52 protein-coding genes (1 of these 52 running past the window's edge) are annotated in these 57,671 nt (G+C 69.8%); 36 read left to right on the forward strand and 16 right to left on the reverse strand.

The window, feature by feature from the left end; all coding sequences use genetic code 11:
- The first annotated feature begins 207 nt into the window (after nt 1–207).
- The 9 genes from AB0E90_RS44870 (at nt 208) to AB0E90_RS44910 (ending at nt 8,386) form a co-directional block, all read left to right on the forward strand.
- Nucleotides 208–1,065 (forward strand): hypothetical protein, encoded by an 858-nt coding sequence (locus AB0E90_RS44870; RefSeq protein WP_360418558.1) that lies wholly within the window; start codon nt 208–210, stop codon nt 1,063–1,065.
- Nucleotides 1,062–1,619, forward strand: a complete 558-nt coding sequence (locus AB0E90_RS44875) for a hypothetical protein (RefSeq protein WP_360418560.1) — start codon at nt 1,062–1,064, stop codon at nt 1,617–1,619. The genes AB0E90_RS44870 and AB0E90_RS44875 overlap by 4 nt, the downstream gene beginning before the upstream one ends.
- Entirely contained in the window at nt 1,603–2,166 is a 564-nt protein-coding gene (locus AB0E90_RS44880) for a deoxycytidine triphosphate deaminase (RefSeq protein ID WP_360418562.1), read from the forward strand. Before AB0E90_RS44875 ends, AB0E90_RS44880 begins: the two co-directional genes overlap by 17 nt.
- Nucleotides 2,167–2,233: 67 nt before the next feature.
- The gene (locus AB0E90_RS44885) at nt 2,234–3,613 is read left to right on the forward strand and encodes a glycosyltransferase family 4 protein (protein WP_360418564.1); all 1,380 of its coding nucleotides are present in this window, start codon (nt 2,234–2,236) and stop codon (nt 3,611–3,613) included.
- Entirely contained in the window at nt 3,613–4,581 is a 969-nt protein-coding gene (locus AB0E90_RS44890; RefSeq protein ID WP_360418566.1) for a GDP-mannose 4,6-dehydratase, read from the forward strand. Before AB0E90_RS44885 ends, AB0E90_RS44890 begins: the two co-directional genes overlap by 1 nt.
- Before the next feature lie 29 nt (nt 4,582–4,610).
- Nucleotides 4,611–5,525, forward strand: coding sequence for a dTDP-4-dehydrorhamnose reductase (gene rfbD, locus AB0E90_RS44895; protein ID WP_360418568.1), 915 nt, complete (start codon nt 4,611–4,613; stop codon nt 5,523–5,525).
- Nucleotides 5,522–6,133 (forward strand): HAD-IA family hydrolase, encoded by a 612-nt coding sequence (locus AB0E90_RS44900; RefSeq protein ID WP_360418570.1) that lies wholly within the window; start codon nt 5,522–5,524, stop codon nt 6,131–6,133. The genes rfbD and AB0E90_RS44900 overlap by 4 nt, the downstream gene beginning before the upstream one ends.
- Nucleotides 6,134–6,159: 26 nt before the next feature.
- Complete coding sequence (gene rfbC / locus AB0E90_RS44905; protein WP_360418725.1) at nt 6,160–6,780, forward strand: dTDP-4-dehydrorhamnose 3,5-epimerase; 621 nt, start codon at nt 6,160–6,162, stop codon at nt 6,778–6,780.
- Entirely contained in the window at nt 6,770–8,386 is a 1,617-nt protein-coding gene (locus tag AB0E90_RS44910; RefSeq protein WP_360418572.1) for a condensation domain-containing protein, read from the forward strand. The genes rfbC and AB0E90_RS44910 overlap by 11 nt, the downstream gene beginning before the upstream one ends.
- 57 nt (nt 8,387–8,443) lie before the next feature.
- Here AB0E90_RS44910 and AB0E90_RS44915 read toward each other — a convergent pair whose 3' ends face one another.
- Nucleotides 8,444–9,475 (reverse strand): LacI family DNA-binding transcriptional regulator, encoded by a 1,032-nt coding sequence (locus AB0E90_RS44915; protein ID WP_360418574.1) that lies wholly within the window; start codon nt 9,473–9,475, stop codon nt 8,444–8,446.
- A gap of 194 nt (nt 9,476–9,669) precedes the next feature.
- On the opposite strand from AB0E90_RS44915, the gene AB0E90_RS44920 reads away from it, so the two are divergent.
- From AB0E90_RS44920 to AB0E90_RS44950, 7 genes are all read left to right on the forward strand, one after another.
- Nucleotides 9,670–10,020, forward strand: coding sequence for a hypothetical protein (locus tag AB0E90_RS44920; protein WP_360418576.1), 351 nt, complete (start codon nt 9,670–9,672; stop codon nt 10,018–10,020).
- A 3-nt stretch (nt 10,021–10,023) separates the two neighbouring features.
- On the forward strand, nt 10,024–11,007 hold the full coding sequence (locus tag AB0E90_RS44925; protein WP_360418578.1) for a cellulase family glycosylhydrolase: 984 nt from the start codon (nt 10,024–10,026) through the stop codon (nt 11,005–11,007).
- A 98-nt stretch (nt 11,008–11,105) separates the two neighbouring features.
- Nucleotides 11,106–12,803, forward strand: a complete 1,698-nt coding sequence (locus AB0E90_RS44930; RefSeq protein WP_360418580.1) for an ABC transporter substrate-binding protein — start codon at nt 11,106–11,108, stop codon at nt 12,801–12,803.
- Between the two features lies 1 nt (nt 12,804).
- A complete protein-coding gene (locus tag AB0E90_RS44935; protein WP_360418583.1) occupies nt 12,805–13,794 on the forward strand; it encodes an ABC transporter permease in 990 nt (329 codons plus the stop codon).
- Nucleotides 13,795–13,806: 12 nt separating this feature from the next.
- Nucleotides 13,807–14,772, forward strand: a complete 966-nt coding sequence (locus AB0E90_RS44940; protein WP_360418585.1) for an ABC transporter permease — start codon at nt 13,807–13,809, stop codon at nt 14,770–14,772.
- Nucleotides 14,769–15,647, forward strand: coding sequence for an ABC transporter ATP-binding protein (locus tag AB0E90_RS44945; protein ID WP_360418587.1), 879 nt, complete (start codon nt 14,769–14,771; stop codon nt 15,645–15,647). Before AB0E90_RS44940 ends, AB0E90_RS44945 begins: the two co-directional genes overlap by 4 nt.
- Nucleotides 15,644–16,462, forward strand: coding sequence for an ATP-binding cassette domain-containing protein (locus AB0E90_RS44950; RefSeq protein ID WP_360418589.1), 819 nt, complete (start codon nt 15,644–15,646; stop codon nt 16,460–16,462). The genes AB0E90_RS44945 and AB0E90_RS44950 overlap by 4 nt, the downstream gene beginning before the upstream one ends.
- Here the strand turns inward: AB0E90_RS44950 and AB0E90_RS44955 are convergent.
- Together AB0E90_RS44955 and AB0E90_RS44960 are read right to left on the reverse strand one after the other, a co-directional pair.
- Nucleotides 16,445–17,635, reverse strand: a complete 1,191-nt coding sequence (locus AB0E90_RS44955; RefSeq protein WP_360418591.1) for an ROK family transcriptional regulator — start codon at nt 17,633–17,635, stop codon at nt 16,445–16,447. The genes AB0E90_RS44950 and AB0E90_RS44955 overlap by 18 nt on opposite strands.
- On the reverse strand, nt 17,632–19,803 hold the full coding sequence (locus tag AB0E90_RS44960) for an alpha-galactosidase (protein ID WP_360418594.1): 2,172 nt from the start codon (nt 19,801–19,803) through the stop codon (nt 17,632–17,634). The genes AB0E90_RS44955 and AB0E90_RS44960 overlap by 4 nt, the downstream gene beginning before the upstream one ends.
- Nucleotides 19,804–19,898: 95 nt before the next feature.
- Here AB0E90_RS44960 and AB0E90_RS44965 point away from each other — a divergent pair, with 95 nt between their 5' ends.
- The 3 genes from AB0E90_RS44965 (at nt 19,899) to AB0E90_RS44975 (ending at nt 23,375) form a co-directional block, all read left to right on the forward strand.
- The gene (locus AB0E90_RS44965; RefSeq protein ID WP_360418596.1) at nt 19,899–20,735 is read left to right on the forward strand and encodes a substrate-binding domain-containing protein; all 837 of its coding nucleotides are present in this window, start codon (nt 19,899–19,901) and stop codon (nt 20,733–20,735) included.
- Between the two features lie 106 nt (nt 20,736–20,841).
- Complete coding sequence (locus AB0E90_RS44970; RefSeq protein WP_360418599.1) at nt 20,842–22,773, forward strand: cellulase family glycosylhydrolase; 1,932 nt, start codon at nt 20,842–20,844, stop codon at nt 22,771–22,773.
- 41 nt (nt 22,774–22,814) lie between these two features.
- The gene (locus tag AB0E90_RS44975; protein WP_360418601.1) at nt 22,815–23,375 is read left to right on the forward strand and encodes a hypothetical protein; all 561 of its coding nucleotides are present in this window, start codon (nt 22,815–22,817) and stop codon (nt 23,373–23,375) included.
- A gap of 102 nt (nt 23,376–23,477) precedes the next feature.
- Here the strand turns inward: AB0E90_RS44975 and AB0E90_RS44980 are convergent, their stop codons facing one another.
- Nucleotides 23,478–23,747, reverse strand: coding sequence for a hypothetical protein (locus AB0E90_RS44980; protein WP_360418603.1), 270 nt, complete (start codon nt 23,745–23,747; stop codon nt 23,478–23,480).
- Here AB0E90_RS44980 and AB0E90_RS44985 point away from each other — a divergent pair, their 5' ends adjacent.
- The gene (locus AB0E90_RS44985; protein WP_360418605.1) at nt 23,748–24,176 is read left to right on the forward strand and encodes a hypothetical protein; all 429 of its coding nucleotides are present in this window, start codon (nt 23,748–23,750) and stop codon (nt 24,174–24,176) included.
- Here the strand turns inward: AB0E90_RS44985 and AB0E90_RS44990 are convergent.
- Nucleotides 24,080–24,679, reverse strand: coding sequence for a TetR/AcrR family transcriptional regulator (locus AB0E90_RS44990; RefSeq protein WP_360418607.1), 600 nt, complete (start codon nt 24,677–24,679; stop codon nt 24,080–24,082). The genes AB0E90_RS44985 and AB0E90_RS44990 overlap by 97 nt on opposite strands.
- Before the next feature lie 107 nt (nt 24,680–24,786).
- Between AB0E90_RS44990 and AB0E90_RS44995 the strand changes: the two genes are divergently transcribed.
- Nucleotides 24,787–25,533 (forward strand): SDR family NAD(P)-dependent oxidoreductase, encoded by a 747-nt coding sequence (locus AB0E90_RS44995; protein ID WP_360418609.1) that lies wholly within the window; start codon nt 24,787–24,789, stop codon nt 25,531–25,533.
- 5 nt (nt 25,534–25,538) lie between these two features.
- On the forward strand, nt 25,539–26,450 hold the full coding sequence (locus AB0E90_RS45000; protein WP_360418727.1) for an NADP-dependent oxidoreductase: 912 nt from the start codon (nt 25,539–25,541) through the stop codon (nt 26,448–26,450).
- A 26-nt stretch (nt 26,451–26,476) separates the two neighbouring features.
- Here AB0E90_RS45000 and AB0E90_RS45005 read toward each other — a convergent pair whose 3' ends face one another.
- Nucleotides 26,477–26,905, reverse strand: coding sequence for a hypothetical protein (locus AB0E90_RS45005; RefSeq protein ID WP_360418611.1), 429 nt, complete (start codon nt 26,903–26,905; stop codon nt 26,477–26,479).
- A 12-nt stretch (nt 26,906–26,917) separates the two neighbouring features.
- On the opposite strand from AB0E90_RS45005, the gene AB0E90_RS45010 reads away from it, so the two are divergent.
- Nucleotides 26,918–27,223 carry a MarR family transcriptional regulator gene (locus AB0E90_RS45010; protein WP_360418729.1) on the forward strand — a complete coding sequence of 102 codons (306 nt, stop codon included), beginning with the start codon at nt 26,918–26,920 and terminating at the stop codon, nt 27,221–27,223.
- A 36-nt stretch (nt 27,224–27,259) separates the two neighbouring features.
- On the opposite strand, the gene AB0E90_RS45015 is transcribed toward AB0E90_RS45010, so the two are convergent.
- On the reverse strand, nt 27,260–28,495 hold the full coding sequence (locus AB0E90_RS45015; protein WP_360418613.1) for a helix-turn-helix domain-containing protein: 1,236 nt from the start codon (nt 28,493–28,495) through the stop codon (nt 27,260–27,262).
- Nucleotides 28,496–28,620: 125 nt separating this feature from the next.
- On the opposite strand from AB0E90_RS45015, the gene AB0E90_RS45020 reads away from it, so the two are divergent.
- The 9 genes from AB0E90_RS45020 (at nt 28,621) to AB0E90_RS45060 (ending at nt 39,824) form a co-directional block, all read left to right on the forward strand.
- A complete protein-coding gene (locus AB0E90_RS45020) occupies nt 28,621–29,505 on the forward strand; it encodes an SGNH/GDSL hydrolase family protein (protein ID WP_360418615.1) in 885 nt (294 codons plus the stop codon).
- Nucleotides 29,502–31,505 (forward strand): hypothetical protein, encoded by a 2,004-nt coding sequence (locus tag AB0E90_RS45025; RefSeq protein ID WP_360418618.1) that lies wholly within the window; start codon nt 29,502–29,504, stop codon nt 31,503–31,505. The genes AB0E90_RS45020 and AB0E90_RS45025 overlap by 4 nt, the downstream gene beginning before the upstream one ends.
- Nucleotides 31,506–31,572: 67 nt before the next feature.
- Complete coding sequence (locus AB0E90_RS45030; RefSeq protein ID WP_360418620.1) at nt 31,573–32,916, forward strand: extracellular solute-binding protein; 1,344 nt, start codon at nt 31,573–31,575, stop codon at nt 32,914–32,916.
- Nucleotides 32,913–33,833 carry a sugar ABC transporter permease gene (locus AB0E90_RS45035; RefSeq protein ID WP_360418622.1) on the forward strand — a complete coding sequence of 307 codons (921 nt, stop codon included), beginning with the start codon at nt 32,913–32,915 and terminating at the stop codon, nt 33,831–33,833. The genes AB0E90_RS45030 and AB0E90_RS45035 overlap by 4 nt, the downstream gene beginning before the upstream one ends.
- Nucleotides 33,833–34,663 (forward strand): carbohydrate ABC transporter permease, encoded by an 831-nt coding sequence (locus AB0E90_RS45040; RefSeq protein ID WP_360418624.1) that lies wholly within the window; start codon nt 33,833–33,835, stop codon nt 34,661–34,663. Before AB0E90_RS45035 ends, AB0E90_RS45040 begins: the two co-directional genes overlap by 1 nt.
- A complete protein-coding gene (locus AB0E90_RS45045) occupies nt 34,660–35,811 on the forward strand; it encodes a sugar-binding domain-containing protein (RefSeq protein ID WP_360418627.1) in 1,152 nt (383 codons plus the stop codon). Before AB0E90_RS45040 ends, AB0E90_RS45045 begins: the two co-directional genes overlap by 4 nt.
- On the forward strand, nt 35,808–37,085 hold the full coding sequence (locus AB0E90_RS45050) for a 6-phospho-beta-glucosidase (RefSeq protein ID WP_360418629.1): 1,278 nt from the start codon (nt 35,808–35,810) through the stop codon (nt 37,083–37,085). The genes AB0E90_RS45045 and AB0E90_RS45050 overlap by 4 nt, the downstream gene beginning before the upstream one ends.
- Complete coding sequence (locus AB0E90_RS45055; protein WP_360418631.1) at nt 37,078–38,064, forward strand: BadF/BadG/BcrA/BcrD ATPase family protein; 987 nt, start codon at nt 37,078–37,080, stop codon at nt 38,062–38,064. Before AB0E90_RS45050 ends, AB0E90_RS45055 begins: the two co-directional genes overlap by 8 nt.
- On the forward strand, nt 38,061–39,824 hold the full coding sequence (locus AB0E90_RS45060) for a glycoside hydrolase family 20 zincin-like fold domain-containing protein (RefSeq protein ID WP_360418633.1): 1,764 nt from the start codon (nt 38,061–38,063) through the stop codon (nt 39,822–39,824). Before AB0E90_RS45055 ends, AB0E90_RS45060 begins: the two co-directional genes overlap by 4 nt.
- Nucleotides 39,825–39,865: 41 nt before the next feature.
- On the opposite strand, the gene AB0E90_RS45065 is transcribed toward AB0E90_RS45060, so the two are convergent.
- From AB0E90_RS45065 to AB0E90_RS45080, 4 genes are read right to left on the reverse strand one after another with little or no spacing between them, the layout of a single operon-like run.
- The gene (locus AB0E90_RS45065; RefSeq protein WP_360418635.1) at nt 39,866–42,229 is read right to left on the reverse strand and encodes an acetyl-CoA acetyltransferase; all 2,364 of its coding nucleotides are present in this window, start codon (nt 42,227–42,229) and stop codon (nt 39,866–39,868) included.
- Complete coding sequence (locus AB0E90_RS45070; protein ID WP_360418637.1) at nt 42,220–43,329, reverse strand: NAD(P)-dependent alcohol dehydrogenase; 1,110 nt, start codon at nt 43,327–43,329, stop codon at nt 42,220–42,222. The genes AB0E90_RS45065 and AB0E90_RS45070 overlap by 10 nt, the downstream gene beginning before the upstream one ends.
- 10 nt (nt 43,330–43,339) lie before the next feature.
- Nucleotides 43,340–44,824 carry an aldehyde dehydrogenase family protein gene (locus AB0E90_RS45075; protein ID WP_360418639.1) on the reverse strand — a complete coding sequence of 495 codons (1,485 nt, stop codon included), beginning with the start codon at nt 44,822–44,824 and terminating at the stop codon, nt 43,340–43,342.
- 13 nt (nt 44,825–44,837) lie between these two features.
- Nucleotides 44,838–47,162, reverse strand: coding sequence for a CoA transferase (locus AB0E90_RS45080; protein WP_360418641.1), 2,325 nt, complete (start codon nt 47,160–47,162; stop codon nt 44,838–44,840).
- Between the two features lie 154 nt (nt 47,163–47,316).
- Between AB0E90_RS45080 and AB0E90_RS45085 the strand changes: the two genes are divergently transcribed.
- Complete coding sequence (locus AB0E90_RS45085; protein WP_360418643.1) at nt 47,317–48,231, forward strand: LysR family transcriptional regulator; 915 nt, start codon at nt 47,317–47,319, stop codon at nt 48,229–48,231.
- Nucleotides 48,232–48,423: 192 nt separating this feature from the next.
- Here the strand turns inward: AB0E90_RS45085 and AB0E90_RS45090 are convergent, their stop codons facing one another.
- The gene (locus tag AB0E90_RS45090; RefSeq protein WP_360418645.1) at nt 48,424–49,089 is read right to left on the reverse strand and encodes a helix-turn-helix domain-containing protein; all 666 of its coding nucleotides are present in this window, start codon (nt 49,087–49,089) and stop codon (nt 48,424–48,426) included.
- A 138-nt stretch (nt 49,090–49,227) separates the two neighbouring features.
- Here AB0E90_RS45090 and AB0E90_RS45095 point away from each other — a divergent pair, with 138 nt between their 5' ends.
- From AB0E90_RS45095 to AB0E90_RS45105, 3 genes are read left to right on the forward strand one after another with little or no spacing between them, the layout of a single operon-like run.
- On the forward strand, nt 49,228–49,692 hold the full coding sequence (locus tag AB0E90_RS45095) for a MarR family transcriptional regulator (protein WP_360418647.1): 465 nt from the start codon (nt 49,228–49,230) through the stop codon (nt 49,690–49,692).
- Complete coding sequence (locus tag AB0E90_RS45100; RefSeq protein ID WP_360418649.1) at nt 49,689–51,338, forward strand: MDR family MFS transporter; 1,650 nt, start codon at nt 49,689–49,691, stop codon at nt 51,336–51,338. Before AB0E90_RS45095 ends, AB0E90_RS45100 begins: the two co-directional genes overlap by 4 nt.
- Before the next feature lie 17 nt (nt 51,339–51,355).
- Nucleotides 51,356–51,931: an NAD(P)H-dependent oxidoreductase gene (locus AB0E90_RS45105; RefSeq protein ID WP_360418651.1), complete on the forward strand. Its 576-nt coding sequence runs from the start codon at nt 51,356–51,358 to the stop codon at nt 51,929–51,931.
- Between the two features lie 10 nt (nt 51,932–51,941).
- On the opposite strand, the gene AB0E90_RS45110 is transcribed toward AB0E90_RS45105, so the two are convergent.
- The 4 genes from AB0E90_RS45110 to AB0E90_RS45125 all read right to left on the reverse strand — a co-directional run.
- Nucleotides 51,942–53,006, reverse strand: coding sequence for an MBL fold metallo-hydrolase (locus tag AB0E90_RS45110; RefSeq protein WP_360418653.1), 1,065 nt, complete (start codon nt 53,004–53,006; stop codon nt 51,942–51,944).
- 42 nt (nt 53,007–53,048) lie between these two features.
- Entirely contained in the window at nt 53,049–53,384 is a 336-nt protein-coding gene (locus tag AB0E90_RS45115) for a hypothetical protein (RefSeq protein ID WP_360418655.1), read from the reverse strand.
- Nucleotides 53,381–54,409, reverse strand: a complete 1,029-nt coding sequence (locus AB0E90_RS45120) for a hypothetical protein (RefSeq protein ID WP_360418657.1) — start codon at nt 54,407–54,409, stop codon at nt 53,381–53,383. The genes AB0E90_RS45115 and AB0E90_RS45120 overlap by 4 nt, the downstream gene beginning before the upstream one ends.
- 161 nt (nt 54,410–54,570) lie before the next feature.
- Nucleotides 54,571–57,671 carry the 3' portion of an AAA family ATPase gene (locus AB0E90_RS45125; protein WP_360418659.1) on the reverse strand. Its footprint extends 175 nt past the window's final position, so the window shows 3,101 of its 3,276 coding nt (coding positions 176–3,276); its start codon lies off the right edge, out of view; its stop codon occupies nt 54,571–54,573.

The raw sequence follows: 57,671 nt of genomic DNA on the forward strand, positions 1-57,671 counted from the left end.
GCTCCACGATGGACGGCATCTCAGGCACCCGGACATCCTGCCGAACAACCCCGGCAAGATCAAACCGGCCCGAAACAGCCGACCTGATTAGTTACAGAGATCGCTGCCGCACATGCTCGCGGCGAAATAGTCATTGACCCCTTCGACGCAGAGAACGTCAATCCGAACAGCTACAACTTCTGCCTCGGTCCACGCATTCTGGAATATGTGGACGACGTGCTGGACCCGAGCCGCAGGAATAATTGCATCGAATACGAGATCCCGCCGGAAGGGTTGGTTCTCCAGCCCGGACGGCTCTACCTGGCCCACACGATGGAACGACTCGGCGGCGAGTTCTATGCGCCGACATTCGCCGCGCGAAGCTCGGTGGCGCGGCTGGGCATTTTCATCAACCTCTCCGCCTCTCTCGGTGACATCGGATTTATCGGGCAGTGGACTCTCCAGCTGTACACCGCCCATCGGGCACGTGTCTTCACCGGAATGGCGATCGGCCAGATGATGTGGTGGCAGGTCGTCGGCAACACAAAGCTTTACCGAGGAAAGTACCAACACTCTTCCGGCCCGCGATCGAGCGACATCCATCGAGACTTCGCGCGCCGACGCGCCCGCACCCTGTTACCCCGGTTCGGCTCGGCGGCCGATCCCAAGGACGTCGGCTCCGCCTTCGCCGCTCTGTCGGAGCTCGCCACCGGCAGCCCTGCGCATGCCGGTTTCGCGGTTCCCCGCAGCTTGCTCAGCGCGGAGGCGGCGGCTGGTCGCGAAACAGATTCCGGCCCCCCGCCGGGACTGAGCGGACCGACCCGCCTGATCATCCGGACCGCGGTTGCCGAGTTGCTCGGCGAGGTCCCTGATGAGGGGTTGTGCGTGTGTCCGTCGACTGTCCTCGCGGACGCGTCCGCCGGCCGTGCGCTCCATCACGCAGTGATGTCCGCGGCGAAGATCGTGGAGGCAGTGGAGCGGGTGTGGCGCTCCTCGCTCGACGCGGCAGTCCTCGTGCACCGCACGGTGGCCGGGCCGTCCCAGCACCCGGCGGCGGAGTCGGATGAGGAAGTGGACCGGCAATGAGCCAGGTGCGCGTCGCGTTAGTCGGTCACTCGGGCGCCGGGAAGTCGACATTTGTGGCGATCACCCGGCGCTATTGCGAGGAGCGGCAACTGACCGTCGCTCGGATCGGCCTCGCCGAACCGCTCTATGAACTTCAGCAGGCCTTCCGCCGGGTCGCCGGACAGGACCACGACGCGACTCGGCAGGACCAGGTCCTGCTCGAGGTCATCGCCGCGCAGTTGAGGCGCCTCGACCCCGATGCGCTGGCACGTGTGTTCCTGGAGAAGGTAAGGGACTCGGCCGCCGACCTGGTGATCAACGATGACCTGCGTGACATCGATGTCGATCAGCCGGCCCTGATACGTGAAGGATTTGCTCTCGTGCGTGTCGTCGCGCCGGAGGAGCTGAGAAATCAGCGGCGGCGACAGCGTGGCGACATCTCCTCCTCGGACGAGTCGTCCCGGCACGTGGAAGACATGGAATGCCGCCTCTCCATCGAAAACTGCTCGAGTCTTGGCAAGTACGAGTCTTCCGTACGCGATCTCCTGGAGCAAATCCTTGATTCTGAGCGGTGATGCGATCGCGGCCGGCGTCGCCGCCGGAGACATCGTCATAAATCCGTTTGACCCGGCCCACCTGGAGCCCAACAGTTATGGCTTCCATCTTGGTGACGAGATCCTTTCCTACTCTGATCCGGTATTGGAGCCGAACCGGACACCTACCGTTATCCGGCACCTGATCGGACCGAATGGAATGTTGTTGGAGCCGAACCGGTGCTATCTGGGTTCTACTTACGAACAGATGGGCAGCCATTGGCATGCCGCGACGCTGTACGCAAATCGCTCGGTCTCGACGCTGGGGTTGTGGATCCACTACTCCGCCCCGCTCGGCCACAGCGGCGCGACCATTGTATGGACCCTGGAGATGATGGTAGCCAGACGGCTGCGAATCTATCGAAGAATGCCGATCGGGAAGATCGCCTTCTGGACATTGGCCGGCCGGACGGCCACGTACAGAGGACGGTATATGGAGTCGAAGACGACGATTCCTTCGCGTTTTTGGCAAGATTCACCGAGCGATTCCCCCGACCGACGACTGAGCCCTCTCGCGAAAGGTGGTTGATCGCGTGCCTGGATTCCCTGGCGTAACTATGGGGTTCATGCCATTTCCCAGAGGAGGTTCCGCCTTCGTGGCGTTGGAGCTCGCGGAACGCCTGCAGCGCTCCATCGGCGATTTCTCGCTGGTGTCCGGCTCATGGCCGGCCGGTCCCAACGCGGAGATGGCGGATGCTCGTAAGTTCTTTTCCGCTGTTCGCCGGCTGAGCACGGTGGATTACACACCGGATCCGGCAGGCACCGGGATCGGCGGCCCCGTCCCGATGCATCCCAGCTTCGAGTACAAGGAAGGCGTGCCCGACCGCGTGCTGAGTGCTCTCACCCCGGCCGAGGGGTCGGCATTCGCCGAGGAGTGGAGGCGGGGCCTGGCGGCGTCGGCGGATGAATCCCAGCGCGCGGTGCTTCACTTGCACCACCTGGGCCCGATGAACGTGGCCGCGAGACGCATCGGCCTGCCGGTGGTGGCGCACCTGCACGGAACCGAGATGAAGTTCTTCGCCGAGGCGAAGTCGGCGGCGAAGGGCGCCGGCCGTTGGTCCGGTCATCCCTCGTGGGCCTATGCCGGACACTGGGTCGAAGAGCTGCAACGGTCGGCGGACGAAGCCGCTGCCGTCTTGTGCGTCTCGCAGGAGGACGCCGGGGTCGCGGCGGAAGTGTTCGGGCTGCCTGATCAAAGCCTGCGCGTCGTGGAAAACGGCGTCGAGACCGATCGCTTCCACCCGCTGTCGCTCAACGACGGGCAGAAGTTGCGGTACTGGGTCGAATGGCTGGTCCGTGATCCCCAGGGCTGGGACGGCACCATGCGGCCGGGGAGTGTCTCCTATGACGACGAGCACGTGCGTGAGTCGTTCATCGACCGGAGCGGACGGCTGCGGCCAGTGTTGCTCTGTGTGTCTCGCTTCCTGCGGTGGAAGCGCCTGACCGATGTCATCGACGCCTACGTTCTTGCCCGTGACCGGCACGGGTTGCGCAGTCCCCTGGTGATCTGGGGTGGTTATCCGGGCGAATGCGAAGGTATCAACCCTTACGAATACGCCCGGTCGAAGAATGACTCCGGAATCTTCTTCACGGGCTGGCGCGGGCTGGATGACCTCAAGTTCGGGTATGCCGCCGCCGATTTGATGGTCAACGGAGCCGATTCCGAGCCGTTCGGCACTGCGATCCTGCAAGCGATGTCCACCGGTACGCCGGTGCTGTCCACTCGCACCGGTGGCCCGACCAGGTTCATCGAGGCAGAAGGGCCGCGGCAGAACGGCTGGTTCTTCGAGCTCGGTGACGTCGCCGGGCTCGCGAGGCAGCTCACCGATCTCACCGCGGACGTCGGAAGCTGGCGGCAACGACTGGCACCCGAAGCGCGGCAACTGGTCCTCCGCCGCTACTCCTGGGAGCGAGTCGTGGCCGAGATCCTCGGCGTCTACGACGACGTGCTGCTGACCGAGCGGGTTGCGCGCTGATGCGCATCATGGTCTCCGGCGGCGCCGGCTTCATCGGATCCAATTTCGTCCACTATTGGACTGAGCAACATCCCGGCGACACGGTAGTTGTCTACGACAAGCTCACCTACGCCGGAAATCCTGCCAATCTCGTGGGCCTTGATGTCGAGATGGTGATCGGCGACATCACGGACACCGAGCATCTGACCCGTGCGCTTCGCGCTGCCCGAGCCGACTGTCTGATCAATTTCGCGGCCGAGTCCGACAACAGTCGTGCCGTGCGCGACGCCCGGCCGTTCGCGGTTTCCAACGTCCTCGGCGCACAGTCATTGTGCGAGGCGGCGTTGCGGAGCGAGGTGCCTCGCGTGCATCACGTGTCGACCTGTGAGGTCTTCGGCGATCTGGCGCTGGACGACCCGTCGGCATTCACCGAGGACTCGCCCTACCGGCCGAACACCCCCTATGCGGCCTCAAAAGCGGGAGCTGACCACTTCGTGCTCGCTTACGGCCGGACCCACGGCCTCGCGGTCACTATTTCCCGTTCTGCCAACAATTACGGACCTCGCCAGTACCCGGAGAAGAATCCACCACTGTTCATCACGGACGCTCTTCGTGGGCGAAGAATGACCCTGTACACCAATCACCACTACCGGCGTGAGTGGATGGCGGTGGCCGATCACGCCGCCGCCCTGGACCTGATCCTGCGCAACGGTGCGGCCGGGCGTACCTACAACATCGGGACCGGCGATGAACGCAGCGCGATGGACATGGCGCTTTTCGTCGCGCGCACGCTGGGGCTCGATCGGGAACAGGCGATCAGGATCGTTGCCGACCGTCCCGGCCATGATCGGCGCTACCTGCTCGACTCGTCGGCTGTCAGAGCCGAGCTCGGCTGGGCACCGAGCACGCCCTTCGCGCAGGGAATGGCTGCAACGGTGCGGTGGTATCAGCAGAATGCCGAGTGGTGGGAACCGCTCGCGGCCCGATGAGCGTGGAGCCGCGACCTCTGCGATGGCTGGTGACCGGCGCTCAGGGGCGACTCGCCCGGGAACTGGTCGCGCAGTTGACCTCGGCCGGCGCGAACCATGTCACAGCGGCGGCCCGGGCTCAGCTGGATATCACGGACGAGGACGCGGTACGTGCCGCGGTCGGCGGGCACGACGTGGTCGTCAACACCGCGGCGTTCACTGATGTCGATGCGGCCGAGCGGAACGAGTCGCAAGCGCTGGCCGTCAACGGGGCGGCGGTCGCCGGGCTGGCCCGCTCGTGCGCCCGGACGGGCGCGACGCTGTTGCAGATTTCCAGTGACTACGTCCTGGCCGGGAACCGCGAGAGCTATGCGGAAGGAGACCGCCCAGATCCGATAAACGCGTACGGGCGATCCAAGGCGGCCGCGGAGGAAGCGGTGTCGGCAAACGCGCTCGATGGCGGCTACATCATCAGAACCTCCTGGCTGTACGGCGGCACCGGCGACAACTTTCTGATCCGTTCGTTGCGGGCGACCATCGCCGGCGAGCCGGTCTACGCCTTGACGGATCAGCGCGGCTGCCCAACCTCGACCGCTGCTCTCTCCCGGCAGCTGATGGGGCTGGGTGCAGCAGCCGTCCGTGGCGAAGCCCCGCCCGGGATCTATCACGGCGTCGCGACCGGGTTCACCACATGGCACCACTTCGTTCAGTCCGCTTACCAGCTTGCGGGGCTGGCCACCGACGGCATCATGCCCATCCGGCTGGCCGACCTGCCCCTTCGCGCGGCCCGGCCGCTGCACTGCGTGTTGTCGCATGAACGCTGGCGGGACGCCGGTGTGCCGATTCAGCCGCACTGGCGCGAACAACTGCGAGAAATGCTCGGCCGGCCGGCTTACCAGTCGCTCATCGGCCGCGCTCGCGCGATTTCCGCCGCCCGGCGTAACACAAAAGGTGAAATCAAATGACCATTCGCGGCGTGCTCTTCGACATGAACGGGGTGTTTCGCCATTTCGATCACTCCGGGGCGGCCCGCGCGGAGCTGCTCGTCGGCCTGCCGCCAGGCACGATAGCTCGCCTGGCGTACGACCACCCGGACTACCAACTGGCCAAGGTCGGTGTCTTGACCCATCAGGAGTGGGTTGACGCAGTCGAACAGCGGCTTACCGCCGAGTTTGGTCCCACCGCGGCCCTCGCGATCGAGACCTGGCTCGACGATCGCGGCACCGTGGATGTCAGGATGCTCGATATCGCCCGCCAACTTCGGCGGAACCTGACGGTTGGCGTCCTGTCCAACTTCACCGACGCGTTACATGGGGACATCGTTCGGCACGACATGGCCGATGCCTTCGACCACGTCTTTACCTCCCATGACCTCTTGGTGCAGAAACCGTCACCGCTGGCGTATTTGCGGGCGGCGGAGAACATGGGGATCGAGCCCGCCGCGCTGTTCTATCTTGATGACCAGGAGGCATTTGTGCAAGGTGCACGGAAGGCTGGCCTGCGGGCCGAGCTGTTCACCGGCGCCGATGATCTGGTCAGAACGCTGAATGCGAATTCGCTGATCGTCTCATGAAACGGGTCGGCACGTCTCAGAAGGGAATGCTGACTCGTCCGCTCTCGATCTTCGGGGCCTGGGAAATAACTCCGGTCCAGCATCGCGACGCTCGCGGAGTCTTCCTTGAGTGGTATCGGGCTGATCGTCTTTCTTCCGCGATCGACGACACCTTCGTGCTGGCGCAGGCGAATATTTCCGTTTCGGCTGCCGGTGTCGTCCGGGGTATTCACTATACCGACGTTCCGCCCGGCCAAGCGAAGTACGTCACCTGCGTTCAAGGACGGGTGCTCGACGTGGTAGTCGATCTACGGGTCGGTTCGCCCACCTTCGGCCGCTGCGAGGTAGTTCCCCTGGACGACGTCGAGAGGCGCGCAGTGTACATTTCCGAAGGATTGGGTCACGGCTTCTGTGCCCTTACTGAAAATGCCACCATAACCTACCTCTGTTCAAGTGCCTACGATCCGGCCCACGAGCGGGAGGTGCACCCACTGGACCCTCGTTTGGAGATCCCGTGGCCGCTCGCAAGCCCGCAGCTGTCCGCACGTGACGCTCGCGCGATCAGTCTCACCGACGCACTTTCAGCCGGACTTCTCCCGGTCGCGGCCAAGTGCAGAAATGGCCTGCCAACCGAAACGGGACGGATCCGGAGGACGGATGATGCATGACACCATCGCAGATATCGTGAGATACGCCTGGCAGGTGGTACTGGACCAGGAATTCGTCCACGACCAGGACCGATTTCTCGACAAAGGTGGCGATTCATTATCCGCAGTCCGAATTGCCGTTCGCATACATCGGGAACTGGCCGTCGACATCTCCATCGAGACGGTGCTGACGGCCAAGACTCTCGGTGGTCTCATCGCTTGGGCAGAACATTCGACCGAGGTGGACGCTCCGCCGGCGATCACGGCGAGAGGCATCGCCGGCATACACGACGTGTCTCCTCAGCTTGAGCGCAAGCTCCACATTGCTCAGCAGGATCACGTTAAGAAGCGACAGATCGTCGCGGTCGCTCTGGAGTTGACGGGTTGTCTCGACATTGCCGCACTGACCGGCGCGGTGAATGCTGTCGTCGATCGTCATACCATGCTTTCCTGCCGCTTCGGGATGTCGGACGACGGTCCGTTCGCAATTTACGACCCGGATGCGAGAGTGCGCCTCGAGGTTCTTCACCTGCCGGACTTGCGCGATGCGGGCCGGCTCGAGGCGGCCGTCGCAGAAGCGTCCGTCAAGGACTTCGATATCTGGCGGGGGCCGTTGGGTCGCATTCAATTGTTTGTGGCATCACCGGATCGGGCCGTGTTGTTGATCGCCGTTGACCATATTGCGTTCGACGGATGGTCCACCCGGATAGCGGTACGCGACTTCGCCGCGGCTTACCGCGAGGCCCGGTCGACGGGCACAGCTCTTCGGGAACCGATGGAGCACACGATTTCCGACTTCGCCCGCTGGCATCGGCAGATCCTGGATGGGCCGCGCGGTGCGGCACTGCGCTCCTTTTGGAGGAATTATCTCGCCGGCACCGACGCCATGTACAACTTTTCCCAGTTTCGCAGATTCACGCGATCCGCCAAGAATTACCAGGGAGCCTGGTCCGTCGCCGAGCTGTCCGCCGAGTCATCCGAACGCATTCGCAAGCTTGCATCGGTGATAGACGTGACAACCTACTCGATCTGGGCCTCCATATTCCTGTTGGTCGCCCGATCTCTTCTGGAGACCGAGGACGTCGCGGTGCACACCAGCACGGCGAATCGAGCAACGACAGAAATGGAGGACATGGTAGGTTATCTGTCGCATGGCCTCATTCTCCGAAGTGTCGTCTCCGGGGATCCCTCGTTCACGAGCTATGCGCAAGCCAATAATCTTTCCTTTCTTTCCGCCTATGGCCATCAGGAGCTGACCTCGGCAGATGTGGCAAAGATGTTGTGGCCGGACCGCTATATCGAGTCGCCGAACCTGTCGAGCATCTACTTCGACGTCGGCATGCCGCAATCCGAGGCGTACTTCTCCGAGGATCTCATCGCCGCCCCGGTCTCCTTGCCTCCGTCGTTCGTGGACTTCGGCCTCTTCGGATTCTTGACGGATGGACCGGACGGCCGTGCAGTCTTCCGGATCTTGTACAACCACGAGTTCATGAGCGCTGATACCGCTCGTTCGGTACTCATGTGGTGGCTGAATATCGCACGGCAAGTGGCCCGCAGTCCGGATGCACGATTGAGCGAATTACTGGCACAGGCCGGCGGCGTGCCTCGGGAGATCAGGGCCTGTTGAGCACCTTGCAGTCCCGCTGATCAGAACATGACGGCCGGATCTCCAGGAGACCGCCGGTCAACCCAGCGTGTCGGCCAGGACGTGGGAGGGGCGGGCGGTGCTGCCACGCGGGACGAGGAACGCCGTCGCGTGCTGGTGGCTCGGCGCCGTGCCGTCGCTGATGACGGTCAGCAGGTGCCGGGCGGCCACGGTTCCGTAGGCGGCGACGTCGCGCGACAGGGCGGTCAGCGGCGGGTGGACCACGCTGCACAGCAGCGAGTCGCCCCAGGCCACGATGGACAGGTCCCGCGGCACCGCGATGCCCATCTCGTGTGCGGCGCCGAGGCCGGCCACCGCCATGATGTCGTTGTCGTAGATGATCGCGGTCGGCCGTTCCGCGGAACTGAGCAGGCGCCGGGTGGCCCGGCCGCCCTCCTCGCCGCTGTAGTCCGACGGCACGGTCACCGCATGCTGGACGCCGAGCCGCTGACAGGCGGCGGCGAACGCCTCGGTGCGGATGACGGTGTGCAGCAGATCCGGCAGGCCACCGACCCGGGCGATGTTGCGATGGCCCAGCGCGGCGAGGTATTCGACGGTGTCGGTGATGGCCGCGGCATCGTCCGACCACACGCTCGTGATGCCGCCGAAGTCGCCCGGCCCGGCGATGGCGACAGCCGGCAACCGGAGGCGGCGCACGGCTTCGAGGCGTTCGTCGCCGACCCGGACGTCGACCAGGAACACGCCGTCGACCCGCCGTTGCGCCGCCCACCGCTCGTACACCTGCAGCTCGGCGTTGTGTTCCGGGACGACGTGGATGGTCAGGTCGCAGGAACTGGCCGACAGGGCTGCTTCGAGGCCGCTGATCAGTTCCATGAAGAACGGCTCGACGCCGAGGATCCGGGCCGGGCGGCAGATCACCAGGCCGGCCGCGCGTGCCCGGGAGGCGGTGGCGCCGCGGCTCGGGGCGAAGCGTAGCTGCTCGGCGATCTCGAGGATCCGGTCGCGGGTCGCGTCGGAGACGCCCGGCTGCCCGTTCAGGGCGTAGGAAACGGCGCCCTTGGACACGCCGGCCTCGCGGGCAATATCGGCGATCGTCACTCGCTTGGCCACGGTGCTCCTTCACTGGGCGGGGCCGGCCCAGTATGTCGCAACCGGACCTGTCCGCGGCGATCCGCTGAACAAATAGCTTAACAAAACAGGCACTGGCATCGCTTGACATCAATGTCTTGCTGAACTTAACGTTCTCGAAACTTACAGATTTCAGTGGGATGCGTCACAGGTCTTGCCGAGAAAGGTCGCTGCTGGTGATCCACTATGGCTTTGTCCGTCTCCCGGTGGACTACCGGTCGTGGGGCGTCGACGGCGAAGAGATTCTGACGCGGATCGACAACGCGGTGATCGCGTGTTGCAAGCGCGGGCTGCATCTCTCGCTCAGCCTGCAGGAGGCGCTCGTCCCCGCCGACCCGGGGGCTCAGGACATCTTCGTGGCCGTCTGGGAGCGCATCGCCCTGCGCTACCGCTACGTGCCTCCGACGGTGCTGAGCTTCGGCCTGGTCGACGAGATCGGCCAGGCGCCGGCGCCGGTGATCCGCCGAACCGTTGCTGCTGTCCTCGCGGTGGCCCCCGACCGCCCACTGACCAATCCCCAGGAGTGACCCATGAAGATCACCACGAAGGTCGCGTTGGCGTTGGCGGCGGTGCTGCCGCTGTCCGTCGGCGTGCAGGCCGCCCCCGCGTACGCCGCCACCGGCATCCACGTCAGCGGCCAGGCCGTCCTCGAGAGCAGTGGCGCCTCGTTCATGATGCGCGGCACCAACGAACCCCACGCCTGGTTCCCCGGCAACACCGCGACCGCGCTCGGCTGGCAGAAAGGCTGGCGGGCCAACACCGTTCGCGTGGTGCTCAGCGGCGGCCGTTGGACCAAGAACACCGCCTCCGACGTCGCGAACGTCATCGCCACCTGCAAGTCCAACAAACTGATCTGCCTGCTCGAGGACCACGACACCACCGGGTACGGCGAGGCGAGCGGCGCCTACAGCCTGTCCTCGGCGGCCGATTACTGGATCAGCATCAAGAGCGCGCTCGTGGGCCAGGAGAACTACGTCATCATCAACATCGGCAACGAGCCGTACGGCAACAGCAACGTCGCGAACTGGACCGCCGACACCAAGGCCGCGGTCAGCAAGCTGCGTAACGCCGGCCTCGATCACGCGCTGGTGGTCGACGCGCCGAACTGGGGCCAGGACAACGGCGGCGTGATGAAGAACAACGCCGCCTCGGTCCAGTCCGCCGACCCCCGGCACAACGTGATCTTCTCGGTGCACATGTACTCGCAGTACAGCAGCTCGTCGACGATCAGCTCGTACGTGAACACCTTCAAGAACAACAACCTGCCGCTGATCATCGGGGAGTTCGGCCCGTACGACGCGTACGGCGACATCAACGAGGACGCGATCCTGTCGGTGGCGCACAACGCCGGTTACGGACTCCTCGGCTGGTCCTGGAGCGGGAACAGCAGCGACCTGTCCTATCTGGACCAGGTCACCAGCTTCGACGGCAACAAGCCGACCACCTGGGGCAACCGGGTCTGGTTCGGCACCGACGGCATCTACAGCACCAGCACCGAGGCGGCCATCTACTGATGGCGCAATCCGCTCTTGACAGCAGAAACTTAAGCCGCTTAATAATGTCCCCACTCACTCGCCGCCGGCGGCGGCCGATCCGATCGAAGGACTCGCTGATGAGGACACGCGTCACCCGCCGTCGGGCCGCGCGCCTGACCGTTGCATTGATAACCGCCACTTCGCTGATCCTGGCCGGGTGCTCGGACGACTCGTCCAAGGCCAAACCCGGCGGGGCTGCGAACAGCTCGATCACGATCTTCAACGGCGCCAACGGCACGATCGTCGAGAACTGGAATCCGTTCTCGCCGACCTTCCTGCAGCCGACCGAGGGTCTGATCTACGAGACGCTCTACTACTTCAACCTGGCTGCCGAGGCGGCGCCGCGGCCGATGCTGGCCACCGCCACCTCCTGGAGCCCGGACGGCAAGCAGCTGACCATCACGACCCGCGAGGGCGTGCGCTGGTCCGACGGTCAGCCCTTCACGGCCAAGGACGTCGCGTTCACGTTCGATCTGATCCGCCGCACGCCGGCGATCAACGCGACCGCCATCAAGATCGTCTCGTCGGTGGCCACGGACGACAAGACCGTGGTGCTGACCTTCCCGAAACCGTCGTACACCGAGGAGCCGAGCCTCATCGGCTACACGCCGATCATCGCCGAGCACGTCTGGAAGGGCATCGCGGACCCGGCGAAGAGCATCAACCAGAATCCGGTCGGGACCGGCCCGTACAAGCTCAAGACCTTCTCCTCGCAGAGCTACGTGATGGAGAAGAACGCCGCCTACTGGCAGCCGGGCAAGCCGCAGATCCAGACCGTCCGCTACATCTCGCTGGCGACGGCCGACGCCGCGAGCGCGGCGTTCATCGCGGGGCAGATCGACTGGATGAGTTCCTTCCTGCCCGGCCTCGATCAACTGCTGAAGAACCACAAGAATCTGACGTACGTCAACACGCCCGCACTCACCGCGTCGATCTTCACCTGCGCGGATGCCGGTCTCGGGTGCTCCGGCGCGCAGACCGATCCGGCGGTGCGGCAGGCCATGTACTACGCGATCAACCGCGACCAGCTCAACAAGCTGGCCGGCGGCGGGTTCGCGGTGCCCGCCTCGCCGACCCTGCTGCTGCCGGACCGGGACAAGAAGTGGATCACCGACTCGAGCCTGGTCACCGTGCCGGGCGGCGCCGATCCGGCGAAGGCGAACCAGATCCTCGACCAGGCCGGCTGGGCCAAGGGCGGCGACGGCATCCGGGCCAAGGACGGCAAGCGGCTGTCCCTGACGATCCAGACGGTGACCGGCTGGAGCGACTTCATCTCGCTCAACGACGCGATGAAGCAGGAGTTCAAGGAGATCGGCATCGAGCTCAAGCCGACCCAGGTGTCGTGGAACGAGTGGAACAACAACCAGGTGCAGGGCAAGTATCAGTTGTCGCTGGACTCGATCGGGCTCGGCCCCTCGTCCAACCCGTTCTACACCTACAACCTGAAGTACTCGAGCGCGACCACCGCCAAGGTCGGTGAGTCGGCCGGCAGCAACGGCAACTACGCCCGCTATCGCAACGCGACCGTGGACAAGGCGATCGCCACGGCCGCCGCGACCAATGACGAGAACATCCAGAAGCAGCAGTACGCGATCATCCAGACCGAGATCGCGAAGGACCTGCCGTACATCCCGATCTACGTCAACTCGCTGCTCACCGAGTTCAACACCGATCGCGCCACCGGCTGGCCCAGCAACGACAACAAGTACGCGCTGCCGGCCTCCTGGAAGGTGTGGGACAACGGCATCGTCCTGGCGAACCTGAAGGCCAAATAGCGTGCGCCACCTGTTCCGGAAGATCGGGTTCTACCTGGTCGCGTTGTGGGCCGCGGTGACGGTGAACTTCATCATCCCGCGGCTCATGCCGGGCGACCCGGTCGACATCCTGCTCTCCAAACTGGGCCAGCGCGGCCCGGTCACCCCGGAGACCCGGAAGTCGATCGAGGCGCTCCTCGGCGCCGGCACCCACCAGCCGCTGTGGTCGCAGTACACCGAATATCTCCACAACCTGGTCACCGGCGACCTCGGCGTCTCGGTGACGTTCTTCCCGGCCCCGGTGACCTCGATCATCGAGCAGACCCTGCCCTGGACGATCGGGCTGATCGGCCTGGCCACGCTGATCTCGTTCGTGGTGGGGGTCGGGCTGGGCACGCTGGCCGGCTGGAAACGCGGGTCCTGGCTGGACAACCTGATCCCGGTCACCACGATGTTCCAGTCGGTGCCGTACTTCTGGCTCGCCCTGATTCTGCTCTTCGCCCTCGGCAGCATCTGGCCGGTCTTCCCGCTCAACGGCGGCTACGACGTCTACTCCGTGACGCCCGGCTGGAACGGCGCCTTCCTGCGGTCGGTCGTCTACTACGGAACCCTGCCGGCGCTGACCATCATCCTGTCGTCGGTCGGCGGCTGGATGCTCGGCATGCGCAACATGATGGTCTCGACGCTGTCCGAGGACTACCTGCTCACCGCCGAGGCCAAGGGCCTGCGGCCGGGACGCGTCATGCTGCGGTACGCGGCCCGCAACGCCGTACTCCCGTCGATCAGTGGGTTCGCGATCTCGCTCGGCTTCGTCGTCGCCGGATCGATCGTCACCGAGGCGGTGTTCTCCTACCCCGGCATCGGCTCGGCCCTGCTGCAGGCGGTCAGCGGCAACGACTACGCCCTGATGCAGGGGATCTTCCTGGTCATCACCCTGTCGGTGCTCGGGGCGAACCTGCTGGTCGATCTCCTGTACTCGGTCATCGACCCGCGCACGCGGACGCGTGGCTGAGAGGAACGTGCCATGACACTCACCACGCAGGCCGCCGACCCGGCCGACACCGGCGCCACCCTCGCCGAGCCGAGCCGTCGCCGCCGGTCACTGCCGCCGATGAGCACCAAGCTGGCCATCGGCCTGACCCTCGGCGGTCTCATCCTGTTGTTCGGCCTGCTCGGACCGTACGTGACCCAGGACCCGTCCCTGGTGCACGACTACGGCCTGACCGGGCCGAGCGGATCGCACTGGCTCGGCACCACCCAGACCGGTCAGGACGTGCTGGCCCAGCTCGCGCATGCCACTCGCGGCTCGCTGACCGTCGGGGCCATCGTCGGCGTACTCACTCTGTTGTTGTCGGCGTTCTTCGGCGTCGTCGGAGCGTACGCGGGTGGCTGGGTCGATGAGGTCTTCTCGTTGTTCACCAACGTCATGCTGGTCATCCCGGGGCTGCCGCTGGTGATCGTGATCTCCAGTTACGTGCCGGACAAGAGTCTCTGGCTGGTCGCGCTGGTGCTGTCGATCACCGGCTGGGCCGGGTCGGCGCGGGTCCTGCGCGGCTACACGCTCAGCCTGCGCAACCGCGACTACGTGATCGCGTCGCGGGTCGCGGGGGAGAAGCGGTGGCGGATCCTGACGGTGGAGATCCTGCCCAACCTCATCCCGCTGCTGGCCTCGCAGGTCGTCTTCGCGGTCATCTTCGCCATCCTCGGTGAGGCCGGGCTGTCCTATCTGGGCCTCGGCGCGAGCGGCTCGTTCACCTGGGGCACCATGCTCTACTACGCGCAGAACGGGCTCGCCCTGCGACTGGGCGCCTGGTGGTGGTTCGTCCCGCCGGGGCTGATGCTGGCGCTGTTCGGGGCGGCGCTGTCCCTGATCAACTTCTCGATCGACGAGATCATCAACCCGAAGCTGCGCAATCAGACGCGCGCCGCCCGGCGTGGCTGGCGGATGTCCCGGCAGCAGCTGGCGAAGGCCAAGGAGGCCGGGCTGTGACCGTGCTGACCGTCGAGAACCTGAGCATCGACTATCTGGTCGAGCCGCCGGTGCACGCCGTTCGTGACGTCTCCTTCAGCCTGCGCCGCGGCGAGGTTCTCGGTCTGGCCGGGGAGAGCGGATGTGGCAAGAGCACGCTGGCGTACGGCATCGTCCGCCTGCTCAAACCGCCGGCCGCGATCGTCTCGGGGCGGGCCGTCTTCCATTCCCGGGAGGGCGCCGACGTCGACTGGAACGAGCTCGGGACGAAGGAGCTTCGGGCCACCCGGTGGGACCAGGTCTCGATGGTGTTCCAGGGCGCGATGAACTCGCTGAACCCGGTCATCTCGATCCGCGACCAGATCGAGGACATCTACCTCACCCACCGGCCGGACCTGGGCCGGCGCGAGCGGCGTCAGCGGTGCGGCGATCTGCTGGAACGCGTGGGGGTGGACCGGGCCCGGCTCGGGGCTTATCCGCACGAGCTCTCCGGCGGCATGCGGCAGCGCGTGATGATCGCGATGGCGATGGCCCTGGAACCGCAGGTGATGATCATGGATGAGCCGACCACGGCGCTCGACGTGGTGGTGCAGCGGGAGATCCTCCGGGAGATCACCCGGCTGCGCGACGAGCTGGGCTTCGCGGTCGTCTTCATCACCCACGACCTGCCACTGCTGCTGGAGATCAGCGACCGGATCGCGGTGATGCGCGACGGCGAGATCGTCGAGCTCGCCGACGCCCTGACGCTCTACACCGATCCGCAGCACGACTACACCAAGCGGCTGCTCGCGTCGTTCCCCAGCCTCACCGGCGATCGGGGATCGTTCATCCGGGGATCCGTCGACGAGCGGCTGCTCGCCATGGACGCGGTGCACGTCGACGGGAGCGCATCGTGACGACGCTGGAGGCACGGGGCCTGGTCAAGGAGTACCACCTGCGGCAGGGCCTGCGGACCGGCCGGCTCCGTGCGGTCGACGACGTGAGCTTCACCCTCGACCCGGGCCGGACCGTGGCGCTGGTCGGGCAGAGCGGGAGCGGCAAGTCGACCATCGCCAAACTGCTTCTGCAGGTGGAACGCCCCACGACGGGGGAGATCCGGCTGGACGGGGTGCCGGTGGCACGGCGCGGGGCCGGCCTGCGCGACTATCGGCGTACGGTCCAGATGGTCTTCCAGGATCCGTTCGCGTCGCTCAACCCCTTCCACACCGTCGGCCACCATCTCGAACGCCCGGTGCGCCTGCACCACCCCCGGATGTCCGACGCCGACGTCCGTGCCCGCGTGCTGCACCTGCTGGAACGGGTCCGGCTCACTCCGGCGGAGATGGTGGTGAAACGCCGCCCGCACGAGCTGTCCGGCGGTCAGCGGCAGCGGGTGGCGATCGCCCGAGCGCTGGCGCCGGAGCCGGGCATCCTCATCGCCGACGAGCCGGTCTCGATGCTGGACGTCTCGATCCGGCTGGGCCTGCTCAACCTGCTGGCCGCGCTGCAGCGCGAGGAGGATCTGGGCGTCCTCTACATCACCCACGACCTCGCCACCGCGCGACACTTCTCCGACGAGATCCTGGTGATGTACCAGGGCCGGGTCGTCGAGCGGGGCCCGGCCGACGACGTGATCCTGCGGCCTCAGCACGACTACACGAAGACTCTGGCCGCGGCCGCCCCGAACCCCGAGCGGCGGCTGACCGAGCTCCGGTCATCCCCGGATGTGTGACTGCAGCACCAGGGCGGCCGCCCCGGTCGCAGACGCGGCCGAGGCGGCCGTCGACACCGTCACGCGCACCTGCCGATGCCAGGTGCGGCCGTCGGCGGCGGCGATCCGGCCGATGATGGCCGGGCCGTAGACCGACGAGGCGGCGGCGAACCCCGGGCCGGTGAGCACGATCAGATCGAGATCGAGGAGGTTGACGATGGATTCGGCGGCCGCCGCGACGTAGCGGGCGGACTCCTCCAGCAGAGCCTCGCACCGCGGTGCCCCGGCTCGCGCGGCCCGGGCGACGGCGGCGAAACCGGCGATCACACTTTGCCGGGGCGCGTCGGGATCCAGCCCCGCCTCGGCCGCCGCGACCGGGTCCGCCGCCGCGGCGCCCACCACGGTGCGCGGGCCGGCCAGGATCTCCAGGCAGCCCCGGCTGCCGCACCAGCAGACCGGCCCGTCGACCTGGACGCACAGGTGGCCGAACTCGCCGGCGTTGCCCCCGCCGCCGCGCATCGCCCGGCCTCCGATGATCAGGCCGGCGCCGAGGCCGCTGCCCATGTAGAGCGCGGCGAAGCCCTGCTGCGGGCCGAGTCGCGCCACCCAGTACTCGCCGACGGCGGCCGCGGTGGCGTCGTTCTCCACCAGGACCGGCCAGCCGGTCGCCTCGGCCAGCCGCTTGCCCAATTCGTCGTCCCGCCAGCCGCGCAGGTGCGGGGGAGCGTCGTCCGGGTTACGCACGCCGTTGCGGGGCCCGGGCCACACCACGCCGATCCCCAGGCAGCGCGCGCGATCCACACCCGAGCCGGACAGCAGCACCTCCACATCGGCGACCAGCCGGTCGAGCACCTCCTGCTCGTCGCCGGTCTCCGGGGCGGGGCGCGCCAGCCGGGACAGCACGCCGCCGGTCTGCCCGGTCAGCACGTACGTCGTGGTTTCCTCGTCCAGGTAGATGCCCACGGCGAGCCGTGCGGCCGGGTCGAGACTGAGCATGGTGCGCGGTTTGCCGGCCGTCGGCTCCCGCCCGGTCTCGACGATCAGACCCTCGGCGAGCAGCCGCTTCACGGTCATCGAGACCGCCGCCTCGGTGAGCCCGGTCATCGTCGCGAGCTGGACCCGGCTCAGCTGCTCGGAGGCGCGAATCGCGTCGAGGATGCTCTCCCGCGCTCCCCGCAGGCGCGCCTCTTTCACTTGCTCTCCGTGGGGTGCGATGGATCATCCACGGCCGTCGCCCGGACCAGCAGGACGCGGTCGGGATAGAGAACCGGCATCCGCAGCCCGGCCGTGCCGAGGGTGCGGCCGGACAACCGGACACCCGGTGGCGTGCACCAGGGTAACGCAGCGCCCCAGGCTGCGGCGTTGCCGTCGGGCCGGTCGCCCGGCGGTTGCGGGCGAACGTGGTAGGTGCGGTGCGGATCGAGTCCGGGCAGGGTGAAGGTGCCGGGCGGATAGGAGCGACTCGTCGCCACCGCGGTCAGGTTGTAGAGCGCGTCCGAACGGTCCGGCGCGACGACCCCGGTCAGCTCGTAAGCGGGATCGGCCAGGTCCGCGTGCACCAGGGTGCCGGTGTGCAGCAGCCCGCGCACCTGCTGGTAGAGGGACACCCACTCGGCCAGCCGGGCATGCTCCTCCGGCCCGGCCGTGGTCAGGTCCCACTCGATGCCGAGATGCCCCCAGATGGCGGTGCCGGCGCGCATGTCGAGGGTGAGCTCGCGCCCGGTGGTGTGCGACCGCCGGGCGCCGATGTGCGAGCCGATCAGCTCGAGCGGCAGGAGCAGACTGGTCCAGGGCTGGATGCCGATCCGCTCGTGGGCGTCGATGCAGTCGGACGCCCACACCCGGTCGGTGCGCTGCAGGATCTCCAGGTCGACCCGGCCGCCACCGGAGGAACAGGACTCGATCTCCACCCGCGGATGGGCCGCACGGAGCTCGTCGAGCAGGCGGTAGACCGCCAACGTCTGGTCATGCACCCCGGCCCGGCCGGTCGCGGGGTGGCCGGCCTCGACCAGATCGCGATTGTGGTCCCACTTCAGGAACGCGATGTCGTTGTCGCGCAGCAGGGCGTCGAGGTGGTCCCGGATATGGGCGTACGCCGCGGGTTCGGTGAGGTCGAGCACCTGCTGCGATCGCGCGGCGGGCGGCAACCGGTCGCCGGCCGCCATCATCCACTCCGGATGGGCCCGGGCCAGGTCACTGTCCGGGTTGACCATCTCCGGCTCCACCCAAAGACCGAAATCCATGCCCATCTGCTGTACGGCGGTGATGAGCGGCCCGAGCCCGTCGGGCCACACGTCGGCGGAGACGACCCAGTCACCCAGCCCTGAGGTGTCGTCGCGGCGCGAGCCGAACCATCCGTCGTCCAGGACGAACCGCTCCGCCCCGACCGCCGCGGCCGCCTTCGCCAGCCCGGTCAGCCGGTCGAGACTCTGGTCGAAGTAGACCGCCTCCCAGGTGTTGACGACCACCGGGCGCGGCGTCCTCGGATGCCCCGGCCGGGCCCGGAGGAACTCGTGGAACCGGCCGGACAACTCGTCCAGCCCGTCGGCGCCGTACGACCCGTACACCCAGGGGCTGGTGTAGCTCTCGCCGGCCGCCAGGCCGACCTCGCCGGGCAGCAGGAGCTCTCCGCCGCCCAGCGCCGACCGCCCGTGGAAGGTCCGTTCGGCGATCGTCCGGGAGTTGCCGGAGAACGCGGTGTGCACACCCCAGACCTGACCCCGGCGGTTCGCGAAGCCCGCCGTCCCGGCGCAGAGGACGTGTGCGGCGTCGTAGCCGGTGCGGCCGGTCCGGTTCTCCCGGGCGCGCAGGCCATGGGTGAACGCGGTCCGCTGCGGCGATCGCTCCCGCAGGTGGTGCCCGGTGAAGTCGAGCAGTTCGACGGCTTCCTCGGGCACCGGCAGCAGCAGGGCCAGATGCTCGAGCCAGTACCGGCCGGGCCGGGTGCTGGTGAGCCCGGCGCGGGTGCGCAGCACGCCGCTGCGGTGAAGTTCGAACTCGAGTTCCAGGGCCAGTCCGGCGTCCTCGTCGTGGGCGGTGACGAGCACGGCGCCGGGTTCGTCGCGGCGCACGCCGGTCACCACGAAGGCGGTGGACCACGACCGCCCGTCGCGATGGCCGGCCAGCCCCGGGAAGCCCAGCCAGCCGGCCGACTGCTCGGGCAGCAGCGACACCGGGACGGGCGAGTCCGCGGAGAAGCCGATCGGCTGCGGCGCGGTGGCGACCACCAGATCCGCGAGGCGTTCCGGGGCGGTGTCCGAAAGGAGCGGACCCCAATGCGCGACCGTGGGCAGGCCCGGTCCGCGACAGTCGATCAGCACGCTCACGTCCGCGGCGCTCAGGTGCACCAGCCCGTCGCGCATCGCGCCCCCCATCTCGTTGACGGCATTCTTCAGGTGCTTAAGAATGCTAGGCGATCGCCCACTCGGCCATAACCGTGAAATGCCAGGAGGTGAGCATGACCGGCGGCCTGATCGGGCTGGTGCTGACCGGGCGTGCGGCCCGGCTGGGCGTCGAGCCGTTCTTCATGGAGCTCATCGCCGGCATGGAGGAAGCCCTGACGCCGCACGGCGCCACCGTCCTGCTGCTGGTCGTGCCCGATCTGGATGCGGAGCTGGCCACCTACCGCCGGTGGGCCGCCGATCGCACGGTCGAGGCCGTGGTCGTCGTGAACCTGGTGGGTGACGACATCCGTCCGGCCGAACTCGCCGGGATCGGCCTGTCGGCGGTGCTCGCGGGCCGGCACGGCGCCGATTCGTCCTTCCACCGGGTGGTGACCGACGACGCCGGCGCCATCACCGCGGCGATGGACCTGCTGGCGTCGCTCGGTCATCGGGTGGTCGGCCGGGTCACCGGGCCGGCCGACCTCGTGCACACGGCCGAGCGATCCTCGGCGATGCGCGCCGCGGGCGAGCGGAACGGCGTCGGCATCCGCGTGATCGAGGCCGACTACAGCGCCGAGGCCGGCATACGCGGCGTTCACGACCTGCTGACCGGCGACCCGCGGCCGAGCGCGGTCATCTTCGACAACGACGTCATGGCGGTGGCCGCCGAGCAGGACCTGATCCGGGCCGGGTTGGCGGTGCCCGGCCAGGTGAGCCTGCTGGCGTGCGACGACTCGCCACTGTGCGAACTGGCCGTCCCGCCGATGTCGGCGCTCAGCATCGACGTCCACGAGCACGGCCTGACACTGGGCCGGGCCGTCCTGGAGGCGCTCCGCGGTGTCGCGCCGCACGACCACGCCGGGCCGCCGATCCGAATTCGCCGACGGGAAAGCACCGGCCTTTCTCGTTGACGCCATTTTCATTGAAGTCTGACTATTTTCCCAGCTTGACGGCTAACTTAAGCAGGTTTAGATTCTGCGGAAGTCCTCTCTCCCAGTACCTGCTCTGGAGCAATCCATGAAGATGCGATACCTCGCGCTCGGCGCGGCCGTGCTTCTCGCCCTCACCGGCGCGGCCGTCCCGACCGGTGTCGCCCCGGCCTTCGTCACCAGGGCCGGCGCCGACCTCCGTCTGCACGGCAAACCGTTCCGATTCGCCGGGACGAACAACTACTACCTGCACTACCAGTCGCCGGCGGCGCGCGACAACGTCCTCGACACCGCGGCCGCCGCCGGTTTCCAGGTGATGCGCACGTGGGGCTGGTTCGACACCGGCACGGCCGACGGCAGCAACCCGACGGCCGGCAGCCAGAACGGGGTCTACCTGCAGTACTGGGACGGTTCCGGGCATCCGGGATACAACGACGGCGCCGACGGGCTGGCGCGCCTGGACGCGGTGATCGCCCGGGCCGGCCAGGACGGCCTGAAGCTGGTCATCCCGTTCACCAACAACTGGGGCGACTTCGGCGGCATGGACAAATACGTCGAGTGGGCCGGCGGCAGCCACCACGACGACTTCTACACCGACGCCCGCATCCGCGGCTGGTTCCGCGACTACATCGCCCACCTGCTCGACCGGACCAACAGCATCACCGGCGTGAAGTACCGGGACGACCCGACGATCATGACGTGGGAGCTCGCGAACGAGCCGCGCTGCGTCGGCTCCGGCAAGTACCCCCGGTCGGCGGCCTGCACCACCGACACGATCACCGCCTGGGCCGACGAGATGTCGACCTTCATCCGTTCGGTCGACCGCAAACACCTGATCAGCGTGGGCGACGAGGGCTTCTTCGCCGACCAGCCCGGCGGGGACGACTGGACCCGCAACGGCGGCGAGGGCGTCGACACCGTCCGGCTGGCCCGGCTGCGCAACATCGACGTGATGAGCTACCACCTCTATCCGGACGGCTGGGGCAAGACCGCGGACTGGGGCACCCAGTGGATCCTCGACCACGCCCGCGCCGCGCGTCAGGTGGGCAAGCCGGTGATGCTCGGCGAGTTCGGCTACCGCGACAAGGCCACCCGCAACACCGTCTACCAGCGCTGGACCGACGCGGCGTACGCCTCCGGCACCAACGGCGCGCTGTACTGGATCCTTTCTGACCGGCTCGACGACGGCAGCCTCTACGGCGACTACGACGGCTTCACGGTCTACTGCCCGAGTCCGGTGTGCACCACGATCAGCAACTTCGGCCGGCGGATGCAGGGCCGGGCGCTCACTTTCGCCCCGGTCGCGGACGACGACACCGCCACCGTCGAATACGGAACGGGCGCGTCGCTCCAGGTCGTCGGCAACGACATCGTCTACCTGCCCGCCCGGCGGCTCGACCCGCGCACCCTCAGGCTGAATCCCGACGCCACCGGAGGTACCTTCACGGCCGGCGCCGACGGCACCGTGACCTTCACACCCGCCGACGGTTTCACCGGGCGAGCCACCGTCACCTACACGATCGCCGACTCCCTCGGCCGCAGGTCCAACCGGGCGACCGTCACCGTCACCGTGAAACCGCAACCACTCCCGGAGCAGACCCTGTTCGATTTCGAGGACAGCACCCAGGGCTGGGGGCCGGCGAGCTTCAACCCGGCCGCCGGGACGGTGGCCACCACGACCGCGTTCCACGCCGACGGCGTACAGGGGCTGCGGTTGACCGGCACCGACGGCGGCTGGTTCGGCGCGTCCCTGCCGGCGCCGGCCGACCTCACCACTCGCAGCACGCTGAGCTTCGCCTCACCCTCGGCCAACGGCTCCTTCGCCGTCTCGTTCCAGACCGGACCGGACAGCGTGTGGTGCCAGGGCGACGCCAAGCCCGCGGCCGCCCGGCCCGGCTACTTCGAGCTCGACCTCACCGCCGTCGCCGCGGGCTGCCCCGGCCTGTCCGACGTGCGGACCGTGAACCTCTACATCGGCGGCAACCAGCAACAGGACATCGATGCCATGACCATCAGCTGACCGCGCATCCACCGGTGCGGTCCGGAGAATGGAGATCCCCCATGAGACGACTGCTTGCCCTGGGCCTGGTCGTCCTCGCCGCCATGCTCGTCGCCCCGGCGCCCGCACGGGCCGCGGACCGTGGTTCGTACACGGTCTCCGGCCTGGGCAGCCGGAAGCAAGCGGTGCTGAACAACGGCGGCACCGTGCTCGACCTCGCCATCGCCATGCTCGAGACGGAGCGGATGACGACCGATTACACGTACGGGGACGGGAAGTCCGGTGACGCCGCCAACTTCGGCATCTTCAAGCAGAACTGGTACATGATCCGCCAGTCCGTCTCGCAGTACAGCGGCTACGGGCCGAACGAGTGGAACGCCGGCGCCGCCCTGAACAGCAACCTCAGCTGGGACATCCAGGTCCGGCACGCGGCCCAGAACAAGTGGGGCGAGTACACCTGGTTCGCCGGCCACCGCAACGGCCAGACCGGCCTGAGCAACCCGAACACTCAGGACATCGCGAACTACCGCAACGCCGTCTACTGGATCCGCGACCAGATCAACTCCAGTTCGCGCTACCGCACCGACGACACCCGTTTCTGGGTGAACGTCCCGGCCATCTAGCACTCGTCGGTGGAGGTGAAGTCATGCGAAAACAGGGCAACGGCTACACCGGCGTCGACTTCGTCGGCACGCTCGGCTGTCGCCCAGCACGATCCTGGCCGCCTACAGCAAGCTCGTCGACCAGATGCGGGCCAGTAAATCAGCCATGAAGATTCTCGTGGCGAAGATCCTCCCGATGAACCCCAGCGGCTGCTCGGACTGCGGGCAACGGGTGATCAACCTCAACAACGCCATCCCGGGTTGGGCAAGCGGCAAGAGCACCTCGGCGTCGCCGATCACCGTCGTTGACCAGTGGAGTGGCTTCAGCACCGGCTCGAACACGACCGACGGGGTCCATCCGAACGACAGCGGCAACGTCAAGATCTCCGACAAGTGGTACCCGGCGCTGACGCCCCTGCTGACCTCCGGAGGTTCGGGATCAGGCTCGAGCGGGTTGCTCGAGGGGTTCGAGTCCGGTGGCACGGCTGGGGTGCCGGGGGTGCTTCCGGTGGTCCGTGTCAGGTCAGTGAGTGGGCGGCGCAGGGCAGCTACTCGTTGACGGCCGATGTCGCGCTGGGCAGTGGTCAGAGTTACTCGTTGTCCAAGGTCGCGACGCTGAGCCTCGCCAGTGGGTCGACGCTGCGGGCGACGGTCCGGGCCGCGACCTGGGGCACGCTCGGCAGTGGGCGCCGGTCTCCAGCAACAGGAGACCGGCGCGGGCGCCGTCAGCTGACCGGGCGGGTCCGCAGCGCGTTCATGGTCAGTCCGACCAGGCCGTCCTTCATCTGCGGGAAGTGGCCGGGCCGGGTGTGGCGGGCGTAGCCGCTGCGGCCGAAGATCGCGCTGACGAAGACCTCCGCCACCAGCGGCAGCGGGGCGTCGGCGCGGATCTCGCCGCGGCGGCGGGCGTCGACGAGGGCGTCCTCGATGACCGCCATGGCCTGGTCGATCACGTCGCGCTGGAAGACCGCGTACAGCTCGGGGTGGTCGGACAGTTCGGTGGCGTAGCGGGCCAGGATCGATTGCCGTGGCTCGGAGAGGGTGTCGGCGATCTGGTCGAAGAGGTTTTCGAGGTCGCCGCGCAGCGTGCCGGTCCGGGGTGGGGCCAGGCCGACCGAGAGGGACTGCAGGGCCGCGATGATCAGGTCGGCGCGGTCCGGCCAGCGGCTGTAGATGCTGCGTTTCGCCACCCCGGCGCGGGCGGCGACGGAGTTGAGGCTGAAGGCGGTGGCGCCGGTGTCGGCGAGCTCCTCGGCCGCGGCCCGGACGATCCGTTCGTCGACCGCGGGATCGCGGGGCCGGCCGCGGGCGGGTGCGGTGTTCATGCACCCAGGATATCTGTTACCGGAGTGGTTGCATAAATCGTGGTGCCGGGATTACCGTCGTATTACGTCACCGATCTGGTGCACTTAATGGTTAAGGCGGTACGGCCATGAGTTTTGAAGGTTCGGGAGTCCTCGTCACCGGCGCCGGCGCCGGCATCGGCCGGGCCACCGCGCTGCACCTCGCGTCCCTGGGCGCGCGGGTGGTGGTGTCGGACATCTCCGACGAGGGCGCGAAGGGCACGGTCGAGGAGATCCTCGCCGCCGGCGGCCAGGCGACCGCGGTGATCGCGGACGTCGCCGACGCGACGAGCGTGGACGAGCTGCTCGCCCGCTCGGTGGAGTTCCTCGGCGGTCTGGATCTGGCGGTGAACAACGCCGGCATCGGCCACCACCCGGGTGACCTGCACGAGATGCCGATCGAGGTCTGGGACCAGGTGATGGGCATCGATCTGCGCGGCACGTTCCTGTGCCTGCGCGCCGAACTGAAGGTGATGGTCGAGGCCGGGCACGGCAGCATCGTGAACATGGCCTCGAACGCGGGGCTGAAGAACGCGCCGGACATGGCCGCGTACACCACGGCCAAGCACGGCGTGATCGGCCTGACCAAGAACGCGGCGCTGACCTACGCCCGCCGCAACATCCGGGTGAACGCGGTGTGCCCCGGCACGATCGCGACGCCGGGGATGGCGTCGTTCCCCGCGGAGACCCAGCGCGAGTGGGCCGATCTCATCCCGATGGGCCGCCTGGGCACGCCGGAGGAGGTGGCGCAGGCGGTCGCCTATCTGCTCTCCGACCAGGCCGCCTTCATCACCGGCACCGGCCTGCTCATCGACGGCGGATTGATGTACGCGTGAGCACCATGCGCGCGCTGCTCTTCGACAGCTACGGCCCGCCCGACGTGCTGCGCGTCGGGTGGGTGGACCGGCCGGTGCCCGGCCCAGGCCAGGTCCGGATCCGGGTGCGGGCGGCCGCGGTCAACCCGGTCGACTGGAAGATTCGCAGCGGCGCGAGCGCTGCCTTTCACCGGCTCTCCCTGCCGCACATCCCGGGCCAGGACGCTGCCGGCGTAGTCGACGAGATCGGCCCGGGCGTCACGGGGGCGTACATCGGAGACGAGATCTTCGGCAGCACCGCGACCGGCGCTTCGGCCGAATACGCCCTGCTCGACGCGACCGCGTGGGCGTACCGGCCGACCGGCCTGTCGTGGGCGGAGGCGGCAGTGTTGCCTTCGGCGGCAGAGACCGGACTTCGTGCCGTCGATCTTCTCGGTGTCGCGGACGGCGACGTCGTGCTGGTCAACGGCGCCGCCGGAGCGGTCGGACTCGCCGCCTCGCAGTTCGCCATGGCCCGCGGGGCATCGGTGATCGGCACCGCCGGCGACCACAACCACGCCTTCCTGGCCGGCCTGGGCATCACCCCCACCCGCTACGGCGCCGGGCTCATCGAGCGGGTCCGCGCTCGGACGCCGGGAGTGAACCGCGCGCTGAACGCTGCCGGCCGGGAGGCGTTGCCCGACCTGATCGCGCTCACCGGCGCCGCCGAACGGGTCATCACTGTCGTGGCGGAACCCGCCGCGGCCGAACTCGGCGTGCGATTCACCACGGGCGCCGAGCGGCGTTACTGGCAGGCGCTGCAACTGGCCGTCGACCTGCACGAGAAGGGCAGGTTCACCCTGCCGGTCCAGCAGGTGTTCCCGCTCGCCGAAGGCGCCGAGGCCCACCGCCGCAGCGAGCGCGGCCACGGCCTCGGCAAGCTGGTGCTCCAGCCCTGACTCCCAGCTGGGCCCTCGCCGAGGAGTCACTCGGCTTCGAGCAGGCGCTGGGTCTCGTCCCAGAGTTCGGCCTGCAGATTCGGGTCGTTGCCGGGCGGGGCAGGCTGGATCTGGCGCGTGCCGCGGACGGTGTAGTAGCCGCCGGAGCGCCCGGTGAAGGCGGGGCCGGTGGCGAGGGCGACGATGAGGCCGGCGCCGCGGGCCGGGTCGCCGATCCCGAGCCGGGTGAGGACCTTCTCGAGTGCGCCGGCGAAGCGGATCTCACGGCGATCTCCTGCCCGACGCGCCGCACGTCGTCGAGCCGGGTGAAGTCGCCGAGGAAAACGTCGGCGCCGATCTCGTGGCGGAGGCGTGAGCGCCCTGGTGCGCGAGGCTGATCGCGGCGAGGCGCCCGGGCGCTGAGCGAGCGCAGCGCCGCGCACTTCCACCCGCAGCTTCAGCCGGCCGCCTTCCACCTGGCCCGCTGGATCTACGCCTTCGGGCCGGCCCGCCCCAGTGACGTCGCCGAGGCGGTCGGCATGGACCGCAGCTCCACCAGCACCCTGATCCGCAAGATGCGGACGCTCGGCCTGCTCGACGCCTCGCCGGCTCCGGGCGACGGGCGCAGCATCATCGTTGAGTTGAGCGCCGAGGGCCGCGAACGGGTCGCCGCGGCGCTCGAGGAGCGTGGCCGGGAGTTCTACGCCCGCACTCGGGACTGGTCGACCGATGATCTCGCCCGGCTCGTCGAGCTCCTCGGGCGGCTGACCCCCACCGGCGACCGGCAGGCCTGATCAGCGTCCGGGCACGGCGAATCGGAGGACGCGCCGTCAGCTCGGCTGGTCGGCCCGTTCGGTGTCGCGGCTGATGAAGGCGGCCTGGATGTGCATCAGTTCGCCGGCCGCCGCCGGGTTGAGGCCGGTCAGCTTGCCGGCCTGGCGCAGCCGGTAGTCGACCGTGTTCGGGTGCAGGTGCAGCGCGTTCGCGGTGGCCCGCCGGTCCTGGCCAAGCCGCAGGTAGGTGCGCAGCGTGTGCTCGACGTCGGGATGGTCGTCGAGGCCGGCGAGCCGGGCCGCGAGCATCGTGCGGGCCGGGCCTGGCCGGGACAGCTGGAACTCCAGCAGCAGGTCCTCGAGCCGGAACAGACCCTCGGTGCGGCCGGACCGGGCCGCGACGTCGGCGACGCCGGCGGACAGCGCGATCGCCTCGGTCACCCCGGCCCGGTCCGCGAAGAGCCCGCCGGCCAGGATCACCGCGCCCGCCGCCTGCTGCACGCGGGCGATCAGCACGACCGCGTCGGCCCAGGTCATCGGGGTGGCGGCGAGGGGCAGCAGCACGGTGCCGGCGGTCTGTTCGACGAGCGTCAGGACCGGCTGGTCGGAGGCGTTCTCGAAAGTCGTCTGGATGCGACGGACCTTGCGCTGGGCCGCGACCCGGGCGCCGGGGCTGCCCTCGATCTCGTCGGCGTGCCGGCCGATCGCCAGCGTCAGCACCAGGTAGCGCTCGGCGGGTCGCAGTCCGGTCCGCTGGGCGACGGCCTCCACGTCGGTGCCGTCGGTGAGCGCGGCCAGCAGCGCGCGCCGGCTGTTCTGCTCGTGGTGGTCGAGGATCTGCCGCTCCTCGATGTAGGACGCGGACACCGCCTCGACCAGCGCTCGCAGATAGTCGTGGAAGATCGAGAGGACCGGGTTCAGCTCGTTGAGGGTGGCCGAGCCGAACCGGCCGACCACCTCGTCCCAGGCCAATGCCGTGCCCAGGTGGTAGGCGGAGAGAACCGCGCCGAGCGGCACCCCTTCCTCGGCGCGGTGGCGGGCCGATTCGCGCTGCGGGTCCAATTCGGTGTCGGTCGCCTCGCGGCTTTCGGTCAGCAGCCGGGCCAGCATGCGCAGATTCAGGCTGACGATATTGGCGATATCGACCTGCATCTGTTCGCGGGGCAGCTCCCGATAGAACGGTATTTCCGCGAGGATCCGCTCGACGACCTGTTCGGTCAGCGGGACGACCCGGTGCCACATCCAAGGCCCGAGCTCGGATTGCTGGAATGCCGAACCGGAGGTTGTCATCATCCCACCCGTCTTGTGATCCGTCACAACCGCGCCCGCCGGATTCTGCCTCGCATCACACAGACACCGAGTCCCGCGCTTCGCAGGATGTTATCCACCACATCCCATCGCGGAACAGAGGTTCTCGGATGGTCTATTCAACCGCCCGCCGGCTGGCCGCCATCGCCGTCGCCTGTCTCGGAACGTTTATCGCCACTCCGGCAAATGCCGCCGTACCCGCCCAGGTTTATGTCGCCATGGGCGATTCTTTCGCCTCCGGGCCGCTCATTCTTCCGCAGGAAGATCTGGGCTGCTCGCGTTCGGCCATCAACTATCCGCACCTTCTCGCCAAACGACTGGGTGCTTCCTCATTCACCGATGTCAGCTGCGATTCGGCCGGCACGATCCACTTCACCACCGCCCAGCAGCGCAATCCCGGCGGCATCACCTATCCGGACGCGCCGCCGCAGTTCGACGCGCTGAGCGCCGGCACCACCCTGGTGACCATGACGATCGGCGGCAACGACACCGGCCTGGTGGGCGTCGCCGGTGACTGCGTCAACTTGCTGCCGGTCATCCTCGGCGGCAAGCTGTGCCGCGACCGGTACGTCGTCAACGGCGTGGACAGCGAAGAGCAGGTGATCGCCCAGTTCGGCGTGAAGCTGGCCACCGCCCTGGACCAGATCCACGCCAAGTCGCCGAAGGCCCGGGTCGTGCTCACCGGCTACGGCCTCTACCTGCGCCCGAACGGGTGCTGGCCGAGCGTCCCGGTGCTTCCTACCGACGCCAACTACCTGCAGGCCAAGGTCGACTCGATGAACGCGACGATCAAGGCCACCGCGCTCGCGCACCGGGCCGAGTACGTCGACCTGCGCACACCGAGCGCCGGGCACGACGCCTGCGCGGACGCCGCCACCAAGTGGATCGAGGGTTACATCCCGAGCGGCCTGGCTGCGCCACTGCACCCGAACAAGGCCGGCGAGGCCGCGTTCGCCCAGATCATCGGCGACTACCTCGCGGCGCACCCGGCATGAGGCGGGCCCTGACCGTCGCGCTCGCCGCGGTCCTCTGCGTCCTGCCCAGCACCAGCGCCCAGGCGGATACGGCAACCCACGTGACCTTCACCAAACTGGCCGGTGGCAACGGCACCTGCGACCCGATCGACCCGGTCGCGTGCCTGCTGCCCTTCCCGAACGACTGGAACACCCGCTACGACGCCACCAGCGCGACCGGCCGGCGGGTCAACTTCACCGCCGCCACGCTGCCGGTGAACTCCCTGGGTGCGACGACCAACCCGGACGGCTGGAATCGGAGTGACGGCTTCTCGCCCGGCTCCGCGGTGATGACGGTGGCGCCCGGGGTCAGCGCGACCCGGTCCGGCCTGGCCCCGATCACCGACATCGCCACGTCCCTGTCGGCGAACGCGCCGGCGGTGCTGGTCGACATGACGACCGGCGAACGCTGGCCGTACTGGGCCGAGCTGGACGCCAACACCACCAACACCGCGCGCCAGGCGCTGATCATCCGGCCCGCCAAGAACTTCACCCCCGGCCACTCGTACGCCGTCGGCCTGCGCAACCTGGTCAACAGCGCCGGCGTCAAGCTCGCCCCGTCGGCCGCGTTCAGCAAGGTCCGCGGCGCCACGCTGGCGGCCTCTGATGCGCTGCGCTCCCGGCAGCAGCAGCTGGAACCGGTCTTCGGCACCCTGACCGCGGCCGGCGTCGCCCGCGCAGATCTGTACCTCGCCTGGGGCTTCACCGTCGCCAGCGAGCAGAACCTGACCGGTGATCTGGCCAAGATGCGCGACCAGTCCTTCGCCAACCTGAAAGGCGCGGCCCCGTCGTACACGCTGACCTCGGTCACCGAGTACACCACCACCGAGAATCCGCAGATCGCCCGGCGGATCGAGGGCTACGTGACGGTGCCGAACTATCTGACCCTGCCCAACGGGATCGCCGGGTCGACGCTGACCCGCGGCGCCGACGGGCTGCCGGCCGTCCTGCTCGGGCGCACCGTCAAGGCGCTGTTCACCTGCGTGATCCCGCGGACCGCGCTGGTCACCCCGTCGAACGCCGCACTCTACGGCCACGGGCTGCTGGGCAGCGCGAACGAGGTGACCGCGGACAACGTCGAGGCGATGGCGTCCGAGCACAACTTCACCTTCTGCGCGACGCCGTGGATCGGCATGGCCGACGACGACACCGCCGTCCTCTCGCTCGCCCTGGCCGGTCCCAGCCTGTTCCAGGCGATCCCGGACCGGATGCGCCAGGGGCTGCTCAACGCGATGTTCGTCGGCCGGGCGATGACCGCCGCCGGTGGCCTCACCGGCAACCCGGCGTTCCAGAACGCGGCCGGCAAGCCGGTGATCGACACCAGCGCCGGGCTCAGTTACGACGGCAACAGCCAGGGCGGGATCGTCGGCGGCGCGCTGGTGGCGAGCTCGCCCGACCTCAAGTACGGCGTGCTCGGCGTCACCGGCATGAACTACAGCCTGCTGCTCAACCGCAGTTCGGACTTCGCCTCCTTCCAGCAGATCATCGACGTCGCCTTCCCGGACAAGCTGGACCAGCAGGTGCTGCTCTCGTTGCTGCAGATGCAGTGGGACCGGGGCGAGACCAACGGGTATGCCGCCACTCTGGCCGCCTCGCCGGCCAAACGGGTGCTGATGCACGTCGCGTTCGGCGACCACCAGGTGGCCAACGTCTCCGCCGACGTCGAGGCCCGCACGCTCGGGGCCCGGGTGCCGGCCAAGCCGCTGGCTGCCGGGCGCAGCACCGACGTCACGCCCTTCTGGGGCATCAACAAGATCACCAGCTATCCGTACGCCGGATCCGCCATGGTCGTCTGGGACAGCGGCACCGGCGCCCCGCCGCTGACCAACACCCCGCCGAGCGAGGCGGCCCAGGGCCACGACCCGCACGAGGATCCCCGGCACGACGCCAAGGCGCGGCAGCAGAAGTCCGTGTTCATGCGGACCGGCACCGTCGTCGACGTCTGCAACGCCCAGCCCTGCACGGCCGCCCCCGCCGAGTAGACCCCGCGCCGCCGGGCCATCCGCCGTTGGGTGGCCCGGCGCTGCCCCGATCCTTGAGGAGAAGCGTGTGACAGCCCGATTCCGGCGGCTGGCGGCCGTCGCCACCGCCCTGACCGGCACGCTGCTGGCCGCCGCGTGCACGAGCGACAAACCGGCCTCCGGCCTCACCGACACCGTGACCGAGCAGCACGCCCCCACCACCCTCGAGCTCTGGACCGCATGGTCCGGGGCGGAGCTGACCGCCTTCAAACCGCTGGTCGCCGCGTGCGAGAAGAAGTATCCGTGGATGACCGTGAACCTGGTGCCCAAGGAGGAACTGGAGAAGGTCGCCCTGGCCGCGATCACCGCCGGGAATCCGCCGGACGCGATGGAGTACCGCGATCCGGGCAGCCTCGGCCAGGCCGCCCAGCAGAAGCTGCTCCAGCCCCTCGACGAGGTGGCGAGCCGCGACCAGATCGACTGGACCCAGTTCGTACCGGCCGCCGAGCGGTTGTCGACGTTCGGCGGCAAGCACTACACGATCCCGTACGCCTTCGACGTCTACGGCCTCTTCTACGACGTCGACCTGCTCAAGGAGGCCGGCTTCGACAAGCCGCCCACCACCCTGGCCGAGATCGACGCGATCAACGCGAAGCTGACCAAGCGCAACGCCGACGGCTCGCTCGCCCGCGTCGGCTTCCTGCCCGACTACGCCGGCTCGTATCTCAGCAACTACGCCGCACTTTGGGGTGGCGACATCTACGGCGCCGACGGCAAGTCGGCGGTCTTCGCCACCGGCGGGAAGCTGCAGGCCTTCCTGGAGTGGGAGAAGTCCTTCTACACCACCTACACCCCGCAGCAGCTGCGCACCTTCAAGGCCACCTTCGGCGAGTTCGACTCGGCGAAGAACCCGTGGCTCGCCGGCAAGGTCGCGATGGCCTACGACGGGGAGTGGCTCGCGGCCTACCCGAAGCGCTACGACGGCGGCAGGAAGAACTGGGGTGTCGTGCCGATGCCCGGCCCGGACGGCGTCGCCACCGGTGAGAACGTCACCCCGATCTCCGGCAACGGCCTGGCCATCCCGACCGGCTCGAAGCACGCGGCCGAGGCGTGGGCGCTGATCAAGTGCATGGCCACCGACACGACCGACCTCGCCACGTTCAACGGTTACGTCGCCAACATCTCGGCCCTGAAGAGCGCCATCGCGCTCGACCCGCGCCGCGCCGACCCGCAGTGGAAGCCGTTCCTCGACCTCGCGTCGTCGGGCAGGGCCGTCGTCCTGGGCAGTTCGGCCGCCGGCGATGTCGCCGCCGACCCGCTGGCCGCGTTCGAGGAGTCCTACCTCAACGGCAAGGTCGCGGATCTGCCCGCCGGCCTGACCAAGGTGCAGACCGAGGTGCAGGGCCAGATCGATGGGTCCGTCGGCCCATGAACCGGGCGAAAGGCCGGCGCGCGGTGCTGGTGGTGTCGATGCTGTCGCCCTGGCTGATCGGCTTCGCCGCCCTCACCGCGTACCCGATCGTCATCTCGGCCTACTACTCGTTCACCCGCTACTCGTTCGGCACCGTCGACCCGCAGTGGATCGGCTGGGACAACTACACCTACCTGTTCACCAAGGACCCCAACTTCGGCCACGCCCTGCGTAACACGCTGTTCCTGGCCGCGGTCGGGCTGCCGCTGCGGATGCTGGTCGCGTTCGTGACGGCCGGGCTGCTCGCCACCAAACGGCGCGGGGCCGGCATCTACCGGGTGCTCTACTACCTGCCCACCCTGGTGCCGTCGGTGGCCGGCGCGCTGCTGTTCACGTTCCTGCTGCAACCGGAGTACGGCCCGGTCAACCGGCTGCTGCACGCCCTCGGGGTGAGCCATCCGCCGCTGTGGTTCTTCGACCCGAACTGGTCGAAGCCGGCCCTGACGCTGATCTCGATCTGGTCGGTCGGCGACACCATGCTGATCCTGCTGGCCGGCCTGCTCAACGTCCCGCGCACCCTGTACGAGGCGGTGGAGCTGGACGGCGGCGGGCCGTGGACCAAGTTCCGCCACGTCACCTTCCCGATGGTCTCGCCGGTCACCTTCTTCATCCTGGTGACCGGACTGATCGGGGTGCTGCAGTCGTTCGACGAGGCGTACATCAGCAGCAGCGCCGCCGCCGGCCCGCAGGCGCCACCCGGCGCCCCGGAGGGCTCCCTGCTCACCTATCCGCTGATGCAGCTGAACGCGTTCCAGCACAACCGGGTCGGCTACGCCTCGGCGATGGCCTGGGTGATGTTCCTGATGACTCTTGTGCTGACCGCGCTCGTGACGGTGTCGCGCAAACGGTGGGTGCACACCAGTGCCGGGGAGGCCTGATGCGAAGCCGCAGATTCCTGGTCGCCGTCGCCGAGCATTCCGTGCTGATCGGCTTCGCGGCCATCTTCACCCTGCCGCTGCTCTACCTGGTGCTCCAGTCGCTGATGCCGATGGACCAGGTGAAGACCGCGGCGCTGTGGCCGCGCGACTTCCAGTGGTCCAACTATCGCGAGGTGTTCGTCCGGATCCCGCTGCTGCGCTATCTCGGCAACACCCTGCTGATCTGCCTGGTCAGCACGATCGGCACGGTCGTCTCGACGGTGCCGGTCGCGTACGCCTTCGCCCAGTTGCGCTGGCGCGGCCGTGGAGCGGTCTTCGCCCTGGTGCTGTCCACGATGATGCTGCCGTACCAGGTGACGTTCATGCCGCAGTACGAGATCTTCTCGAAGCTCGGCTGGATCGGCACGTTCCTGCCACTGACCGTGCCGTCGTTCTTCGCCGACGCGTTCAGCATCTTCCTGCTGCGGCAGTTCTTCCTGACCCTGCCCGGTGACGTGCTCGACGCGGCCCGGATCGACGGCGCGGGGGAGTGGCGGCTGTTGCTGCGGATGGCCGCGCCGATGGCCAAGCCGGCCATCATGTCGGTCGCCCTGTTCCAGTTCCTGTTCGCCTGGAGCGACTTCTTCGGGCCGCTGCTCTATCTCAACGACGAGAACCACTACACCCTCGCGGTCGGCATCCAGCAGTTCCAGAGCCAGGCCGGGAAGCTCGGCGAGGGCAACCTCACGCTGGCCGCCTGCGCCCTGTTCGTGCTGCCGATCATGGTGCTCTTCCTCTTCGCCCAGAAGGCCTTCATCGAGGGTGTCAACCTGTCCGGAGTCAAAGGATGATCATCGACCTGGCCGGGACCTGGGAGTGCAGCACCGGCGACGGCCCGTGGGCGCCCATCGAGCTGCCGTGCAGCTGGTGGCTCGCCGGTCTCGACCCGATCGGGCCGGTGGAGTTCCGCCGCCCGATCCGGATCCCGGACGACTGGGCCGGGCACGGCGTCCGGCTGGAGTTCGACGGCGTCGACTATGCCGCAGCGGTGCACCTCGACGGCGAGCCGATCGGGGCGCACATCGGCGGGTTCGCGCCGTTCACCGTCGACGTGCCGGCCGGGTCCGGCGAACACGAGCTGACCGTGGTCGTCACCGTGCCCCGCGACGAGTACGGCACCGCGTTCCCGCACACCAAGCACGCGCTGCGCGGCGTCTTCGGCCATCACGACGCGCGCCCGGGCGGTTGGGGGCCGCGCGGGCAGGAACGCAGTTCGGGCGGCGTGTGGGGCGGGGTGCGGTTGCGGCGGCTCGACGCGTACACCATCAGTGGTCTTGGTTTTTCCTGCTCTTTGACCGGTGCCGATGCGCGGGTCGTCGCCACGCCCGCGGTGGAGCTGCGCGGCGACCGGCCGAAGTGGGCGACCGTGGGCCTGACCCTCACCGACCCGTGCGACGGCTCGGTGCGGGACCTGTTCACCGAGACCTGGCTCGAGCCCGGCGTCAACCACCTCGAGATCAGTGGGATCGTCGCGCAGCCGCACCTGTGGTGGACCTGGGACCACGGTGAACCGCACCGTTACGACCTGACCGTGTGGATCGACGACGGCGCCGGGCGCACCGAGCTCGACCGACGGCCGGTCGGCCTTCGCGAGATCCGGCGGGACAGCGGCTGGGTCTGGCGGCTCAACGGCCGGCCGGTCTTCCTGCGCGGGTCGAACTACATCGGCAGCCAGTGGCTCTCCGAGCTGACCACCGAGCGGGTCGACGGCGACGTCGCGCTGGCAGTCGCGGCGAACCTGAACATGCTGCGGGTGCACGCCCACGTCACGGTGCCGGGCGCGGCCACCACGCACGTGCTCGCCACCGACGCCCGCCGGGTCCTGCAGGCCGGGCCGATGCGGCTGCCCGAAGGCACCTACCGAATCGAGGCCGTCCTGGCCGGACCGGACGGCGCCACGCTCTCCACCAACTTCTTCCGATTCGAGGTAACACCGTGAAGCTCTGCGTCGTCGGGGGCGGCTCGACCTACACCCCCGAACTGATCGACGGCATTCTGGACCGTCGCGCGTCGCTGCCGATCACCGAGATCGTCCTGATCGACCCGGACGAACGGCGGCTCGGCGTGGTCGGCCCGTTCGCCGCGCGGATGATCGCGCACTCCGGCGGCGGCATCGATCTCTCCTGGGGCACCGACCTGCGCGCCGGGATCGCCGGATCGGCTTTTGTGGTCAGCCAGTTCCGGGTCGGCGGGCAGGCCGCCCGGCACGGCGACGAACTGCTCGGCCGCCGCTTCGGGCTGGTCGGCCAGGAGACGACCGGCGTCGGCGGCTTCGCCAAGGCACTGCGCACCGTCCCGATCGCGCTGGAGATCGCCCGGACCGTCGCCGAGCTGGCCCCGGACGCCCGCCTGCTGAACTTCACCAACCCGGCCGGCCTGGTCACCGAGGCCCTGCTCCGGCACGTCCCCGAAGTCCACACGATCGGGCTCTGCAACGTGCCGTGGAACGTCCGGGCCGAGGCCGCCGAGGCGCTCGGCGTCCCGTTCGCCGAGCTGAGCCTGGACTACGTCGGCCTGAACCACCTGTCCTGGGTGCGCGGCTTCACCGCCGCCGGCCAAAACCGGACCGCCGACATCCTCGCCGAGGCCCGCGCCGAGCTGGGCAAGCAGACCGACGACGAGCCCGGCCTCGACCCGGAGGTCCTCGGCCTGCTGGGCGTCGTCCCGAACTACTACCTGCGCTACTACTACGACACCTCCGGCATCATCCGGCACCAGGCGTGCAGCCCGACCCGGGCGTCCGAGGTGATGAAGATCGAGGAGCAACTGCTTTTGCGGTACGCCGATCCGGCGCTCGTCGAGAAACCGGCCGAGCTCATGGAGCGCGGCGGCGCGTACTACTCCGAGGCCGCCGCCGCCCTGATGGCCGATCTGGCGGGCGGCACCGGCGACGTGCACGTGGTCAACGTCCGCAACAACGGCGCCGTCCCCGGCCTCCCTGACGACGTCGTGGTCGAGATGCCGGCCACGGTCAGCCCGGCCGGCGCGGTGCCGATCCCCACCGCCGCCCTGCGGCCGGACATGGACGCGCTGGTCCGCGCGGTCAAGGACTACGAACTGCTCACCATCGAGGCGGTCGTCAGCGGCGATCCTGAGCCGGCGCAGCTCGCCCTGCTCACCCATCCGCTCGGGCCGGAGGCGGCGGCGGTCCGGCCGCTCTGGGACGCGCTGCGCGAGCAGAACCGCGGCCTGCTGGCGGCCCTCGATGGCTGACCTCCGGCCGGGCGCCGCTCTTGTCCTCGGCGTCGACGCCGGCGGCACCAAGACCGACGCTTGCCTGCTCACCCTCGATGGCGACGTGCTCGGCCTCGGGCACGCCGGACCCGGCAACTGGGAGGCGGTCGGCGTGCGGGCGGCCGCGGACGCCGTCGCCCGGGCCACTCGTGACGCCCTCGGCGACCGGCCGGCGGCGCGGGTGGTGGCCGCGACGTTCGCGATGGCGGGAGTGGACTGGCCGGACGACAAGACCCGGCTCGCCCCCGCCCTCGGCGCGATCACCCCCGCCGCGCAACCGGACCTGGTCAATGACGCGTACGCCGCGCTCGCCGCCGGAGCGCCGGACGGCGCCGGCATCGTGTCGATCGCCGGCACCGGCGGCCTGACCGCCGGACGCAACCAGGCCGGCGACACCTTCCGGACGATGGGCCAGCTGCTCGGTGAGGCCGGTGGCGCGATCTCCGTGGTGACCCGGGCCCTGGCCGCCGTGGCGCGCTCCCGCAACGGTGTCGCGCCGGCCACACTCCTGAGTTCCGCGCTGGCGGACTTCCACGGTGTCGCCTCCGCCGACCGGTTGTTCGCCGCGCTGAGCCGCGGGGAGCTCGACGTGCGGGCCGATGCCGCCCCGGTCGTCTTCGAGGCGGCCCGCGACGGCGACGCCGCGGCCGCAGCGGTCGTCGGTGCGGTCGCCCGCGATCACGCCCGGGACGTGCACGGCGTCGCCACCCGGCTCGGCCTGGACGCGGAGCCGTTCACCCTGGTCCGGGCGGGCGGGGTGGCGCTCAGCGCGAACCCGGTGTTCGACCGCGAATGGAGCGCCGCCGTTACCGCGCTGCTTCCGCGGGCGCGGGAAACCTGCCTCGCGGCGCCTCCGGTCGCCGGCGCCGGCCTGCTGGCGCTGCGCCGGCTCGGCCTGCAGGCCGCCGCCCTGCACGCCCGGGTCCTGCAGAACGTCGCCGCGGCGGCCCGCGCATGACGATCCTCGACGAGATCTTCCCCGCACCGCAGCGAGTCCTGCCGCGGGACGGCCGAGGTGCGCTCAGCCCGATCCGGATCGGCTACGACTCGCAGCTCCCCGAGCAGGCCTACCAGTTGGAGGTCGATGGCACCGGGGTCAGGGTCACCGCGGGCGGTGCGGCCGGCGCCCGGTACGCCCGCACCACCGTCCGGCAACTCGAGCGGCTCTCCCGCCGGTCGGGTGAGCCGGTGCCGTGTGTCCGCATCGAGGACGCACCCGCCGTCGCGGTCCGCGCGGTCATGCTGGACGTGTCCCGCGATCGGGTGCCGCACGTCGAGACCCTGGCCGGGCTGATCCGGTCGATGGCCGACTGGAAGCTCAACCAGTTGCAGCTTTATTTCGAGAACACTTATGCGTACGCCGGGCATGAGCCGGTGTGGGCGGATGCCACGCCGTACACCGCCGCCGATGTTGCCCGGATCGAAGGTCTCTGCCGGGACCACGGCATCGAAATGCTGCTGCAGCAGAACTGCCTCGGCCACGCCGAGAAATGGCTGACCCACGACAGGTACGCGGACCTGGCGGCACTGCCCGGCGGTTACCACGACGACCGGGGTAACGAGGAGCCGCCGGCCACCCTCGACCCGCGCTCCGAACGGGCCTTCGCCCTGGTCACCGACTGGCTCACCCAGCTGGCCGGGTTGCAGCCACGGGCGCCGCGCCTGCACATCGGCCTCGACGAACCCCTCGACCTGAACCTCGATCTGTGGCGGGCGGTGTTCGCCCCGCCCGGTGCGGGCCATTTCGAGGTACGGCTGGGGGAGACCGAGCAGAAGCTCTACCTCGACTGGCTGCGCCGCATCCGCGAACTACCCGTGTTGCGTCGTCGCGACCTGGTGATGTGGGCGGACGTCGCCTCGGCCAACCCCGCCGTATTGGCCGGCCTGCCACCCGGCGTGACCCTGGTGGAATGGGGCTACGAGGCCGATCACCCGTTCGACGACCGGGCCGCCGCCCTGGCCGCCCGGGGCGTCCCGTTCTGGCTCTGCGCCGGCACCAACACCTGGAACACCTTGGCCGGGCGGCCGGCGAACGCCCGCGCGACCATCGCGAACGCCGCCCGCGCCGCGGTCCGGCACGGCGCCGGCGGCCTGGTGATCGCCGACTGGGGCGACAACGGCCACACTCAGCAGCCGGCGTTCAGCCAGATCGTGTTCGCGCTGGCCGCCGGCTACGCCTGGAACCCGGCCGCGGCGGCGAAGCTCGACTGGGCCTGGCTGATCGACACGCACGTCGCCGACGACCGGGCCGGCGTGCTCGGCCGGTCGATGCTGGCGGTCGGCGACCTCTACACGACGCTGCCGGTCCAGGTGCCCGAGGGCTCGGCGCTCGCCGCGTGCCTCGGCCCGGCGCCGATGCTGGCCCGGCTCGCCGCCGGGGGAGTGGACGCCGCGGCGCTGGACTGGGTGCTGGCCGAGCTGGACCGGCAGGCCACGGCGCTCGACGGCGCCGACCTGCGCGGCAGCGACGCCACCGGAACCATGGCCGAGGTGCGGTTCACGATCCGGCTGCTGAGCTACGGCGCCCGGCGCATGCGGGCCTACCTGACCTCGGCTCCCGCGCCCGCCGGCGAATACGCGTCGCTGCTGGCCGAGTACGAGCGGCTGTGGCGACTGCGCTGCCGCACCGGCGGCCTCGCCCACAGCATGACCATGCTGGCGATCATGGCGCCGCTCCATTCGGCAGATGCGGTTCAGCGAGGTCAGGTGACCTGTTAGGCGTGGCGCCAGACGGCCGGACGCCTTTCGCTGTGCCGGGGTCAGCGGTTACGCCACTGCGGCTTTCGCTTCTGGGCGAAGGCGGTCAGTCCTTCCCGGGCGTCCTCGCTGATCATCAGGTCGTCGAGAGCGGAGCTGTGGTGGGTGACCGCGTCGACGACGTCGGGAATGCCACGCGATTCCTCCATCACCTGCAGCGAGATGCGCACGGAGGTGGGTGACGAGTCGAGGATCTCGGCGGCCAGCGCTCGCGCCCCGGCCAGCGCGGCGCCGGCCTCGGTGACCCGGTTGACCAGCCCGTGCGCGAGGGCCTCGTCGGCGGTCAGCCGGCGGCCGGTCAGGATCATCTCGTTGGCGAGCTTCGCCGGGACGGTGCGGGGCAGCCGGACGACGCCGCCGGCGCCGGCGATCAGACCGACCTTGACCTCGCTGAGCGCGAACTTCGCGGTCGCGTCGGCGACGACCAGGTGGCAGGTCAGGGCGATCTCGCAGCCGCCGCCCATGGCGAAGCCGTTGACCGCGGCGATGACCGGCTTGGGCATGCTCCGGCGGCTGGTGAGGCCGGCAAAGCCGTTCTTGGGCACCCACATCGGCTTGCCCGAGCCGGAGTAGATCAGGTCGTTGCCGGCCGAGAAGGCTTTGTCGCCGGCGCCGGTGAGGATGGCGACCCAGAGATCTTCGTCGGCGAAGTAGACGTCGAAGGCGTGGTCGAGCTCGTCGTTGGCCATCGGGTGCAGGCTGTTGCGCGCCTCGGGCCGGTTGATGGTGATCTCGAGCAGATGCCCGTCCCGGTTGATCAGGATGTGCTCGTAGCGGTCCCGCAGCACGGCTGGCTGCGGCGGGAACAGCTCGTCCATCCGGGCCTCGGTGATGGTGACCCGGTTGCCGGAGCCGAACGAGCGCACGTACACCCGTTCGCCGATCGGCTCCCCGCCGCCCAGCAGGTCGAGAACGTCGTCGCCGCGGGCGACGAACCGTCGGCCGTCGGCCTCCAGCCGCCCGACGACGATGCCGGAGCGCTTGCCGTCCCGGCTGTGCTTGACGGTGTAGGTCTCGATCGTCGCCCACCCGTCGGCCTGCCGGGCCTGCGCCGGAGCCGGCCACGAGTCGATCTCTGCCTGCAGGCCGGCGCTGTCATCCGGCCGCCACGGCGACGGCGTCGTCGTGTAGATGCCGACGGAGTACTTGCTCATCGAACCGCCGTTGGCGCCGACGAACCCGTAGCCCTTCGAGCCGCGGACAAGCTGGACGATCTCGGCGATGGCGTGCATCGAGTAGTTGTTGCCGGCCCCGCCGAAGAACGGCAGCCCGCCGGTCACGGTGAGGCCGCGCGGGTCGTCGGCCGTCAGTCCGAAGGCGTCGGCGATGTTGAACACCGGCGCCGGAAAGCAGCTGTAGAGGTCGAGGTGCGCGATCTCGTCGAAGCCGACGCCGGCCACCTCGAGGGCGTGCCGGGCAGCCGTCACCGAGGCCGGGCTGCTCGACAGGTCGGCGCGTTCCATGAGGTCGCGCTCGCGCAGGTCGGCGTGGCCGGGCAGGAAGACCCACCGGTCGGCCGGCACGCCGAGCCGGCGGGCGGCGCCGACCGACATGAGGAGTACGGCGGCGCCCTGGTTGACCTTCTCCCGGGCGACCACATACCGGGTGTACGGGTCGGCGATCGGCCGGTTCGCGGCGGTCGGTGTCACGAGCTCGCCGGCGCTGCGTTCGGTGGGCGCGGCGGAGTGCGGGTTGGCGGCGGCGACTCCGGTGAACGGGGCGAACAGTTCGCCGATCGCGGCGGCGTACTCCTCGCGGGAGAGCTTGAGGCGGGCCGCGCGGGCGTTGTCGAACAGCGCGTACTGGCTCGGCGCGTCGGTGAGGCCGTGCGAGGCCAGGTGCATCGACATCAGGCCGTGCAGACCGTAGCCGCGGTCCTCCAGGCTCCCGCCCGCGTGCTCGGTGAAGTCGGGCCGGTCGTCGGCCTTGGCGTACTTCTCGATGGTCGAGATCGCCTCGGAGCCGAAGATCAGCACCACCTCGGCGCCACCGCCGGCGATGGTCGCGGCGAACTCGTTGACGAGGTGCTGCGGGCTCTGCCCGCCGCTGACCTCCAGCACGGCCCGCTTCGGGTCGGCGCCGAGCCGGCCGGCGACCGAGCGCGGGAAGTTGTCCGAGCGCCCGAGCGGCGCCTGGGCCATGGGGGTCGAGTTCTCGAACTGCCGGGTGCCGGCGACCGTGTCGATGGCGGCGGCGATCGCATCGCGGTCCGCACCGCTGTCGGCCAGCGCCTCGCGGGCCGCGTCGGCGGCCAGGTCGACCGGCGATCGGCGCTGGTAGCCAGGGGTGTCGAGGCGTTCGGAAGCCTGCCCCACGCCCACCACGATCGGGGTGCGCGGGTCGAGGTCGTCGGTGGTCAGTGCCATGTCGTAGCTCCAGAGTCCATGATCAGAACCGGCTTGATGGCTGAGCCGTCCTTGGCTTGGGCGACCGCCTCGTTGATCTCCGAGAACGGGAAGGTCCGGACGATCTCCTCCATCGGGAACCGGTCCTTGAGGTGCCACTCGACCAATTGGGGGATGAAGGTCTGCGGGTCGGCGTCGCCCTCGATGCAGCCGCGGACGGTCTTGCCGCCGCTCATCAGGTCGCCGACATCGAGGGTCACGTCAGGACCGATGCCCACGACGACCAGCGTTCCGAGGCTGGTCAGCCCCTGGGCCGCCGTCCGGATCACCGCCGGGACGGCGGTGCTGTCGAACGCGTGGGTCGCGCCGCCACCGGTCAGCTCCCGCAGGACGGTCAGCAGGCCCGGGTCGGCGCCGTCCAGGACGTGTGTGGCGCCGGCCCTCAGGGCGGTCGCCCGGCGGGACCCGGACAGATCGACCCCGATGATCTGCCCGACGTCGAGGTTGGCGGCCGCCATGATCGCGGCCATGCCGACCCCGCCGAGCCCGAAAACGGCCAGCCGGCTGTCCGGACCCGGCTTGAGCACGTTGACGACAGCGCCCGCGCCGGTCTGGATACCGCAGCCGAACGACGCGGCGAGCGTGAGGTCGACGGCGGGGTCGACGACGACCGCGTTCCGGCGCGCGGTCACCGCGTACCGGGCGAAGCTGGACTGCCCGAAGAAGGACCCGACCACCGGCCCGGACGGGCCGGTGAGGGTCGGGCTGCCGTCGGTGCGGGCGCCGGAGGCGTTCAGTTGCTGGAAGAGGGCGCAATAGGCGGGATGACCCGAGGTGCAGCGTTCGCAGGCCCCGCAGGAGGCGTAGCTCATGATGACCTTGTCACCCGGGCGTACGTCGGCGACGTCCGAGCCGACGCGCTCGACGACGCCGGCGCCCTCGTGCCCGAGGACGGCGGCGACGCCGTCGGGGAACATGCCTTTCATCGCGAGATCGGTGTGGCACAGGCCGACCGCCTCGACCCGGACAAGAATCTCGTCCGGCCGGGGGTCATCGAGCTCCAAGTCCTGGAACGTGAAGGGCTGAGCCGGGCCGGTGCTGACGGCAGCGGTGGTTTTCATGGTTGTCCTCTCAGCGGCCCAGGCGCCGCAGCGCCTCATGCCGTGCCTCAGCGATCTTCGCGCGTACGCCGTCGGCGACGGCGGGGTTCGTCACGGTTGCCGGGCCGAGCATCGCGACGCTGCCGCCGGGAATGTTCGACGCCGCCACGGCCCGCCGGTGGCTGAACGTGTCGAAGCCCGCCTTGCCGTGATAGCTGCCCATGCCGCTCCGGCCGACGCCGCCGAACGGCACGTCCGGCAGGCTGAGGTGCACGGCGAAGTCGTTGCGGGTGACCCCACCCGAGGTGGTGCGGCGGCGGAACGTACGGAAGTCGTCGGTGTCATCGCCGTACCAATAGGCGGCGAGCGGCGAGGGATGCGCGTTGACGTAATCGATCGCCTCGGTCACGTCGTCGTACGGGTAGACCGTGAGCACCGGCCCGAACACCTCGTCCTGCGCCACCGCCATGTCCTCGGTCACGCCGAGCAACAGGGTCGGCGCGATCCGGCGCCCGGCCGGGTCGGGCAGCCGGGCGGCGTCGGCGTCACTGACCCCGAGGACCGCGGTGGCGCCCTTGGCCACGGCGTCGCGGACGAGTCCGGTCACCCGCTCGAAGTTCTTGTCGTTGACGATCGAGGTGACGGCCGGATTCGCCGGGAAGTCCGGGAACAGATCGAGGAAGGCCGCCTTGGTGCGGGCCACGAAGTCGTCGACCTTCGCCCGCGGCACGAACACGTAGTCGGGGCACAGGCAGACCTGGCCACCGTTGACCATCCGGGAGCCGGCTACCCGCTCGGCGGCGACGCCCAGATCCGCGTCGTGACCGATCACCACCGGGTTCTTGCCGCCCAGCTCAAGAGTGACCGGGGTGAGGTTGTCGGCGGCGGCGCGTTGCACGACCTTGCCCACGGCGGGGGAACCGGTGAAGAACAGGTGGTTGAACGGCAGCGAGGAGAAGGCGGTGGCGATGTCGAGTCCGCCGTTGACGACCACGAGTTCGGTGGGGTCGAACTCCTCGGCGATCGCGCGGGCCAGGACGGCGCCCGCCCGGGTGTCCACGTCAGAAAACTTGATCATGACCCGGTTGCCGGCGGCGATCGCCTCCGCCGCGGGTTGCACGACCAGGCTGACCGGGAAGTTCCACGGTCCGACGACGCCGACGACGCCGAGCGGCGTGACGTCGATCGTCGTCGGCAGGCCGGCCGCCTCGGAGCCGGCCACCTCGGCCGGAGCCATCCACTCCTCGAGATGCTCGCGCAGGTGGTCGATGTTGCCGATCGCGCTGGCGACATCGACGAAGAGGCTGAACGTGGCCGGCCGCTGACCGAAGTCGGTGTCGAGGGCCTCGGCCAGGTCGTCGGCGGCGCCCAGGACGGCGGCCAGGAGCCGGTCGAGCCGGTCACGCCGCACCTCGGCGGGTGGCGGTCCCTCCGCCAGGTAGGCGGCGCGCTGTGCGTCGAACAGGGCCCGGAGACCGGTGGTCGTGATGGTGTCGTGCAGTTCGGTGGCGGTCATGTGCTTCTTCCTCTCAGCAGAACTGGTCGACGACGCCCTCGGCGATCAGCGCGTCGACTTCTTTCCCGGACATGCCGAGCACGCGGGTGAGGACGGCGCGGGAGTGCTCGCCCATGACCGGCGCCGGCGCCAGCGGTGGATCCGCGACGTGCTGGAACAGCGCGGGACCGTTCTCGGTGGGCATCGGCCGGGCGATCCGCGGGTGGTGCATCGTCCGGAAGAAGCCGCGATGTGCCAGGTGCGGATCGTCGAGCAGCTCGGGAACGCGCTGCATCATCGCGGCCGGCACACCGGCCGCCTGCAGTTCGCCCATGGCCTGGCGGGGCGAACGCCCGGCGGTCCAGGCGCGGACTGCGGCGTCGACCTGGTCGCGGTGGGCGATCCGGTCACCCGCCGTCGGCAGATCAAGATCGGTCTTCAGTACGCCGGTGAGCCGTTGCCAGTCGTCGTCGCCGCGCACGGTCACCACGCACCACTCGTCGTCACCGGCGCAGGGGTAGACCCCGCGAGGCGCGTCGCCGGGTCCGTCGTTGCCGACCGGGACGAGCGTTCCCGGGCGTACTGATTCGAATGCCAGCTGGTGTTGCAGCTGGCCGAGAATGACCTCGGCCTGGGCCACGCTGACCGTGCCGCCTCGTCCGTCGCGGCGGCGGGCGATGAGTTTGGCGAGGATGGCGACGGCCTCGATGCGGGCGGCGACGTGGTCCGGGTAGATGGTGGAGGCGTCGCTGAAGCCGTTCTCGCTGTCCAGGTACCGCCACAGGCCGCTCAGCCCCGCGGAGGCGCGGACCAGCGGGCCGTAGCCGAGGCGGCGGCTCCACGGGCCGGTCGGGCCGAAGGCGCTGCTGTCGGCCACGACGATGCCGGGGTTGATGGCCTTGAGCTGGTCGTATCCGAGGCCGAGCGACTCCATGGTGCCGGGCTTGAAGTTCGAGACCACCACGTCCGACTCCGCGACGAGGCGTTTGAAGATCGCGATGCCTTCGTCGCGGCGCAGGTTGAGGCCGAGGCCGAGCTTGTTGCGGTGACCGTAGGCGAACGACGCGCTGATCGGGGCGCCGTCGAGGGTCTGCCGGCTGCCGTCGGGGAAGGCCTTGTTCTCCACCTTGATGACGTCGGCGCCCAGGTCGGCGAAGAGCCGGCCGAGTTCGGCGCCGACGACGATGACGCCGAGGTCGAGTATCCGGAGCCCGGCAAGCGGGCGGTTCCGGCCGGCCGGGACGATCGGTGACTCCACCGGCTTCAGGGCGCCGAGGACCTCGCCGGTGTGCTGTCCGTGCTCCGGTGGGGGCGTGTGGATGCCGGCGCGGCGGCCGTCCACCTCCAGGAAGCCGTTGGGCATGAGCGCACCGGGAACACCCGGCACGCCGGTGAAGGCCTCCCGGGCGGTGAACTGCTCGGCGTGCAGCACCTCGGTGGGCGACAGCAGCGCCGCGGTGGGTACGCCGTACCGCTGGCCCTCGGCGACGATCTGCTCCCGCGTACGCGTCGCGAACAACCGGCCGATGGCCGGATAGATCTGCCCGGCAGCGGCGAAGCGCCGGTGGAGTTTCGCCAGCTCCGGGTCGGCGAACTCCTCGGGTTCACCGAGCCAGGTGAACATTCCCTTCCACTGCCGTGGGGCCAGGATGCAGATGCGGACCGAGCCGTCGGCGCACGGGAAGATCGGGTAGAGGTGCCGGGCGTCCGGCCGTCCGCGCGGGCCGTCGGCGACGGGTACGCCGCCGTTGGCGCTGCCACCGATCCCGAAGCCGGGATCGATGGCCTGGGCGGTGGCCTCGAACACCGAGACGTCCACGAGGTCGCCGGCTCCGGTGCCGAGCCGGTTGTCGTAGGCGACCAGCGCCGCCCATGCGGCCTGCGCGGCGGCCGACTCGTACGCCAGGGAGCCCGGCGGCAGCAGCGGCTCCCGGCCCGGCAGGCCGGAACGGGACAGCACGCCGGCCAGGGCGAGGTGCGTCCACTCGGTCGCCTGCCAGCCCCGGTAGGGGCCGGTGAGCCCGAAGTCGGTGATCGCCACGATCACCAGTTCCGGTCGCCGGCCCCGGAGCTCGTCCAGGTCGCCGGCGGCGTTGGTGACCAGGATGTCAGCGGTGTCGACCAGGCGGTGGAAGCCGTCCGCGTCCACCACGACGGCGCGCTTGTTGGCGTTGTGGGTGGCGTAGTAGAGGCTCACCCCGTCGACCACCGGCGCCTGCCGCCGGGACGCGGCACCCTCCGGTGGCTCGGCCCGGATCACGTCGGCGCCGAGGTCCGCGAACAGGCGGGAGGTCATCTCCCCAAGCCCGTCGGTGCGGTCCACGACCCGGACTCCGGTCAGGGGCAGTCTTGCGTCCACGGCGGCCTCCTCGGCGTGCGGTGCGGTAGGTCACACGATCACCGCCGGGCCGGGGGTCCGTAAATCACTGTTTCGCGCACGTTACGTGCCGCGATCCGCAACGTGTCCGGGCTATTCATTGCCGGTGATCGTTCAGTAACGTCAGACTGGCCGGATGGACATCGCGCAGCTGCGCTGCTTCCTCACCGTGGCCGAGGAACTGCACTTCGGCCGGGCGGCCGAGCGCCTGCACATGACCGCCTCGCCGGTGAGCCGGATCGTCAAGGATCTCGAACGGGAACTGGATGCCGAGCTGTTCGTCCGCGGTTACCACCAGATCCAGCTGACTCCGGCCGGCCGGGAGCTCGCGCTGCGCGTGCCGCCGCTGCTCGCCGAGTTCGACCGGCTGCGCAGCGATATCCAGCTGGTTGCCGCCGGGGCGGAACGGGTGGTGCGCCTGGGTGGCTCGCACCTGTCACCGCCGCGCATCCTGGACACCGTCGTGGAGTGCACCGAGCAGGGAAATCCGGGCCGCCGGGTCGACGTCGAGCTGGCGCCGTCGTCGGAGCTGCTGCCGGCTCTGAGCCGCGGCGAACTGGATGCCGCTGTCGTCCACCTGCCGGTCGACGAGCCGGTCCTCCAGACCCTGCCGCTGGCGTCGTACCGCTTCTACATCGTGATGCGCCGCGACGACCCGCTGGCCGGCCGCCCGGCGCTGGCCGTGGCCGAGCTGGGCGACCGGACCCTGGTAACCATGCCGTTGTCGGTGCAGCCCCGGGCCATGAAGCAGATGCGCGACGAGTTGCTGAGCAAGGGTTTGCGGCAGCTGAGGTCGGTGGCCGGCGCGGACTCTGCCATGATCGCCGGTCACGTGCGCCGGACCGGCGACCTTGCCCTCTCGCTGGCCCCGGAGACCGGCGGATCGGCGCGCGTGTTCGACGATCCGGCGTTCGCCATCGTGCCCCTCACCGATGGCCCGCGATTCCACCTGGGCCTGGCCTGGCTGGCCGCCCGCACCAGCGACCCGGTGGTCAGTGGCACGGTCGCCGCGGTCCGGGAACGCTGGGCGGACGGCGAGCTGGAGATCTGACCCGCCCGGCGGCAGACCTGGACCGCCCTGCGGGAGGCCGGCCTGCGGCCGGCCGCCGAGCGGGGCATCGAGCACTCTTCGTCGGGGCAGGGGACGCGGCACCGGCAGCGTAGCGGTTGCCATAGCTGGGGACCGGTCCCCAGTTCATGTTACTTTCCGTGAACGAGTCTGCGCATGCGAGGACGATCCTGCTCACCGGCGCGGTGGTAGCCGGGCCCCGGGCTCGTGGCGCAGTCGCATCGCGGCGAGCATCGCGGTCTCGGTCGGTGGCGGGGGAGCGTCGGTGGCGGCGGACGCGCGAAGACCGTCGAGGGCGAAGGACAGCTGCCGCCGCCAGCCCTCCGGCGCGTACGTGCCGGTCCGGCGCACCACTCCGGCGTTCGCCATCAACAGCAGGACGAAGTCCGGTGGGGTGAAGTCGGGGCGCAGGCCGCCCGGGACCTGCGCGCGGGCGATCACCTCGGTCGTCCGCTCCTGGCCGAGCTTCCGCAGCCGGGTGAGCCGGTCGTCCACGTCGACGATGGTCGTGGTCAGCAGTTCGGAGATGCCGCGGTCGGTGGCCTGCAGCTCGCACAGGTAGGTCACGTAGCCGACGAACGCCGCCCAGCCGTCGGGCATGGCCAGCGCATGATCGGCGGCGCGCAGGTAATCGGCCATCCGGTCGGCGAACACTTCCCAGATCAGCTCGCGCCGGTCGGGGAAACGCCGGTACAGGGTGGCGTTGCCGACGCCGGCCCGCTTGGCGATGTCGTCGAGCGGCGCGTCGAGCCCGTGCTCGCCGAAGACCTCTTTGGCGGCAGCGAGCAGGGCAGTCCGGTTGCGCTGGGCGTCCGCCCGCATCCGATGCCCCGCGACCATGCCGACAGCCTATCGAGCGTAACGGGGAGTGATTCCCCGTTTGCCCTTACGCGAAGTGACTTTCTCAAGGAGAAATCTTGCGCATTGGGCAATATGGCGGCATGCTTGCGTGCAGCAACCAGTGATGGCGGTGGGGACTTGGACGCGAAACAAGAGCTCGGACTGCGACTCCAGGACCTCTTCAAGTGCATGCGTCTGATCAAGCAAAGCCGTGCGGTGCAGCGGCCGGCGATCCCGGCCGGTCTGCTCGGTGTGCTGGCTCAGATCGATGACCTGCCCGCCGGTTGTCACGCCCGCGAACTCGCGGCGCGAACGTCGCTCGACCCGTCCACCATCAGCCGGGCCGTCGCCGCGTTGGTGACACACGGACTGGTGGAGCGCCGCCCGGATCCGCACGACGGCCGCGCCAGCGTGCTGGTCGTCACCGCGGCCGGCCACGCCGCCATGGCCGACACCGTCGAGTGGATCGGCCGGGTCCTCGACCAGGCGCTGGCCGGCTGGTCGGCCGCGGAGGTCACGGCGCTGACCGTCGCTGTTGCCCGCTTCACCCATGACATCGAGGCTTCCCTCGCCTCTCGTGACAACCTGGAGGTCGCGCGATGAGCGCACCCGCACCGACGATCGACGAGGCGTCCGGCGACGCGGCGCCGATGACCCACCGGCAGACCCTGGAGGCGCTCTCCGGTCTGCTGCTGGTCCTCTTCGTCGCCATGCTGAGCAGCACGGTCGTGTCGACCGCGCTGCCGAAGATCATCGGTTCGCTGAACGGCTCGCAGACCCAGTACACCTGGGTCGTCACGGCCACTCTGCTCAGTGCGACCGCGACCACCCCGATCTGGGGCAAGCTGGCCGACCTGTTCAGCAAGAAGCTCCTGATCCAGCTGTCCATCGTGATCTTCGTGCTGGGCTCGGTGATCGCCGGCTTCAGTCAGAGCGCCGGGCAGCTCATCGCCGCTCGCGCCTTCCAAGGCATCGGGGTCGGCGGCCTGCAGGCCCTCGTCCAGGTTGCGATCGCCGCGATGATCCCGCCCCGCGAGCGCGGTCGCTACAACGGCTACCTCGGTGGCGTGATGGCCCTCGCGACCGTCGGCGGGCCACTGCTCGGCGGCCTGATCGTGGACACCTCCTGGCTCGGCTGGCGCTGGTGCTTCTTCATCGGGATCCCGGTGGCGGTCATCGCCCTGATCCTGCTGCAGGCCACCCTGCACCTGACGACGATCCGCCGGGAGAATGTCAAGATCGACTATGCCGGCGCGTTCCTCATCGCCGCCGGCGTCAGCGTGCTGCTGGTCTGGATCTCCTTCGTGGACGACTCGTTCGCCTGGTTGTCCTGGCAGACCTTCGCCATGGTCGGCGCGTCGATCCTGCTGCTCGCGCTGGCCGTCTGGGTCGAGTCCCGGGCCGCCGAGCCGGTCGTGCCGCTGGACATCATCCGGGAGCGCACCACCGCCATGTCGATCATCGCCAGCCTCGCGGTCGGCATGGCCATGTTCGGCGGCGCGGTCTTCCTCGGCCAGTACTTCCAGATCGGCCGCGGCTACAGCCCGACCGAGGCCGGCCTGCTCACCATCCCGCTGATGGCCGGCGTCCTGGTCACCTCGATCGTGACCGGCAAGATGATCACCAAGTCCGGCAAGATCAAGCCCTACATCATCGCCGGTACGGTCGTGCTGGTCGCCGGATTCGGAGTCCTCTCCACCATCGACCACGAGACCCCGCTGTGGTTCGTCGGGATCGGCATGTTCCTGGTCGGCGCGGGCGTCGGCATGTCGATGCAAAATCTCGTCCTCGCCGTACAGAACACCGTCGCGCTCAAGGACATCGGCGCGGCCAGCGCCGCGGTGGCGTTCTTCCGCTCGCTCGGCGGCACCATCGGCGTCTCGGTGCTCGGCGCGGTGCTCGCCCGCCGGGTGACCGACCAGATCACCCACGATCTGGCCGCTTCCGGCGTCTCCGCCCCGGCCGGCGGCGGCACCAGCACCCTGAACATCAGCGCCCTGCCGGAGGCGTTCCAGCACATCGTCCGGGCCGCCTACGGTGACGCCACCGGGCACATCTTCCTGATCTCCGCGATCATCGCGCTGGTCGGAGTCGTCGCCGCCCTGCTGCTCAAGCCGAGCACCCTGCGCACCAGCGTCGACCTGCCCGACGCCGGCCGATCCGTCGCCGTGGCGGCCGACGCGATCGACGGGGCGCCCGCCTTCGACCAGGTGAGCATCGACCCGGGTGAAACGCCGGCCCGCCGCTGATCTGGGAGTCCAGAGACATGCTGATTCAGATCATCACCGGCACCACCCGCGAGGGCCGCTTCAGCGAGCGGGTCGCCGGCTGGGTGTTCGATCACCTCGACCAGCGGGCCGGCACCGACGCCGAGATCGTCGACCTGCGCGACCATCCGTTGCCGTTCTTCGACGCGCCGCCGCCGGCCAAGGCGCCGCGCGAGTACGCCACCGACGAGGTCGCGCGGCTCGGCACCACTCTCGACCGGGCCGACGGCTACATCGTGGTCACCGCCGAGTACAACCACGGCTATCCGGCGGTGCTCAAGAACGCCATGGACTGGACGTTCGTCGAGTGGACGCGCAAGCCGATCTCGTTCGTCGGCTGGGGGAACGTCGGCGGCGCGCGGGCCATCGAGCAGTTGCGGCTGGTCGCCGTCGAGTTCGAGATGGCGCCGTTGCGGCACGCCGTGCACATCCTGCCGGACACCATGATCGCCGCCCGGCAGACCGCCGAGCAGAGCGTCTTCGCCCCGCTCCAGCCGCGGCTCGAGCTGCTCACCGAGGATCTGCTGTGGTGGGCCACCGCGCTGCGCGCCGGACGGTCGAGCCGACCCTCCTGAACTGACGGCCTCAGCCCACGGCCGGCCGGCGCCAGGCGATCGGTTCGCCGGGGAGCCGGACCAGCCGGCCGGTGGCGAGCAGGTGGTGCAGGTGGGCGACCGTCTCGGCGAGCGCCATCCGCAGCATCATGCCCTGCAACGACGCCCATCCCCGGGACCAGGTCAGCTCACCGGCGATCGTCCACGCCGGTGCCGCCGGCATCCGGTCGACCACGGCGAGGATCTCGGCGATCCGCTCCTCGTGGTGGGTGATGAGCCCGGTGGCGCGCCGGTCGACACCCCGGAAGCGGTATTCGTGGGCGGGCAGCGCCTCGAAGTCGCCGAAACGCGTCGTCCGCGCGAGCGAGCCGAGGTATTCGGTCAGCGGATCGCTGTCGTCGTGCGTGCCGATGTTCGGGCTGATCCGGGGGAGCAGATGGTCGCCGGTGAGCAGGATCCCCGCGCCGGCGTCCTGCAGGCAGAGGTGACCGGGCGTGTGCCCCGGGGTCCAGACGGCCCGGACCTCACGTCCGGGAACGGGCAGCCGCTCGCCGTCGGCGATGAGGCGGTCGGGTTCCGCCATGTCCAGCATGTCGGCGATCCGGGCCGGATCAACGGCCAGATCAACGCCCACCTCATCGGGTACGCCGTGACGGCTCAGCCATCGCCCGTCGTCCCGGGCGCCGCGGTCGCGCCAGATCCGGCCGGGCAGCGTGGCGACCTCGGCCGGGTGCATCCCGATCCAGGCGCCCGACTCCTCGCGCAGCCAGCCGCTGAGCCCGTGGTGATCGGGGTGCACGTGGGTCGCCACGACTCCGCGCACATCGGTCAGGTCCGCTCCGGCCGCGGCCAGGCCGGCCTTGAGAGCGTTCCGCCCGTCCGCCGTGTCCCAGCCCGGATCGATGAGCACGACGCCCGTGTCGTCGACGAAGGCGTAGCTGAGCGTGTACCGCAGCGGGTTGTGCGGGATCGGCACCGGCACCGACCACACGCCCGGCCGCACCTCCTCCACCGGCGGGAGGACCCGTTGCGCCCAGGCCCGGTGCTGGGCGCTCCCGGTGACCTCCACCTCGTTGCCGTTCACGCCGGTTGCCACCTCTCGAGTTGATCAGATCTGGGCTGACTGCCGCGCGGAAGCTCAGGCGCGCCGCCAGAAGAGATCGTGGAGGTAGGACAGCTCGGTGTCCGCCGCGGCGGCGGGCCCGGAGTCGCCGCAGAAGGTGAGCGCGACGACGTTGCGGCACCAGCGCATGCGCTCGTCCGTGGCATCGGCGGGCGCCCTGGACGGGGTGTCTCCGAACGCGATCTCCGCCTGGATCGCCGCGTGGATCTCCAGCGGCGACGGGTAGCCGGTCGGCTGAAGCGCGGACCGGAAGAGGGCCTCGGCGAGTTGCAGCTGGGCCGCCGCGTCCCCGGCCTGCGCGGCCGAGGCCAGGCGCCGGAGATCGTCGGCGGCGTCGGGCGTCGTGGTCAACGCGTCGTCCTCATCCGGCCCGCGCGAGGGAACGGGACCACCGTGCCGTCGCCCTCGGGGCCCGGTCCGGCCGGCGGGGTGGTCCGGGATGCCGTCCGGGCGGCGAGATCGTGCGCGATGGTGGCGGCGAGCCGATCGGCGGTCGCGTGATCCAGGCGGGACGAACCGGTTTCGACCGCGACGTATTCGGGTCCGGCCGGTGCGTCGTTCCGGACGCCGTCCCAGGCCAGGCCGGCCCACCCGGGGTGGTGGTCGACGGCGGTCGAGCGCAGGCAGCCGGCGCGCAGCACGAGCATGCCGGCCGCGACCGTCCGCAGTGCGGCCGGGCCGTCCTGCTGCGCGAGGACCACCGCTTCCATCGCACCGCGCCCGACGATCTCCACCGGGTTCCAGCCGGTGTCGATGTGCAGCCAGGGCGCCGCCGGGCTGCCGAACCCCTCGCCGAGCTCGCTCAGCGCGTGCCGGCTGCGCGCCAGGCACCCGGCGCCCGGATCGTCGCCGGCCAGATTGTCGCCGGCCGGCAACAGCCCGGGGAAGACCACGGTGTTGACGTCGGCGTCGAGAAGCCGTTCCAGCGCGGTGGCCACCCCGGGCCGGAGCAGAGCGGCGGGGCTGAGCGACAGGTGGATGTCGCGCGGGCCCCGATCAGCGCGGACGAGCGCCACCGCCGCGTCGACGCAGTCGATCACGACGACCGACTCGGGCAGGCCGGTGGCGAGTCCGCGGCGCACCTCGCCGGCCGACACCACGCCGGCCAGCAGCGAGTCGGGGCGGCGCGTCCGGTCGGTGGCGAGGGACGTGCCCACCCGTACCGTCGCCGCGGTGTTCTGGTTTTCCGATGACGGGGCGCCGTAGGCGACCTCGACCCGCCGATCGGCCAGCAGCCGCCGGAGAAGGGCATCGGCCGGTTCGAGAGACTCCGGGCCGAGCACCTCGCGCAGCGCCGGCGGAGCCGGGCGGACGAGGCGGACGTGCACGGGATCGGGCAGCCGGCGAAGAAGTGCGTCCGCGGCGAACAGCGGCATGAAGCCCGGACCGATTACGGCGACTTGCGCGGGTCCGGTGGGTTCGGCTCGTCGAGTGAATCGTGGCTCTATGGGCAGGGGAGCTGTCATGGACGCCTCCGTTAACAAACTCGTAACCGGTTGGCGTTCAAAACGAGCGGGTGTCGTTCAGTGCGACCCGTTCAACGGCGACTGAACGGGCCGGTGCGCAGCGCCATGACCGGGCCGTGCTCGGGCTCGTAGGCGCAGAACAGGCCGGTCCGGACGGTGACCGAGAGGTGTTCGCCGACGTCCGGGAGCGCCTCGCCGATACGCGCGATCGAGGCACGCAGCGCGCGGGTCACATTCAGCCGCGCCCGTTCGGCGGCCGAGGCGGCCAGCCGGTTGCGCCCGCCCAGCCCGACGGCATGCGCCAGCTCGGAGGTCAGCGAGTCGATCTCGGCCTCGATGGCGCTCGCGGTGTCGTCGTCGCCGGCGAGGATGGCCTCGTCGAGCCGCTCCCGTAACTCGGTGACCCGGGTGCGGAAGGCGGTCTTGGCGCGGGTGTCCAGGAGCGGGCCGGCGTCGCCGAGTGTCCGGCGGGCGGTGGCGTCGCCCGCCGCAGTGGTGACGAGGTCGAGGACGTGTCGCTCGGCGCCCGGCCGGCGGAGGAGCTCGGCCAGATAGGTCAGGCCCTTGGTGTCCTTGAGCCAGACCGTCGACGCCCCGCGGCCGACCACCCAGTGGTCCGGATGCCGTTCGAGGAAGGCCCCGGTGAGCGAGCCCGGCGCGGCCCGGGGCGGGTCCGGCGGCGCGGCGGTGACCGGCTTCGGTTGCTCCAGGATGCGGCTGAGACCGAGGGTCGCGGCCTGCTGGCGGGCCTGCGCCAGGTCGGCTGCGGCCGACCCCGGGCCGGTGGTCGCCGCCAGCAGGCGGGCCCGCGCCATCCGGACCCGGGTGGGCCAGGCGCGCGCACCCAACAGGCGGCTGACCTCGTCGGCCTGGGCGAGGTGCCGTTCGGCGGCCGGCGCGTCACCGAGGTAGGTGGCGAGCCGGCCGAGCGTCAGCGCGACCGGGCCCAGCACGGCCCAGCCGTCGCCGACCACCGCGACCCGGTCGCCGTAGGGGCCGAGCACTCCGTAGAGCTTGCGGGCGGCGTCGGCCTCGTCCTCCCGGACGGCGACGTCGGCCAGCCGTACCGACGACGTCAGCAGCGCGCGCCGGTTCCGGTAGGTGGCGACCACCTCCAGCCCGCGGCGAAGAGCCTCGCGCGCGTCGGCCCGGCGACCGGCGTGACTGAGCGCCAGCGCCGCGATCGACCAGACGTGGTGCCCGTGCTCGTGCGCCACCAGGCGGACCTGCTCGGCGAACTGGTCGTCGTCGGCGCTGCGCAGGTCGTCCAGCAGCGGCGCCCGCATGTGCATGACCGCGAATTGACTTTCCCGCGTCGGCACCCGCTCGGCGAGCAGCGCGGCCTCCTCGATCAACGCCCACATCCGGTCGAAGTCCGCGTCGAGCAACGCCATCGAGCCCAGGCTGGTCAGCCGGCGCAGCGTCCAGCGGGGAGTGCGCAGCCGGCCGGCGAGACCGACGATCTGGGTCAGCAACGCGTCGGCGGCCGGGCGGTCGACCGATTCGATCGCGTGTCCGTACGCGTTCAGGTAGGCGTGCATGGTCATCTCGTCGTCGCCGCGGCGCCGGGCGGCCTCGGCCAGTTCGGCGACGATGTCGATCCGCTGCTTCAGCGTGCCCGGTTCCCACTCCACGTGCAGCTGGGCGAGCAGGGCCCGGCTGAGCGTCATGTCATCGGCGGACCTGCGCGCCGCCTCCACCGCCTCGCGCGCCGCGGCCGAGGCCTTCTCGAATCCCTCGTCGAAGACGGCGATGAACTCGGCCAGCTCGGCGAGGATGGCCGAGCGCAGGCTGAGCTCGTCGCCGGGCAGCCGGCTCAGCGCCTCCCGCAGCAGCATCACCAGATCCGGCCGGGCGTGATAACCGGTGGTCCCGTCGATGCAGCAGCCGAGCGCGGCCCGGGCGTACAACTGGGGCGAACCGGTCCGGTCGGCGATGTCGAGAGCTTCCCGGTAGGTCTGCGCGGCGACCCGGGCGCCATCACTGCGGGTCTGCACGTCCGCGACATCCAGGATCGCCTCGGTGAGCCGCTCGGGCGGGGTCAGCGGCTCCCGTTCGAGAAGGCGGCGGACGTTGCTCAGGTGCCGCAGCGCATTGTCGTACGCATAGGCGCCGCGAGCCTGCGCGGCAGCGGCCCGGCTGTACCGGACGGCCCGCTCGACGCCGTCGAGCGCGGCAGCCTCGACGTAATGACCGGCCAGCCGGGCGAGGTACGGGGCCGGGTCGGCGAGCCGCAGCCGCTCGAGCGCCTCGGCCGCCCGCAGGTGCAGTTCGGTCCGGGCGGCGGCCGGCAATTGCTCGACCACCACGGTGCGCATGAGCCCGTGACTGAACGAGAGCCGGCCGTCGGGCCCGTCGCCGAGGTCCAGAATCCGCGCGGCCAGCGGTTCCGCCAGCCGGTCGAGGATGTCGCCCAGCGCCAGCCCGCAGACCGCCGCCAGCTCCTTGACGTCCACCGCCCGGCCCATCACGGCGGCCGCGCGCAGCACCTGGAGGGTGTTCTCGTCGAAACGGGCGAGCCGGCGCAACAGGACCTCTCGCAGGCTGCCCGGGATTCGGCTGGCCCGGCCCTCGGCGGCCATCAGCCGGGCCACCTGGCGGGCGAACAGGGGGTTGCCACCGCTGTCGCTCAGCACGTCGGCCACGACGGCGGCCGTGTCCAGCTCGGGGATGGTCTGGGCCAGCAGCGTGGCGATCTCGGCCAGGGAGAGCCCGGCGAGCTCGACGCTGCGGGCGAGTCGCGCCAGATCGAACTGGGTCGAGGCCCACGAGCTGTCCGGGTCGATGTCGACGTCCAGGTGGGTGCCGATCACCAGGATCGGGGCCTGGCGGAGCTGGCGGGCCAGGAAGACGAGGCAGCGCAGCGAGGAGCGGTCGGCCAGGTGCAGATCATCGAGGACCACCAGCAGCGGCTGGGAGTGGCCGGCGGCCAGCAGCGTCCGGGTGATGGCGTCGTGCAGGACGAACTGCGCCTGCGCATCGGCCGTGCCGCTGCCGCGGGAGGGCGGGCTGACGTACTCCGGCACCAGCAGGCCGAGTTCGGCGTAGGCCGGCCCGAGCTGGCGCTGCAACTCCGCGGGCGGGATCGACGGCACCACGCTGCGCAGAATCTGGGTCCAGACCCAGAACGGCGGCTGCTCGTCATCCTCGGTGCTGGTGCCCCAGTGCACCG

Source organism: Actinoplanes sp. NPDC026619 (genome assembly GCF_040638295.1).
Lineage (GTDB): Bacteria > Actinomycetota > Actinomycetes > Mycobacteriales > Micromonosporaceae > Actinoplanes.

Coding starts and splice junctions, on each gene's coding strand:
- AB0E90_RS44875 (WP_360418560.1), top strand. CDS start 1,062: ATGAGCCAGGTGCGCGTCGCGTTAGTCGGTCACTCGGGCGCCGGGAAG.
- AB0E90_RS44890 (WP_360418566.1), top strand. CDS start 3,613: ATGCGCATCATGGTCTCCGGCGGCGCCGGCTTCATCGGATCCAATTTC.
- AB0E90_RS44900 (WP_360418570.1), top strand. CDS start 5,522: ATGACCATTCGCGGCGTGCTCTTCGACATGAACGGGGTGTTTCGCCAT.
- rfbC (WP_360418725.1), top strand. CDS start 6,160: ATGCTGACTCGTCCGCTCTCGATCTTCGGGGCCTGGGAAATAACTCCG.
- AB0E90_RS44910 (WP_360418572.1), top strand. CDS start 6,770: ATGATGCATGACACCATCGCAGATATCGTGAGATACGCCTGGCAGGTG.
- AB0E90_RS44925 (WP_360418578.1), top strand. CDS start 10,024: ATGAAGATCACCACGAAGGTCGCGTTGGCGTTGGCGGCGGTGCTGCCG.
- AB0E90_RS44930 (WP_360418580.1), top strand. CDS start 11,106: ATGAGGACACGCGTCACCCGCCGTCGGGCCGCGCGCCTGACCGTTGCA.
- AB0E90_RS44940 (WP_360418585.1), top strand. CDS start 13,807: ATGACACTCACCACGCAGGCCGCCGACCCGGCCGACACCGGCGCCACC.
- AB0E90_RS44960 (WP_360418594.1), bottom strand. CDS start 19,803: ATGCGCGACGGGCTGGTGCACCTGAGCGCCGCGGACGTGAGCGTGCTG.
- AB0E90_RS44965 (WP_360418596.1), top strand. CDS start 19,899: ATGACCGGCGGCCTGATCGGGCTGGTGCTGACCGGGCGTGCGGCCCGG.
- AB0E90_RS44970 (WP_360418599.1), top strand. CDS start 20,842: ATGAAGATGCGATACCTCGCGCTCGGCGCGGCCGTGCTTCTCGCCCTC.
- AB0E90_RS44975 (WP_360418601.1), top strand. CDS start 22,815: ATGAGACGACTGCTTGCCCTGGGCCTGGTCGTCCTCGCCGCCATGCTC.
- AB0E90_RS44990 (WP_360418607.1), bottom strand. CDS start 24,679: ATGAACACCGCACCCGCCCGCGGCCGGCCCCGCGATCCCGCGGTCGAC.
- AB0E90_RS44995 (WP_360418609.1), top strand. CDS start 24,787: ATGAGTTTTGAAGGTTCGGGAGTCCTCGTCACCGGCGCCGGCGCCGGC.
- AB0E90_RS45000 (WP_360418727.1), top strand. CDS start 25,539: ATGCGCGCGCTGCTCTTCGACAGCTACGGCCCGCCCGACGTGCTGCGC.
- AB0E90_RS45015 (WP_360418613.1), bottom strand. CDS start 28,495: ATGATGACAACCTCCGGTTCGGCATTCCAGCAATCCGAGCTCGGGCCT.
- AB0E90_RS45020 (WP_360418615.1), top strand. CDS start 28,621: ATGGTCTATTCAACCGCCCGCCGGCTGGCCGCCATCGCCGTCGCCTGT.
- AB0E90_RS45025 (WP_360418618.1), top strand. CDS start 29,502: ATGAGGCGGGCCCTGACCGTCGCGCTCGCCGCGGTCCTCTGCGTCCTG.
- AB0E90_RS45035 (WP_360418622.1), top strand. CDS start 32,913: ATGAACCGGGCGAAAGGCCGGCGCGCGGTGCTGGTGGTGTCGATGCTG.
- AB0E90_RS45040 (WP_360418624.1), top strand. CDS start 33,833: ATGCGAAGCCGCAGATTCCTGGTCGCCGTCGCCGAGCATTCCGTGCTG.
- AB0E90_RS45045 (WP_360418627.1), top strand. CDS start 34,660: ATGATCATCGACCTGGCCGGGACCTGGGAGTGCAGCACCGGCGACGGC.
- AB0E90_RS45055 (WP_360418631.1), top strand. CDS start 37,078: ATGGCTGACCTCCGGCCGGGCGCCGCTCTTGTCCTCGGCGTCGACGCC.
- AB0E90_RS45060 (WP_360418633.1), top strand. CDS start 38,061: ATGACGATCCTCGACGAGATCTTCCCCGCACCGCAGCGAGTCCTGCCG.
- AB0E90_RS45065 (WP_360418635.1), bottom strand. CDS start 42,229: ATGGCACTGACCACCGACGACCTCGACCCGCGCACCCCGATCGTGGTG.
- AB0E90_RS45070 (WP_360418637.1), bottom strand. CDS start 43,329: ATGAAAACCACCGCTGCCGTCAGCACCGGCCCGGCTCAGCCCTTCACG.
- AB0E90_RS45075 (WP_360418639.1), bottom strand. CDS start 44,824: ATGACCGCCACCGAACTGCACGACACCATCACGACCACCGGTCTCCGG.
- AB0E90_RS45085 (WP_360418643.1), top strand. CDS start 47,317: ATGGACATCGCGCAGCTGCGCTGCTTCCTCACCGTGGCCGAGGAACTG.
- AB0E90_RS45090 (WP_360418645.1), bottom strand. CDS start 49,089: ATGGTCGCGGGGCATCGGATGCGGGCGGACGCCCAGCGCAACCGGACT.
- AB0E90_RS45100 (WP_360418649.1), top strand. CDS start 49,689: ATGAGCGCACCCGCACCGACGATCGACGAGGCGTCCGGCGACGCGGCG.
- AB0E90_RS45105 (WP_360418651.1), top strand. CDS start 51,356: ATGCTGATTCAGATCATCACCGGCACCACCCGCGAGGGCCGCTTCAGC.
- AB0E90_RS45120 (WP_360418657.1), bottom strand. CDS start 54,409: ATGCCGCTGTTCGCCGCGGACGCACTTCTTCGCCGGCTGCCCGATCCC.